Below are 57,671 nucleotides of genomic sequence, written 5' to 3'. Positions count from 1 at the left end.
AGGACAGGAAGACAACGGCATTGGCGACGTCTTCGGCGCCGCCGAGCTTGCCGAGCGATGCGGATGCGAGTGCGGCCTCGTACAGGGCGGGGCGAGCGGTCTGGATAGTGTCCCAGGCGCCGCCTTCGAAGAAGATCGGTCCGGGCGAGATGGCGTTCACGCGAATTCCCTTGGGACCCAGCGCACGCGCCTGCGCGGAGGAGTGCTGCAGCACGGCCGCCTTCAATGCTCCGTAGCTGTTGGCCGTGCTGATCGGGCCGGCCTCGAGCGCGGAGGTGGTGCTGATGGTGACCACGGAGGCCGACTCGCTCACCTCGAGATGCGGGGTGGCGGACTCGATGAAGTTGACCAGGCTCATCAGGTCGACGTTGAAGCTGTTGACCCAGGCCTGATGTCCCTTGCCGGTGGCCGCCGATGCGTTGACCACCACGATGTCGATTCCCCCAAGCGCTTCGGCCGCTTCATCGACGAACGACTTCACCGAATCGGCATCGCCCACATCGACCGCCTTGTGGAAAACAGTTCCCTGCTCTGACAATTCACCGGCGACCTCGGCCAGATGCTCTTCACCGCGGGCACAGATGCCCACCGAGGCACCCTCGGCGAGCAAGGTCCTGGCGATCGCCAACCCGATACCGCGGCTCGCACCACTGATGAGGGCGCGTTTTCCTTTGAGATTGAGATCCATCGAAAGACTCCTTTACTACGGTGACTAGAGGTTCATTGCTCCGACATGCGTCTGAAAATCCAGGACGTGGGAGAAGTCGTTGATCGACTGCACTGCCCGCCGGGTGTCGGCTCCCCGGATGACGCTGACCGACGTGTGGTGAACCCGCACGGGCATGTCGAAGCTGCTTCCGAGAGCGTCGGCGAGAACGGCGTTGATGACCCCACTGTGGCAGGTCACGACCACACGCTCCCCCTGATGCTGCTCGACGATCGCTCCGATCTCACCGAGCACCCTGGTCCGGAATCCGATCGGATCCTCCGCGTACGGGAACGCGTCATACCGGCGGGTGCGGATGTGCTCGGAGAAGATCTTCGAGATCTCCTCGTGCGGCAGTACCTCGAACGGCGACTGGTCGGCCGGGAAGTTCTGCCACGGTTCGTATTCCGTCAACTCGTCGCGAACAACAGGGATCAGTCCGTGTTCATCCGCAATCGCGGTTCCGGTGCGTAGCGCGCGGCTCAGCGGTGAGCTGTACACCGCATCAATGTGGCGCTCGGCCAGGCGTTGCGCCACGGCCCGCACCTGATTCTCGCCCAGCTCAGACAACGGCGGGTCAACGGTTTCGGCTGCGCTGAGCTCTTTGCTGAGCTGCTGCTCGCCGTGCCGGACGAGCACCAACTCACACAGTCCGGTCAGTGGCGCAAACGGGTTGTCGAGGTCGATGGATCGGGCACGGGTCGAGTTGGGCACGGGCCAAGTCAACCACAAACTGTCGTCAGTCTAAAGATACTTCCACAAAATGGCAGGTCAGCCGCGATTAATTCGACGTTACTTGGCTCGCGTCACCGCGATACAGGTCACACACTGCCGATATCGGCCGCGAGCTCGCGCACCTCGTCAGAGAATCGGCGCCGCCCCAGATTGGCCAGCGTGGCGTCCTCGGTGAGCCACGACGACACCGACACCTCGAGCAGACTCGACAATGCGGTCGCCGCAGCAGCCTGCTTCGCCTTCACAGAAATGCCGTTGCGCACCCTCAGTTCGGTCGAGAACAGGTTGAGCAGTTCCAGCCGCACCTCGCGACGCAGCGCCTCGATCGACAGGCTCCACCCCGGAGACCGGACGAAGAACACCAGCGACGCCGGGCGGTGCTGGTCCGTCCACTCCAGGAGCCGCACGATGATGTCTCCGAGTGGGGCATCAGGGCTTGCCAGCAGCTGCGCACGGAACTCGTCGAGCAGTCCGGCCGCGTACAACCGCAGGCCGCCCAGCAGGACCTCGTCCTTCGATGGGTAGTGGTAGTACACCGCGGCTGAGGTCATGTGCGCCTCCGCAGCGATGTCGGCCACCGTGACGTCCTCGATCGAGCGGACCGAATACAGGTGCATGGCCGCCTCGACCACCACCTCGCGGCGAGAGGGCCGGTGCGCTGCCCGCTTTGCGCCCTTCGTCGTCGGCGTGCTCGCGGCGGTTTTCCGGCCGGCACCGGCCTGTCCTGACGTCACTCCCTTGCCTGCCATGGGCTAGATCATGACACCCGATGCCCGGATCGTGACACCCCACGGCCCGGCCCGCGGTCACCGCGGCCCCATCTGGGAGTAGCTTGGGGTCACTTCAGTGATCCGCAGGTGGAGGAGGACCGCTGTGCCACGGCGAAACAGCAAGCCAGATGACGACGACGCACCAGGTGATGGCCCCGAGGAGGGTCACGCCGAGCAATGGGGATGGGATTCGTTCCCCGCCGCCGACGACATCCCGGCCACGGTGGTCATCCCGGCCGACCGGGAACCAGAGGTCGAGGACGCGCCCGTCGAGCCGACAGCGCAGGTCAAGGGGTCAGCTCATCGGCCATCGCGACGGCACCTGATCGTCAAGGCCGCCGTCCGCGTCTTCTCCAAGAAGGGGTTCGCGGAAGCGTCGATCCAGGAGATCGCCGAGGAAGCCGGGATGGTTCCGACCGCGGTCTACTACCACTTCTCCAGCAAAGAAGACCTGTTCGAGAGCGCGCTGGGATATGCGATGGACGCCAGTTCCGCTGCCGCGCAGGCGGCCCGCCCGGATGATGTGACCGGCGACGCGCAGTCGTTCAAGGATGTGGTGGAGGCCGTCTGGGACTGGACGGCCGCCCACCCCAATGCCGCCCGCATGCTGTTTCTGCAGATGGCCGGGGGTGCAACCCCAGGCACCCGACTTCTCACCAAGGAGTACGAGGACCGCCACATCCGGCGAGCCTTCGACTACTTCCCCGTCGACGAGACACCTGCGAACAAGCGCTCGGCGGCCGCGCAACAGGCGGCGCGGACACTGCGAGTACGGACGATGATCGCCACCACGATCGCCATCCAGCCGCTGCGTATCGAGGGCGGTCCGCTCGCGACCATCTCGGTTCCGCGGCTGCGCTCGGCGACCACAGACGTGTGCTCCAAGATGATCGAAGGTCGCTGAACCGAACCCGCGAGGCCATTCCCGTCGAGTAACTTGACTGCAACCCCAGTTGAATTACTCAGAAACGGAGTGTGGCCATGCGCGTAGCGGCCTTCACCGGCGGACACTCGTTCGACCGCGACGCCTTCACGGATTTCCTGGGCTCGCTGCCCGGCGAGATCACCTGGTTCGAGCATCCGAACGCAGAATTGAATGCCACCGAACTGGAGGCGTTCGACGTGTCGCTGCACTACGACATGCCCGGCACCCTGCCGGAGCCTGCCGATCCCCCTGCGAGCCTGCGGGCAGCAATCGCCGCCGCGCCTGAGACCGGCCACGGCTACGTGATCCTGCATCACGCCATCGCATCCTGGGCGAACTGGGACGGCTGGGCCGAGTTCGTCGGGGGCCGCTACCTGTACCAACCCGGCGTCGTACGCGGCGTGAGCTGCCCTGATTCCGGCTATCGGCATGCCGTGGCACAGCGGGTCACGGTCGCCGATCCCACCCATCCGATCGTCGCCGGCCTCCCGCCCACCTTCGACCTCGTCGACGAAACCTATCTGTGCGAGTGCTTCGAGGACGACGTCACACCACTGCTGCGCACCGATGCCGAGATGAGCGACGCAGTGCACTGGTCCACCGCCCTCGCGATGTCCGGTCGGCGCGACGATCGTGCAGGTTGGCACCACCGACCGGGATCACAACTGGTGGGGTGGACGAAGACAACCGGTCGCAGCCGGCTGGCCTACCTCCAGCCAGGTGACAAGGCGCCTACCCTCTCTGATCCGACGTATCGGCAGCTCGTCGCCGGTGCGCTCGAATGGGCCGCACGCCTGCGCTGAGCGGTTATTGGAGTGAACGTAAAGAAAACTGTGCTCGTGATCACCTTTCGCTGCTACAGTTAGTGCATTCGGTGCCAAGTAAGGCAGCAGCCCCGACAAAGGAGACTCCAGATGCGACAGATCAAGCATCCGATGAGCCGAGCGATCTACGAGTTCGATGAGGACTACAACGTCCTCGTGACCACCAAGGACGGTAAGACCGGCACTTTCGATCCCGAAGGCCGATACCTCCACGGTGAGGTGAAGTCAGTGGATCCCGAACTCGCCCGCTGGGTGGGCCTGGGCCCCCGAGAACCCGTGCCCATCACCCAGAACCGACGATTCATGGGAGCTGCAAAGCTCCTCGAGAAGATGCAGGCCGACAAGGTGGCACAGGATGCTCTCGCCGTCAGCCTGGAACAAGGAGGCAAGCTGTGACCACGGAAGCGCGCCCTACCCAGCAGTCAGCAACTGACGACGGCTTCATCGAGAACGGCACCGGCTACCAGCGCCTGCTGGAGACCGACACCCACCCGGTTCCGGACATCCTGCGGGAAGAGTCGTACGAGTTGTACGAGGACCAGAACTTCGTGCCGGTGTCGCGCTACATCAGCCGCAAGTACCACGAACTCGAACGCGACCGGGTCTGGTACAAGGTCTGGCAGATGGCGTGCCGCGAGGAAGAGATCCCCGAACCCGGGGACACCCTGGTCTACGAGATCTGTGAGAAATCGATCCTCATCGTCCGCGGCAAGGACATGAGCATCCGCGCCTTCTACAACTCCTGCCTGCACCGTGGTCGCACCCTCCGCGAAGAAGACGGACCGGCGGGCAACGAAATCCGTTGCCCCTTCCACGGATTCGCCTGGAACTTCGACGGCTCACTGAAGTCCATGACCTGCGCCTGGGATTTTCCTCAGGTCGACAAAGGCAAGATGGATCTGCCGCAGGTCAAGGTCGACACCTGGGGCGGGTTCGTCTTCATCAACATGGACCCCGCGTCCGAATCACTCGACAGCTTCCTCGGCGACCTCGGAAAGCACTTCGAGGCCTGGCCTTTGGAAGACCGCTACATCCAGGCTCACGTGGCACAGGTGATCCAGGCCAACTGGAAGATCGCCCAGGAAGCCTTCTCCGAGGCCTTCCACGTGATCACCACCCACCCGCAGCGCGTGGTCGGTACCGGTGACTCGAACAGCCAGTACGACAGCTGGGGCAACTTCAACCGCGGGATCACCGCCAACGGCGTCCCCAGCCCGCACATCAAGTTCGTGCCCACCGAGCAGGAGATGTTCGACTCGATGGTCGATGCCCGCATCGACGAGGACCCCATGGTCACCCTGCCCGAAGGCGTCACCGCCCGGGAGATGTCCGGCATGCTGGCCCGTGAGGGTCTGCGCGACATCATCGGAGACGTCAAGGCGGACTTGATGTCTGACGCGGAGTCGCTCGACAGCATCTACTACACCGTCTTCCCGAATTTTCATCCGTGGGGCGCCTACCAGCGCATCGTCTACCGGTTCCGACCCAACGGCGACAACCACGAGACCTCGATCATGGACGTCTACCTGCTCGCCCCTTTCAAGGGCGAACGGCCGAAGCCTGCCAAGACACAGTGGCTCGATCCTGAGCAGTCCTGGTTGGAGGCAACGGTTCTCGGCAGTTCGGCCCGCGTGTTCGACCAGGACGCATACAACATGCCGAAGGTACACAAGGGCCTGAAGTCCGCTCAGACCAAGACCCTTCCGCTGGCCCGGTACCAGGAAGTCAAGATCCGCCACATCCACCATTTGCTCGCGAAGTGGATCGGCGAGGAAGTCGACGACTGACATGCCGATGATGAGGGCCCTGCAGTACCGCGAGTTCGGGGCCCGCCCTGAGGTCGTGGAGATCGACAGGCCGATCCCGGGTGCCGGCGAGATCCTGGTGCGGATGACCGCCTCCGGGGCCTGTCATTCCGACGAGTTCATCATGTCGACCCCCGCGGATCAGTATGTCTTCGCACCTCTCCCGCTGACCCTCGGACACGAGGGTGCGGGAGAGGTCGCCGAACTCGGACCCGGAACCACCGGAGTCGAGGTCGGCGATTCGGTTCTCGTCTACGGCCCCTGGGGCTGTGGCGTCTGCCATTCGTGCGCACAAGGTAGCGAAAACAATTGCGTCGATGGGATATCGGCTCCCGGCATACATCGGCCGGGCACCATGGCCGAGTACATGATCGTCGACGACGTCCGGCATCTGGTGCCGCTCGGCGACCTCGATCCGATTCCGAGCGTGTCCCTCACCGATGCCGCCCTGACGCCCTACCACGCGATCAAACCGTCGCTTCCTGCCCTCACTCCGGGAACCACCGCGCTGGTGATCGGCGTCGGCGGCCTCGGCCACGTCGGCGTGCAACTGCTCAAAGCGTTGACGCAGGCGACCATCATCGCCGTCGACATCAACCCGGCAAGCATCTCCCATGCCCTCGAACTCGGTGCAGATCACGCTTTCGCCTCGGATGCTGCTGCCGCCGAACGGGTTAGGGAGCTCACCGGAGGTCGCGGCGCGGACGTCGTCTTCGACTTCGTCGGTGCCGAACCCACGGCAGCGCTCGCGCAGTCGACGGTCGCCATTGCCGGACAGATCGTGATGGTCGGTGTCAGCACCGGTGCCGTCCCCGTCGGATATCTGACCGTGCCGTTCGATGTCTCCGTACGGGTGGTCAACTGGGGCTCACGATCGGAGCTGATCGAGGTCGTCGAACTGGCCCGCCGCGGCGCGATCGAGATCGCCGTCGAAGAGTTCGCCATGGACTCGGCGCCGGAGGCATACGAACGCCTCCACGCAGGCACGATCCGCGGACGGGCAGTTGTGGTGCCCACCCGCTGACCATGCCCCGGGTTCCTTTGGGTGAACCTGTCGACCCTGTTCAGACGTTTCCGGAGAGGAACTCCGAGTAAGCCGGCAGATCGAGCTGACCGTGGCCACTCAGACCGATCACCACGACGTCTTCGGCGTCTGAATCCCGCACCCGCGCAACCGCTGCGGCGATGGCGTGAGTCGATTCGGGCGCCGGGACGATACCCTGGGTCCTGGCGAAGAGCACTCCGGCGGCAAACGCTTCGGACTGGTCGATCGCGACGCCCTCGACCAGTCCGAGTTCGACCGTGTGGCTCAGTGCCGGTGACATCCCGTGGTAGCGAAGCCCACCGGCATGGATCGGATCCGGCACGACATCCATTCCGAGCGTGTGCATCTTCAACAGTGGCGTCAAACCGGCGACGTCTCCGTGGTCGTAGCGGTATTCGCCGTTGGTGATCGAGGGACACGCCGAGGGCTCAGCGGCCAGCACCGTCGGATCCGACCTGCCGTGCAGCTTCTCCCGGAGGAACGGGAAGGCCAGGCCTGCGAGGTTGGATCCGCCACCGGCGCAACCGACCACCAGATCGGCGCCGCCGGACTCCACCAGGGCGAGCTGCTCCACGGCTTCGAGCCCGATGACGCTCTGGTGCAGGACGACGTGGTTGAGCACGCTGCCCAGCGCGTACCGCGCCTCGGGATCCTTGACGGCCGCTTCCACGGCCTCACTGACGGCCATCCCGAGGCTGCCCGTGGTGTCGGGGGTCGCGGCGAGGATCGCCCGGCCCGCTTCAGTCAGCTCGGACGGGCTGGAATGGATTGTGCCGCCGTAGGTTTCGATCAGGTAGCGCCGGTACGGCTTCGACTCGTAGGACGCGCGTACCTGCCAGACCTCGACGTCGATGTTGAACAGTGCGCCGGCGAACGCGAGGGCACTGCCCCACTGGCCGGCTCCGGTCTCCGTCGTCAGTTTCTTGACTCCATCCACCGAGTTGTAATAGGCCTGCGCCACAGCGGAGTTTGTCTTGTGACTACCCACCGGGCTCACGCCCTCGTATTTCACGTAGATCCGAGCCCTGGTGTTCAGGGCCTGCTCGAAGCGACGCGCCCGGATCAGCGGCGACGGCCGCCACATCTTGTAGACCTCACGCACCGGCTCGGGGATCTCGATGTAGACCTCGGGCGACACCTCCTGCGCGATGAGTCCCGCCGGGAACAGGGGCGCGAGATCGTCGGGGCCGACCGGCTCCTTCGTACCCGGATGCAGATGCGGGGGAATCGGCTCCGACAGCTCGGCAGCGAGGTTGTACCAGTGGGTGGGAACCTCGACTTCGATGATGTCAGGGCTTTCGGTGGTGGCATTACTTGTCATGGCATCGACTTTAAAGTCCCGGCCCTGCGAGGCGCAGCATTCGGCTAGCATCCGATCGTGATCCTCGCCCGCCTCCGCAACCGCAAGCACTACCACCCGGATCTCCGTCTGGCCTCCGTCCTCGTTCCGGGCCATCCCATCACGAAGCGGACGCTGCCGGCGATGCGCAAGCTGACCGGTGTGGTGCGGGGCAGTGCACGAGCTCAGGTGCATGAGGTCATTCCCGGCGTGAGGGTCAGGGTGTTCCGGCCCCAGGCTCTCGCGTCCGTACCCGGACCTGCGCTGCTGTGGATTCACGGCGGCGGCTACGTGATCGGTACAGCGGCCCAAGACGACAGGATCTGCCAGCGCTTCGCAGACGAGGTCGGCCTGATCGTGGCCTCGGTGGACTACCGACTCGCCCCCGAGTTCGGTTTCCCCACCCCCGCCGAAGACTGCTACGCGGCCCTGCAGTGGCTGGCCGCCAGAGGAGATGTCGACCCGACGCGCATCGCCGTCGGTGGCGCGAGCGCAGGGGGTGGCCTGGCCGCCACCGTTGCCGCGTTCGCCCATGATCGGGGCGAGATCACACCGGCGCTCCAATTGCTCGTCTACCCGATGCTCGACGACCGCACCGCAACCCCGAACGATCTGCATCGACTGTGGGATGTCACCAGCAACCGATTCGGTTGGGCCGCCTACATCGGTAGCGCTTCGCCGGATGCGGCAGCCCCGGCCCGCCGCACCGACCTGACCGGCTTGGCACCTGCCTGGATCGGGGTCGGTTCGCTGGATCTGTTCCGAAACGAGGACGAGGCGTACGCGAAGCGCCTGGAAGAAGCCGGGGTCCCGGTGACATTCACAGTGATACCCGGGGCGTTCCACGGATTCGACGCCATCGTGAAAACCGGCGTCGGACGGAGGTTCTTCGACGAACAGTGCGAGGTCCTACAGAAAGCCCTCAACACTCAATAAATAGCGTCACGTCCCGGATCGAAATAGTGCCCCAACCGACGCGCCGTCAACTGACGAAAGATCTCGCCCGCCGCAGCAGGCCACGCAGACGTGGTCACCGATTCACTGGCCCGCAGCACCGTGACCGACACCAGTGCGACGCGCCCGAGCGGGGTGTCGAAGCCACTCGGGGCGCCCCAGGCCTTGTTGCTCAGCAGCACGCCCATGGTGTTGCCGACGAGCCACTCCCTCGGGGCGGTGACGCCCGGTAGTTCCACGTAGACCGCGTCCGGCGATCCGGTGATGGTGGCGACGAAGTCCGAGCCTCCGGCGGCCCCGTGCGCGGCGACGGCGGACAGGACCGTGAACAGCCAGTGGTTGCGGGCGCTCTCGTCAGCCCGCAGCTCGGGATCGATTGTCTCGACGAAGAACTCGGCGCCCACACCCAGGATCGACCCGCCGGGGATCGGACCGAATGCGGTACTGGTACCCCCGCCGATCAGACTGGGAGCCGACAGCCCGTCGGTGGCGAGCAACGTGGTCCGAGTGCGACGGACCACCCGGTAGCCCCGCATGCCGCCCGGCCACAATTCGGCGTTGTCCGCGAGCGGCGGTAGCAAAGGCTCGTACATCTGGCCGACACCGCGCCACATGTTGTCACGGGCAACCTGGGCCTCACGGGCGCCGGGCACATCCTGAGTCGATTCCTGCGACCCCCTCGTGGCCACCCCCACACCGCCTCCGGACTGCGCCGGGGTGTGTACCGAAGGCGACTGAGTACGTTGCCTCGATCGCTCGAACGTCCGCTGCGTGAACATCAGTTCGTTCGCCTCGGGGGTCATTGCGGGCGAGGGTATCTCGACGACCCCGTCGTCGGCCACCAGAAAGATCAACCGCATCCGGCCGCCGGCTCTGGCGGGATCGACGGGGGCCTGGGTGAAGACCCTCCAGCCGGTCTGAATACGTTGCGCCGTCAGTGAATAGAGGTTGTGCCCGGTGAAGTCGAGGTTGCGGACCCGGATGAAGTCGAGGGCGATGAGCACCGCCGCCTGGGCGTCGGTGGCGTGGGAAGGCACCGACGCCGCCGACGGAAACGGGAAGTACGACCCCGACGTCAACTGCGCGAGCGGTGTGCCACCGACGTACTCGACCAACCACGCAGGTGCCCGGCGCGGATACCGCATCAGGTCGTCCCGATACGCATCGGCATCGAAGATCAGGCCCTGATCGATCGGCCCGTTCTCGCCGTGGTCGAAGCGGATCACGGGTGCGCCGGCGCCGACCGTGATCTCCATGAGCAGGCAGGCGTCGCCGCCCGACTGGTAGCGACCGACCCGAAGATCTCTCGCCAACTCGAGCGCCTGCGCCGGAATCGGGACCGGGTACTGCGACACCTGACCGAAGTAGGTCAGGGCGTACCGCGTGCCGGTCCCCGCAAAACTGAAGGCGACCTTCGCGCCGGTCGCACCCGGTGGCGCCGCTGACTGCAGCTGCGCCGCGATGGCAGCGATGAACTCGGGCTCGCTCATCAGGCGTCCCTGAGAGTTGGACCAGTAGGTCATCGCAGCTCACCTCCCCCGTCGTGTATCCGGTCGTCTGCGCCGCGACCATTATCGCTCAGATTCGCCGCGATGGCCGTCGCCCGTCACGGACGCATGAGGCCTCAGCCGTTCCTGCGGTCGCGCCACTCGCACAGGCCACGGGCGAGATCGAGGTCGTAGTCGGGTCCGTTCACCCCGACGGTGAACAGGGTCACGCCTTCGTCGACGAGCGCATCGGCGAGTTTCACGGCGTCGTCGACGTTGCCTTCGCGGGACAGTTCACTGGACCGGACGATCTCGCTCGGGTCGCGGCCCACCGCCGCGCAGTGATCGGCCAGCACCTGCGATTTGTGACGATAGGTCTCGACATCGACGAACGAGTGCCAGATGTGGGCATGCTCGGCCACGTACTTGAGGGTCTTCTTCTCGCCGCCGCCACCGATGAGGATGGGGATCTCCCGGGTCGGCGCCGGGTTGAGGACCGAGAACCGGTTCTTGATCCGTGGCAGTGCCTCACCGAGGGCGTCGAGCCGCTTGCCTGCGGTACCGAACTCGTAGCCGTATTCGGTGTAGTCCTTTTCGAACCAACCTGATCCGATTCCGAAGATCAGCCGTCCATCCGAGATGTGGTCGACCGTCCGGGCCATGTCCGCGAGCAGATCCGGATTGCGGTAGCTGTTGCAGGTCACCAGCGCGCCGATCTGGATCCTGGAGGTCTGTTCCGCCCATGCGGCGAGCATCGTCCAGCACTCGAAGTGCGCGCCGTCAGGATCACCGTAGAGGGGGTAGAAGTGGTCCCAGTTGAAGGCGATGTCGATACCGATGTCCTCGGAGCGTCGCACCGCGTCGCGGATGTTGCCGTAGTCGGGCGAGTGCTGCGGTTGTAGCTGGACTGCGATCTGTATGGGTGTGCTCATCCATCCAGCATGCCTGAGAGACGAGTCTTAACCATCGATTAACCATGGGTTGGCCGTCGGTTTCTTCGGACCTCATAGCGTTCGGGGGTCTGTGCCAATCCCAACAGCCCAGGGGGCCCCACGGTGCGAGTTCCACTTGCCCTTTTCGACAAAACCGCAGGCGTCTCCAAGCGCTCGCTGGTCACATGCCACTACAAATGTGGCGATGCCTGCTGGCATGAACCGCCGAACACCAGCGACAACACCTACTTTCGCGACATCGCCCGCGCAGCGGTCTCCCGTCGATCCGTGCTGCGCGGTTCGGCGGCAGCGGTCGTCGCGGTCGGCGCGACGTCTGCATTGGCCGCCTGCGGCGACAACAGCTCGTCGGCGAGCCCGAGCAGTTCGGGCACCTCGAGCGGAGGCGCCGGTGCCGCAGTCGCCGGGATGAACTTCACGAGCGTCGCGCCCAACACCGAAGACGCACTGCTCATCCCCGAAGGTTACGAACAGGCGGTCGTCATCATGTGGGGTGATCCGGTGGTGCCCGGTGCCCCGGCCTTCGACTTCGACAACCAGTCACCGGAGGCGCAGGCCCAACAATTCGGGTTCAACAACGACTTCGCCGGCCTCATCCCGATCGAAGGACAGGCCGGCCACTTCTATCTCGTGGTGAACCAGGAGTACACCACCGAAGAGTTCATGTTCAAGGGGTACAAGTCCAAGGAACCCACCGAGCCGCAGGCGCGGATCTCGATGGCCGCACACGGGATCACCGTTGTCGAGGTCACGAGCGAGAACGGGTCCGGCAAGCTCACACCCGTTGTCGGCGAACGCAATCGGCGACTCACCGCATCCAGCCCGTTCACTCTGACCGGACCGGCCGCGGGCAGCGACTTCGTCAAGACCTCCGCCGACCCGGCGGGCACCACGATCCTCGGCACCATCGGGAACTGCTCGGGTGGACTCACCCCGTGGGGCACCATGGTCTCGGGCGAGGAGAACTTCAACAACTACTTCACCGGCGCCGCCTCGGTCACCGATCCGGTCGCCAAAGAACGACTGGACCGGTACGGATTCGACGACGAAGACGACTACCACCAGTGGGGCCGCTACGAGACCCGGTTCGACCTGTCGAAGGAACCCAACGAGGGCAACCGATTCGGCTACATCGTCGAGGTCAACCCGCACGACCCGAACTCCACCCCGATCAAGCATTCGTCGATGGGTCGTCTCAAACACGAGGGCGCAAACATCTTCGTCACCGGCGACGGCACGGTGGTCGCGTACACCGGTGACGACCAGAAGTTCGAGTACATCTACAAGTTCGTGTCAGACAAGAAGGTCCAGCCAGGCGTCGGCGCTGCAGCCATGCAGCACAACATGAGCATCTTGTCGACGGGAACGCTGTACGTGGCGCAGCTCAGCGGCAATGAGCCGGATCAGATCGACGGCTCCGGCAACCTGCCGAGCTCTGGGTCGTTTGCAGGCACCGGAAAGTGGTTCCCGTTGCTGACGGTGACCGACGATGGCGCACAGTCACGGGTCGAGGGGATGACCGCGCAGGAGGTCGCGGTGTTCACGCGCATGGCCGCCGACAAGGTGAACCCCACAAAGATGGACCGCCCCGAGGACATCGAGCCGCACCCGGTGACCGGCAAGGTCTACTGCGCCCTGACGAACAACGATGATCGCGGCACCGACGGCGAAGCGCCTGTGGACGAGGCCAATCCGCGCAACGAGAACAAGAACGGGCAGGTCATCGAGATCACCGACGACCACGCGGGTACCGAATTCACCTGGGATCTGCTGCTGGTATGCGGTGACCCGGCTGCCGCCGACACGTACTACGGCGGATTCGACAAGACCAAGGTCAGCCCGATCTCGTGCCCTGACAACGTCGCATTCGATCCGCACGGCAACCTCTGGGTGTCCACGGACGGCAACGCCCTGAAGAACAACGACGGACTGTTCGCGGTCGCGCTCGAAGGCGAGAACCGCGGTCAGACGAAACAGTTCCTCACCGTTCCGCGCGGTGCCGAGACCTGCGGTCCCATCATCGGCACCGACCGGGTGATCGTCTGCGTCCAGCATCCCGGGGAGGAGGACGAATACTCGGCCGACAAGCCGTATTCGAACTGGCCGGAGGGCGGCAATGCTCAACCACGGCCCGCCGTTGTCGCAGTGTGGAAGCCGGGCGGTCAGATCGGCGTCTGACCACCGAGTTCTCAGGTGAGCATCGACTCCATGACGGTGGCGACCTGTGCGGCAAGGGATTGTGCCGCCGAGTCGTCACCGTTGTGCAGGCGGAACAGCGCCTGTTGGAACAACCCGTCGAAGAGTGCGTAGGCGACAGGTGGGGTGAGAGCGGGGACCGTTCCGTCGAGTTCGCTGTACCGCGTCACCACGCGCCAGATCATGGCCTCCAGGCCACTTTCGATCTCGCCCACCGCGGGCCGGAATCCGGCGTCGAAGTAGCTCTGTGCGCGCATGTCGTACCAGAGTCGGTGCAGCGACGCATCCTCGACGAGCGTCGTCGCCATCGCCTCCGCGAAACGCGCGGTGAGATCTTCGGTGTTCGACGCACCTTCCGTTGCGGCGTCGTAGCGGGTCACACATTCGGCTTTGTACTCGAGGACACCGAAGATGATCAGTTCGTTCTTGTCCGCGAAGTAGTAGTGCAGCACCCCATGGGTGAAGTCCGAATTGTTCGCGATGTCGCGCAGGCTCGTATTGGCGTAGCCACGTTCGGCCAGGGTGATCAACGCCGATTTTGCAAGTTGACGACGTCGCTCGCCGAACTTGTCGGGGCGACGATCGATCCGCTGCTTTCGTGTAGGCGTGCTCATCACCCAGGAGTGTAAGGCGGTGAGACCGATCCAACAATTGTTTCACCAGGCGTCCAAGAAACGTCTCGCTACCCGTCGGCCGGGCCGAGATCAGGTCGGGGAGGGATTGAGGAACTCGTGTGTCATCAGTCCAGCCAATCCAGAACAGCGGCCGCTGTCCAGGATTGCTGCATACTTCCCAATGGCGCGCCGGTGAACGGCTCGTAATACTCGGCGAAGGACCCGTCCTGCGCCTGCCGCAGCCCTTCCTCCCGCAGGCGTGCGGATCGTTCTGACCAGCCGCGCCGGGCGAACGCCCAGGAGAACAGCCAGGTCATCACCGGCCATACCGGGCCACGCCAGTATTCGCGGGGTTTGAAGTCCGCGGAGATCGGCGACGTCGACGGAGGTACCGCGTACTTCAGATCCGGATGCCCACAGAATCGCGGGCCCTCGAACAGTCTGACCAGGGCCCGCTCCCGCTCGCGCGGCAATCCTCCGCAGAGCAACGGGGCGAACATCGCAATGGTCTCGGCGTTGATCCACCGACCCGCCTTGATGTCGAAGTCCCTTGCGGCGCCGTTTCGCTCGGCTGATGCCGCCGCGACCCCCGACCGGAACCGATCGGACCAGGCCCGCAGGTCACGGATGTCGGCGCGGGGTTTCGAATACTCCTCGCCGATGGTCGCGAGCACGTCGCAGGCCACCGCGAAGATCGCGCTGACGAACACGTCCTCGATGGCGAAACTCATCACCTCCGGTAGCTTCGCGTCGTCGTAGTTCGCGCGTTTCATCTGCTCTACGAGCCAGAGGTAGCGGTCGTATTCGACGTCGCTGGGCCGCATCGAGGCGTCGGCACCGTGGGACAGATCCGCGCGCGTGTACGGCGGCAGGTCAGCGCCCGGAACCACGTTCTCGTAGGCGGCGTCCCAGCGCGGTGAGTTGTCCATCCCCGATTCCCAGCCGTGGTAGAGCGTGATGCGACCGCGTCCCTGCGGGTCCCGGGCATGGGCCAGCCAGCGGTGCCAACGCACCAGGTCGCCCCAGCGCCGGTCCAGGAACTCCTCGGCGACCGACCGCGTCGTGCGGCCCTGCCGCCGCGAGTGGTCGAGGATGCGCTGCACGGCGATCGCGTGCACCGGTGGCTGCGTGATACCCGAGGTCTGCGGAGCGCGGGGTGCGTTGAACGCCCACTCGGAGCACTCCCACCGGGCAGGGCCCGGGAAGTAGCCGTCACGACCGTTCGCGAAGACGATGTGGGGGATCATCCCGTTCCCCCACTGCGCAGAGAGCAGGGTGTCCATCTCGACCACCGCCCGTTCCACGCTCAGCGGGGCGAGTCCGACCGTGACGAAAGCTGCATCCCAGCTCCACATGTGCGGATAGAGGCGCGGTGCTGCGCTGGTCATGGTGCCCAGGTCGTTGCCGCGCAGCAGGTAGGCGGCGCGCGCCGACAGCTGAGTGTTGGTGAAGCCGACGTATCCCACATCGACATTCTGGCCCCGATGACCGGATCGCGCTCGGCCGGTCATGCTGCACCACCCTCGTGATTAGGCTGGCGAGCATGCCAACTGCCTTGATCACCGGCGCGAGCCGCGGACTCGGAGCGGCCATCGCCCGCGGCCTCGCTCCCACCCATGACCTGCTGCTCGGCGGGCGTCCGTCGGCCGAACTCGACGAGATCGCGCTCGAACTCGAGGGCGCAGCCACCTGGGAAGTCGAACTCACCGACCACGACGACCTGTACTCCGCGACCGAGATGATCACCTCGCTCGACGTACTGGTCCACAACGCCGGGATCGGGTCACTCGGCACCATCGAGGAAACCCCTGCTGACGAGTGGAGGCGAGTGCTGGAGGTCAACCTGATCGCGGCCGCCGAGTTGACGCGACTATTGCTTCCCGCACTGCGGCAGGCACAGGGCCACGTCGTCTTCATCAACTCGGGCGCGGGCCGGCGGGTGAACCCGGGCTGGGGCGCCTACGCCGCGAGCAAGTTCGGACTACGTGCCCTCGCCGATGCGGTCCGTGGAGAAGAGCCCGACCTCCGCGTGACCTCGATCTTTCCCGGTCGCATCGACACCGACATGCAGCAGGAGATCGTCGCCATGGAAGGCGGCGACTATGACGGGTCCCGGTTCCTGGTCCCCGAGACCGTGGCGGCCGCCGTCGTCGCCGCCATCCACACCCCCGCCGATGCACATCCCGAAGAGATAGTGCTGCGACCCACGGGACGCCGGTAGGCACGAGCCAACTCTGCCATTCACGTGCTCAAAGGTGTCCGCAGGACAAACGGCGATCACCAATCATCAAGCGCCGACGCTTAACTCGTGGCTCGACGCCGCGACAAGTTGTTGTGCGACACCCGGGACACGTTCTTCACAGATCGCGAAGTATTACACTGTCACAATGATGCGACGCCTGAGCGTTTACATCTGCTGACCAGCAGTCCACGAAAGCCGTTGCCACCGACAGGATTCGGATTCAAGTCCGCAATCGTTCGATTCCGTTCACCCGATGATTGAGCGCACTGCGACTCTTATTGCATTGCCTGGAGGTTCAATTGATTGAGCGTCCACCAATTGTGGTTATCCCGGTCAAACTTTCACCACTATAGAGCCGAAAGCGTTTGAATCAATTGTCTTCCGCTCGAGTTCGCCGACCGAGGGCCGACCTGACGCTCAGTGGGGGTCGATCCCTACCTAGCGTCGTTAGGAATGCAAACTATTGTCCAGCACTGTATTTCAGTTCTAGTCACGGTCCGAGAGCTTGACCGGTCGTTCACGGTCGCTGGACTTCCTCGGAACGGGCAGTCTGGTATATGTTGCTCACACAGCAAATCAGGGTCGGTCGTGACGCTCGATCAGTTCTTAAATGTCATGTCTATGACTCGCACCCCCGTCGTAGCCCTCAAGGGCGAATCGAAGTGAGTTCGGATCGTGGTCGAGAACGGAAGCAAGTCATCGACACGTGCCATGCGCGTGTGGTCGCTCAATGACTGGTCCATCAGGACAAAGGTCGCAGCAATTGTCGCGCTTCCCCTCGTCGTGGCGATATCTCTCGGCGCACTGCGCATCGAGTCCGTGGTGACCGACGCGGCAGATTTGTCGGCCTCCGCAGACCGGTACCCGCGGATATCCGAAACCTTCAACGCTCTCGACAGGGCCGTGGCGGACATGGCGTCTACCGGCGTCCCCGCACCGGACAGCTTCCTCCAAACATCGTCCCAGTTCGATGGCGATCTGGAATCGGTGAACGATTCCGCGCAGTTCCGGAACTCGGTCACCGGCTTCCAAGAAGCATTGTCCGACGCCGAAGGTCTACGGGTACGGTTGCAATCCGGCCCGGTACCGGCTGCCGATCGAGCCGCGATCGCGGACAAGATGCGGGCGTCGATAGCCTCACTCACCAACCTTGGTCTGTCGTCGTTGGTCGATGGACTGTCGGAAGGCAGGTCGATCCCGAGAGCGCTCGGCACCGCCCTCAACGATTCGCTCGAAGGTCGTCGGGCGGCGCAGACGCAGCAGCTGCTCACCTCTGAACCCGACCGGGCAACCTCGGGTCTCGTCAATCGATCCCTGGGGCGCGAACGAGCAAGCCTTGCCGGGCTTTCGATAGAACTCGGCGCCGAGTCACCCGAGATACGTGAGTTGCGTGCGCTTCTCGATTCGCGGCTGAACGAGTTCGCTGAACCGAACGCCAATATGTCGGAAGCAAATGCGTCGGCCCAGAGATCCGCCGAGATCTACGATGCAATCGGCCTGCGGGTCGCCGGTCAGATGGGCGACGCTCTGGCCGAACAAGCTGCTGACCGTAGGCAAGCAGCGTGGATCGAGTCCGCGCTGGTGCTGGCCGCGATCTTGGCTGCGTTGGCGCTCACCCTCCTGGTCGCCCGGTCGCTGACGCGGCCGATCCGGCGACTGCGCGAAGGGGCGCTGAACGTCGCGCATCACGCTCTTCCCGACGAGATCGAGAAGATTCGAATGGGCGGCGACGTTCCTGAGGTCACCCCGGTTCCGGTCCACACCAGCGAAGAGATCGGACAACTGGCCCGCGCCGTAGACGACATCCATGAAGAGGCTCTTTACCTCGCGGGTGAACAAACCAGACTTCGTCTCCAGGTCGGCAACATGTTCGAGACCCTCTCGCGGAGAAGTCGCTCCCTCGTAGACCACCAGCTGGCCCTGATCGAGGAACTGGAACGCGACGAGGAGGACCCGCGCCGACTCGACAGCCTGTTCCGGCTCGATCACCTCGCGACGCGAATGCGACGCAACGGTGCGAACCTGATGGTGCTCGCCGGAACACAACCACGCAGGAACCCGAACGACCAGCCGGTACCGCTCGACACCATCATCAGTGCGGCCATCTCCGAAGTAGAGGACTACCGTCGCGTTTCGGTCGTCGGGGTGCCCGACGCAGCCTTTGCCGCCACAGCTGCGGCCGACATGGTGCACCTCGTCGCCGAGCTCGTGGACAACGCACTCCGGTACTCACCTCCCAGCAGTCCCGTCGTGGTGACGGCCGCACGCGCAGTCGCAGGTGGCATGCTTCTGGAGATCGTGGACCGCGGTCTCGGTATGCCCGCAGCCGACATCGACGATGCCAATGACAGCCTTGACTTCGGCGGCGAGGTGACACCCGAAACCGCCCGGCGAATGGGACTTTTCGTGGTCGGCCGTCTCGCGCAGCGCCACGACGTCACCGTCCGTCTTCGGGCGACATCGGACCGCGGTGGTAAGTCCGGCTTGACCGTCAGCGTGCACGTCCCCGCGAACCTCATTGTCACAACGTTCCCGGCGGACGGGCATGGGCCGCCCTCCGACCACGGCTCGGCCGTGGCGTCGAGTGCCCGGCCCGGTGGCAGTCCTCTCCGTACGGTCGGTACGGGGTACAGCGCGGAAGTCGACACGGATGAAGCGCCGGTCGCGTCCCCCGTCGCATCACGACGACACGATACCGACGGCACTTATCCAGAACTCACCGCGGCAAAGCTTCCCCGTCGCCGGCCCGGCGCCAGCGGAGTCGACGATCTCGCGACATCAGCTCGCGCCCGTCCCAGCAGAGCCCAGCCGCCTCCCGATCGCGAGGTCTTGGATCCACCCTCGAACACATCAGCATTCTTCAAGGCGCGCAACGCAGTTCACGCCGGCAGCCGTTCCAACACCGGATACGAGCGGGGTGGCCCGCCGACCAATGACGTAGACCGTCTGCATCCCGTGCCGTCCCGCGCCGTCCCTCCTGAGCCGAACGACGACGTCGCGCCGGATGCACCCGCGGTACCTGCTCAGGTCATGCCCATTTACGAGCGCATGGTGTCTGAGTGGCTGCTCGATCCCACCGCACCCCGGAGCCAGAAGGGGACCTGGTCGACGGCGGCCGACGCGGGTTGGGCGGCAGCAAGCGCCACGCAGGAGCCCGTCACGAGGCGAACCGGAGCGGGATTACCGGCCCGCGAGCCCGGCGCCCGACTGATACCTGGGGCCGTTGCCAGACCCGATAGCGGAGGCGTCGCGAGGAGGCCCGAAGCAGTGCGAGAAAAGTTCGCAAGTCACTTTGCCGGTGTTCGCGCCGGCCGTTCAGAAGGTCAGACCCGGCGCCACAGAATGGAGGAGGATCGATGACTCAACCCGCCGCTCGACCACCAGACGGGTCACTGGATTGGCTGGTGTCGAACTTCGCGCGAGACATCGTCGGGGTGGCGCACGCCGTATTGGTCTCGGCCGATGGCCTGCTCATGGCAACGAGTAAGGACCTTCCGCGCGAACGAGCCGAGCAACTCGCAGCTGTGACCTCTGGGCTCGCCAGTCTGTCGTCCGGCGCAGCGCGGCTCTTCGACGGCGGCCCGGTCCTGCAGTCGATCGTCGAGATGGAGAACGGCTATCTTCTGTTGATGAGCGTCGGCGACGGATCGCACTTGGCCGCGCTGACCTCATCGTCGTGCGATATCGGCCAAGTGGGATACGAGATGGCTGTTCTTGTCGATCGTGTCGGCAGCATGGTGCAGCCGTCAGCGCGAAAACGCCAATGGTGACCTGGCATGTCGACAGGTACGAATCGCTACGAGGACATACCGGAACGGGACATACCGTCGCCGAATCTGGCGCGGCCGTACACGTTGACAGCGGGACGGACCCGGACGGAAGTCTATTTGCCGCTTGAAGCTCCCGTACATACCAACGTTCCGATTGCCCCCAACATGTGGCCGACGAATGATGCCCGCACAAAGATCATCGGGCTGTGCACCAACGGCCCCTCTGTTGCCGAGATCTCGGCACGCCTGGGTCTGCCGTTGGGTGTGACGCGGGTGCTGGTCGGTGATTTGGTAGAGGCCGGGAACCTGAGACTGTCGGCGACTCTTGACGACGACGCAACCGCGGCCGAACGCCGCGAACTCATTGGAAGGACCCTTCGTGGACTACGAGCGCTCTGACGCCACCGGCCGCACTGCAGCCTCGACGAAGATTGTGGTGGCGGGCGGATTCGGTGTCGGCAAGACCACCCTCGTCGGCGCAATATCGGAAATCGTTCCCCTACGGACCGAGGCCATGATCACCGACGAATCCGACGGTGTCGATGAACTGGACATGTCCGGCTCGAAGTCCACCACAACCGTGGCCATGGACTTCGGACGAATAACGTTGTCCGACGACCTGGTCCTGTATCTTTTCGGCACTCCGGGTCAACGGCGCTTCTGGTTCATGTGGGACGACTTGGTGCGAGGAGCGATTGGATGCATCGTGCTCATCGACACCAGAAAAATCGACGACTCCTTTGCTGCAATCGACTATTTCGAAGCCCGCGGGTTACCTTTTGTCGTCGGGATCAATCAGTTCGATGAAGCGCCTCGTTTCGCGGTCGAAGACGTGAGAGAAGCATTGGCGATCTCGGCGTCAGTCCCGATACTTCACGTCGACGCCCGTCAACCCGCCTCGGTCCGATCAGCTCTGGTCAGCTTGGCTGAGTACGCCCTGACCCGGGTGCCCTCTGCCAGCTAGAAAACCATACGGAAGACGGGCCGCTGTGTGAGACGCCTACACGCATAAGTTTTGTTACAGGGTTCTTTCGGCGCATGCTATCTCTAATTCGGCGGCAAAGAGAGTGTGACATACACAACTCTTAATTGCCTGCGAGGGTGCGCCCTACCCCGTAAACAACGCCTTCATCAACCGACTACGTAAGCGCTAGATTACGAATACCCAATTATGGGCATCGAACGTGATCTTCGCGATCACACCTGACTCAACGTTTGCAACGCATGACTTTTGAGGTCTTTATTCAGCACGACTTCTTACTTGCGTCCCAAAGACTGTCGGAGACAATATCTTCAACATACTCGTATTGTCGGCACGACTCGGGGGGACTCGCTCGACATGACCGCTTTTCGACTGATTCGCAACGATTCGATCTCGACGAACGCATCGCCGGCGTCGAGGATCGATTGTTCTTTGGTGCTCAGCTCACTCCCAGAAGCGGTCCTGGTCGTTTCACCGGCACGCGGCATCGAGATCGCGAATCCGGCCGCGCGCGAGCTGCTCGGTGTAGATGCTCGACACATGTACGCCGGCGGTGGGCTCGCGAATGCTGTCGCGCTGGCCAATGTGGACGGTTCACCGCTCAAACAGGAGCTCTACCCGGATCGGATCGCTGCGCGATCGGCTCATTCTGTGAGAGAAATGCCAGTGTGCTTCACGACGTCCCGCGGCAATGTCTTATATCTCAAGTGCAACGCGGTGCGTGTCGGGACTCGCGCGCACGAATCCCCGCTGATCGCACTGTCGTTCAGGGATGTCACCAGTAAGTTCGCCGACTTCCAGCGCCTGGAATATGCGGCCGAGCACGACCTGATGACGGGTCTGCTGAATCGGAACCAAGTGCACAACAGGCTCGAGCAGGCGCTGCTGGACGGGCGACCACACACGAGGTCACTGGCGGTGATGTTTGTCGACCTCGATCGGATGAAACGGCTCAACGACACCATGGGCCACGCTGATGGAGATCGAGCACTCATCGCAGTCGCCCGGCGCCTCCGCTCGCTGGTTCCGCCCCCCGGGTTCGTCGGTCGGATTGGCGGCGACGAGTTCGTTGCCGTCGTGGATTGCCATGACAGAGCCGACATCCGACGAATTTCGCACAAGCTGCACGACGTCTTGGCCAATCCCGTAGCACTACGCGGCCGCCAATGTCTGATTCGAGCGAGCGTAGGCGTCGCGAATATTTCGCGCGCCGACACGCGGTCTGCAACTGAACTCATCCAGGATGCCGATGCCGCGATGTACGCGGCCAAGGAGCTGGGTGGCGGGTGCACGGTCCACTCCGACTGGCTGGCCCAGAAACCAGGCCAGGAAGCGTCGGAGGGCTTCGCTTGGCTTGCCACCGACGATGATCGACGGATCGGCGCGTAGGCGTTCTCCGTGTGATGCGATGATCACCGCAATACCCTTGCCATGCAACGGCGAGCGCCGAAACCACGCGAATGGTCCCCACTTGCTGAAAAATGCTCAACCATGAGCACACAACTTCGAGGAACCGCACTGGTTCGGCGACCCGCCGAGACCCTCGCCGACGGCATCGTGACGTTCATCGAGCGGCAGTCTCTCGACCTCGGGCTCGCGCATCGCCAATGGCAGGACTATGTGGCCGCACTCGAGGAGTACGGCTGGCCGACGCGCGAGGTCCCTCTCGACGACACTCTCCCCGATTCTGTGTTCGTCGAAGACACCGTCGTGATGTTCGACGGCCTCGCGGTGATCACCAATCCCAAAGCGCCCGCGCGCAACCCGGAGACTGTCGCGACCGAGCAATTCGTGCGGGACCTCGGCCTCGAGGTTGCGAACATCACCGACCCGGCGACCATTGACGGTGGCGACGTCCTCAAGGTCGGCAAGCGTGTGTACGTGGGTTTGACGGGCAGCACCAACCAGGCCGCCGTGGACCAGCTCACGGAACTGCTCGGTCCGCGCGGCTGGGAGGTCGTGGCGGTGCCGGTCACCAAGGCCCTGCATCTCAAGAGCGCGATCACCGCCCTGCCGGACGGCACAGTGATCGGTTACGCGCCCATAGTCGACGATCCGTCGATCTTCCCGAAGTTCCTGGCCGTCCCGGAGGAACCGGGCGCTCACGTCGTCGTGCCGACGAGAACACGGTGTTGATGAGCTCGGCTGCCCCGGACAGCGCGGCGCTGTTCGTCGACCGCGGCTACGAGGTTGTGGCAGTGGACATCTCCGAGTTCGAAAAGCTCGAGGGCTGTGTCACCTGCTTGAGCGTGCGGATCCGTTGAACCCGGGGATTCTAGGATTCGGTCAGGATCGGGCGCACACGCTCCCCGACGACTCTGCACAGTCCGGGCAGATCCAGTTCGTCCTCGGTCGGCTGAACGGCCACAGATGTCACGCCCAGAGCCGCCAACCGTAGGATCGTGGCCGCAATCTCCTCCGCATCACCCGCAACACCGACGTCATCGCGATCCGACTTCTTCCAGCGCGCGACCTCCGCGGCGACCCGATCGGCGGCGCCGGCCCCGGTGGCAGTGATCAGCGGCACGACTACAGGCGGCATCGGCTTGCCCGCACCGGCGGCCTCGGCTCGGACCAGGTCACAAGCGGCACCGATCTCGGCTTCCCCGAGCCCTGCGGTCAGCAGGACACCGTCGCCGCTCCGTGCGGCGAAACCGAGCGAGCGCGGCCCCTCCCCACCGATCAGCAGCGGGACGTTCACGGTGGGCGGCCACTCGAGCTTCACCGCGTCGACGTGCAGGTACGCCCCATCGAACGTCACCTCATCGCCTGCGAGCAGATCTCGTAGGACCAATTCGTAGTCGCTCAGCAGGGTCATCGGCGAATCGACCCTGGCACCGACCTGGCCCATCCAGCTCTGTACCCCGTGACCGATCCCGGCTAGCACCCGATCCGGGAACAGCCGGTGCAGGCTCGCCAATTCCATTGCGGCGACCCCGATGTTGCGTAGTGGAACCGGGAGCAACCCGACTCCGACCGTGATCCGGCTCGTCCAGGCCAGCGCGGCCGACGCCGTGACCAGGCCGCCGTGCCGGAAACAGTCCTCCCACAACCACAACTCGTCCAGACCCGCCGAATCGGCTGCCCTCGCAACCTCGCGAAGTCGCTCCGGCGCGAACGCGGGCAAAAAGGTGATACCGAGGGAAGGGATTCCGGTGGACGGGATTCCGAGGGACTGGGAGACCATACCGGCGAAAGTATCACCGCCGACAGCGAGGTCGCTATGAAAGCTCCTTCGTCCGAACGGAATACCGGGTGCTTTCGCAGGTTACGTGGCGGGGTGCAAGGGAAGGCGGTTCCAGGGGCTGTCGGGGCGGACGTGGAGGGCATTGACTGCGCTGGCGACTTCCTGTGCCCACGGCCCGACGTCTGCGATGTCGGTGAGCGCACGCCAGTAGATACGGCCGACGATGATGCCCTGGCCGAACTGTCGCCAATTGGGGTAGTAGCTGCGGGCTGCGGACAGGTTGGCGTGCAGGATCGCCCAGGATTCGTCGTCATCGAGGTAGCCGAGGTGGCGTGCTACTCGCACGATGTAGGGAAGGCGAGCGAAGTCCCATGCGCGAATATGTTCTGGCCATGCGGGAGAAGTGAAGGCGGGGTGGGGTTTGGCCACCGTCCGCAGCTGGTGGAGTGCGTCATAGGCGGCGAGCCAGGATTCTGCCGACTCTCCGCGGCGGTAGGCACGCAACGCCAGGTAGGCACGGTGGGCGTCGACGGTGTGCCCGTCGGTCTTGTTGACGATCGCCGATGCCAGCGGAAACACTATTTCGTAAGTGCTGCTGTGCATGCCGTCCATGAGCCGGCCGGCCGTGCGGCGGGCGTCGGTGGTGCACGTGATGCCCCATGATTCTGCGAGCCGGGTGCGCATGACCTCCCGGTCCTCGGGAACGTCGAGGGTGTCGCACGCCATGGCGTTGAGCCTGGAGCATTGATGTGCCCCCACGTTCAACGCGCTCTGGTCGGGTTCACGCAGCGCAGTGGGCCAGTGCCAGAGAAACTCGGCCCGTGCCAGCGAGGCTTTCGGCAGGGGAAATAGTCGGGGTTGGTGCAGTTCTTGCGGCATGAGGCCCATTCGTCGATACGGACAGCGGTTCGAAGACTCCTGGCGTCCCTCAGTGATCCGGTGGCGGGGACTGATGTGGGGGAAACATTCGTGACAACGCTTGACTCATCGATTCGTTGTCCAGAGCGCCGGTCTCGTGCGCACGGCGCAGGGTCTCGAACCGTGAGAACTCCTCGAGGACGTTGTCGGTATCGGCCTTGTCGAACCCAGGTTGGTCGTTGGTGTGCACGCGAACCGCCCATCTGATCGCGGTGTTCACGGCTTCCACCGAGGCCACGGACTCGAACCACACGACGATGTTGCGCTCGAGGTCGATGAGGTTGCACTTACGGTCGCCAAGATCATTGGTTACATCTGCGTCGAGAAGCCACAACATCGACGAGATCGGCTGAGCGAACGAATCTTCGGTCGACGAGTTGGGGACATACAGCACGCGGTCGGTGGTTACCGCGCATAGTCCCCACCCCTGCGCAGAAATCCACGCCGCGGTGGTGACGAGTACCAGTTCACTGTCGCCGATCAACGCGATGAGACGATCAGCCGTCAGGGCATACGAGCCCCGCGGTCCCCACATCAACGCTGCTGCGATGTCGAGGCGCAGGCGATGAGCCGGGCCGCAATCGCCAGGTATCTGCGGTCCCTGCAACGGCTCACGCACCGCTTCCGAAGGCTCTACATGTGGTTCTGACCCCGAGATTGACGACGCCGTGGTGCCGGTGTCGCCTGCCCCCGCGACGACAGAAGCCGCGCTGTCCGGTTCTGAGCTGCTCTCCACCGGACCAATATAGAACCTCCGAACGCGGCAGCAGACATGGCAACATGGACGCGGTATGGCGTCTTGCGAGGTGAGGGCGGGGGATGAACAGGACACTGTCGATCTGGCGGCTCGAACCCGACGCCCCGGACGGGGTCACCCCGGACGAAGTACTCCCGCGCCTGTCCGCGGTTGATGCCGAACGGGTCGCAAACTACCTCGACGCTGGGACTTTGGTCGCCCGGATGACCGCGCGGGCTGTCGACCCCTGGTCGATCGACGACACACGCCAGGTCCCACAGAATCAGCGAACCGACGGACTGTGGCGGTGGAGCGACTCCGTGGGATTCTATGCGCGCAACTACGGGGTGAATCCAGGTGCAGAATTCGTGAACTACTTACGCGACCGCGAATTCGTGGTCGAGCCAGCACATCCGCATGCGGTCGCCGCCCATGTCGACGAGTTGCTCAGCGGAACGATCGACGCGACCGAACGTCGGCTGACGTTGGACGGCTCTCAGTTGCTCACGCCGGGTACGTACTGCACCTACCAGGAACGGGTGCTGTCCTTCAAACAATACGGACGAGGAAGCGACCTCATTCGATTGGCAATCCGGCGTGGCGAGACCGTGCCCGAAGATTTTGAACCCGCAAAGCGGCCGGTCGACACCGCCGACGCGTTCGCCCACAAGGTTGTCCCATCGTCAGCTGTCGACTCACCCTTCACCGTCGTGATGGTATGCCGCTACAAACACGTTCTGTGCACCGTCAACAGGATTCGCGGAAATGAACTCGTGGTCAGTGTCACCGGGGATGGTCTACGACGTCCACGGCCGGACCAACAACCTCAGCCTTCCCTCCGCGATTGGATCGACATGCCCAACGCGACTGTGTGGGATCGCGATTGGATTCAGGCCATCGCTGATGTCGGCGAAGTGTCCGAACTGGCGATGGCGATTGTCCCGTGCCGGATGTACGGCAATCGAGCAGTCCCCCTGGACGACCCGACCGGCCTCGGATATCTGCGGCCGCGTGCAGAAGAGATCCACCGCTTCCCTGCGCCGACCTGGAGCCCGTTCCTGTCACGCGACGACGCCCTTCGGACCGTGTCCGCGTTTCTTGCAGCACAGGGCGCTGGGTACCCCCGCACGAATCCGACACTCGAACGCTTCCGCGATGGATGGCGTCTGGCGGTTGATCAGCTCGCCGACACCGTCTACCTGGTGACCGACGATGGGCACATCGTGCCGACACCGTCGTCGACATCGGATACCGACGTCGACCGACTGCTCTCGACCGACCTGCGGCGTCGCCATCCCGCGGCGGATCCACCGCCCGACTTCAACCCCGACATCTTCAACTGACTGAGATACCCACGGAGGATCGGCATGTACCGGGTGGACGTCCGAATCGAGAATCGGCGGAACTTCCTCGTCAGCATCGCGCGTGAGGCTGTCGACGAAGCCGGCGCATACCGGCGGACGGTCCCCATCGAGGAGGGGTACCAGGCCGCCGCGCTCGACCTCCTCGCGCAATTGACCGGGCGTGCTGTCTCTTCGGATGAGGTCGAGTGGAACATCGCTCCCGAGCCGCACTATTCCGACGCAGTCGTGACCATTTTCAACACTCTCGAAGGCCGGTTGGCTTCGGGGTACACGGCGTCCACCGTCTTCGACGAGCGCGCCGTCGGGACGTCGATGGACCAGGTAGACAACCTCTTGCGCGTTCTCCCAGACCAGGTCGAGGGGCACGCCGACGTCCGTGCGCTGCTTCTCGAGTCGATGGAGTCGATGATGGAGGATTTCGATGCCCACCAGTTCGACGAAGAGGTTCTGTGGAGCCACGGCCGGGTACTCGACAATCTGCCGCGGGACCTGTCGACGATGCCCGACAACTGGCGCTACCAGGACGTTCTCGCCTTTGCCTTCATGGCCTACCCTCACGACGGCATCGGGGTCGATGAGCTGGTCGATGAATGCTCGGACTGGGACGAGATCAAAAGGATTGCCGAGTTCCACGACTACATCTACCGCTATTTTCATGCGCGCATCAACGGCCTCGATGACTCGGTGAAGCACTACCTCCTCGACTCGAGCGTCGGCCCCACCAATTACAGCTCGGCGCAGAGCGAGTACGGGTTCGACGTCCGTATCCCCTATGTCGTCATCTGCCATCTGCACGAACAGGGCGACCTGCGACAGTTCCTCACCCGCCAGACCGAGTTCGACGAGCTATGGGCGGCGCTCGGCAGCACAGGCAAGCAACTCCCCCTCGAGGTGCACCGCTTTCTGTCCACCTGGAGCACCAGTTGGACAGGTGCACCAATTGATCAGCGAGCGGTCCCAGACAGCTATTTCGACGAATACAGCAACCTCCCCGACATCGTGCACAGCTTCTGGCGGGAGGTCGGATTCGCAGGCTTCGACCAGGGATTGCTCTGGGTGTGCGACCCGCACGACTGGCAACCGATCGTCGACGAGTGGCTGGCCGGTCTCGACCTCCCCGACACTCACAGAACCGGCCACATTCCCCTGATCCGAACCGCGTTCGGAGAGATCATCTGTTTCACAGCCGGACTCGGCAACCTGGTCCGAATCGACCCACTTGCTCCCGAAATCCTCTATGTCACCGATGGATACGACTTCGGAACACTCATCTCGGGGCTATCGCGAGACGTCCGCGGCGCGGCATACTGGCGCCGTGCATTCGAGAAGATCGTGGCAGAGCTCGGCGCGCTCGACCACGCCAGGATGTACCTCTTCGATCCCCTGCCATTCGCCGGCGAAGATCCCCGCGGCGCCGGCGTCGTCTATCAGACAGACAGAGCAGTCAGGGCGGACGCGCGGTCGGCGATGTCGACCATCCGCGCGGCGGCGTCAGTGCACCTGCTACTCACGCCTGGGCGCATCTTCAGAGCGTTCAGTGGCAGGGGCGACTGACAACCTCATCATCGATCGTGTGGCAACGCAGATCTCACGAACTCCACCAGCGCTGCGCTGACCTCGTCGGCACGTTCCATCTGGATGAAATGGCCGGCACCAGCGTAGGTTTCGGCCCCACGAAGGCCCGGCATCATCTCCCCCATCCGGTCGATGGCACCGCGACCGGCGATCGTCAGGACGGGATCATCGCCCCCACAGAGGAAGTGGGCGGGCTGCTCTATCATCCGTGGCTGCGCGCTTTGGTGCTCCCAATTGAGGTCAGCCGCCCGATACCAGTTGAGCCCGCCGGTGAAACCGGAATCCTTGAAAGCCGAGTGATACACGTCCAGTTCCTCGGACGTCAACCACGACCAGGGCAGCTCAGGCGCCTCGGGCAACACGTCGAGGTAACCGAGGCGTCTGCCATCTCGATGACTCGGGTGCTCCCAGATGTCGAGGTACCGGTAGTCCCCCGAAAGCGCATGAAAGATGCGGGCCAGGAACTCCCGCGGCCTTCCGTCGAGTTCGGAATCTGCCAGATCCGGCTGCATGAAGTAGTCGAAATGGAAGAAGTGCTTCTGCGCCAGGTACCCGAACGCTTCAGAGGGCCTTATCGGAATGCGATCCGGCGCATAGGGCATGGCCAGCAACACCAACCCGGCGACCCGCTGCGGGTGCTCCAGAGCCAGCGTCCACGCTGCCGGTGCGCCGAAGTCATGTCCGACGACGACGGCACGTTCAATGTTCAATGACCCGAGGAGAGCGTCGAGACGAGCGGCCGCAGAGAGGTACGTGTACTCGGCTACCGCCGTCGGTGCATCGGTACCGCCGTAGCCCGGCATGTCGGGAGCTATGACCCGATATCCCGCCGCCACCAATGGCTGCACCTGATGCCGCCAGCTGTAAGCGAGTCCGGGGAACCCATGACACAGCAGCACCACCGGTCCCGAACCCTCATCGATGAACGTCCAACCGAACCCGTCGACTGTCAGCCGGCGGTACAGCATCTACAGCGTCTGCAGATCTTCCGCACTCCAGACAGCCCGCATCGTCTTGATCTTGCCGTCGTCGTCGAACACCATGATGTCGACCGGGGTGATCTTGAACGCCGAACCACCGGCCTCGGTGATCAATGTGAACTCGAACACCGCGGTATCCCCGGCGATCTTGGACCAGTGCAGCTCAGAGGTGACCTTGTCCATGGCGGCGATCACGCCGTAGAACTCGATGAGCGCCTCGCGGGTGTTGCGGATATCGGCGCCGATCGGATCCTCGACTGTCGCGTCGGCGGCATAGAGGTCTGCGACCTGCTCCGGGGTGCCGTTCGCGACCAGGTCCACGTAGGACTCGACAACCTTCTTGATTTCTTCGGCACTCGGCATCTGCTTCTCCTCGAGGATTAGAACGTGTTCTAGTTCGAGGACGTTACCCTCACTGAGCGGGAGGCGCGGTCAATTCGATGTTGATGTCGTCAGGGTCCTGAAACGACATGATGAAGCCGGCCCCACCGAGGTCGGTGATCTCGCCGTGGGTGATGTCCGCTTCTTCGAGTGCCTTCGCGGCCGCCTCGAGGTCGTCGCGCGACTCGACTGCGAAACTGACGTGATCCAGACCGGTCGTCGTGGAATCGAAGGTTTCACTGCCGACCGGACGCAAACCGAACAGGGTTCCCTGCGGCGTCGCGTAGATGGTGCCGCCGTAGAACTTCTCGGGGGATTCCCGGACGCCGTCCTCGTCGACTGCTTCAGACGAATCGATGACGATCGGCCAGCCGAACAGTTTGTCGTAGAAGGCCTTGGAACGGGCGATGTCGGTGACGGTCAGACGAACGTGTGCAAATCCGGAACTGGTGATGAGTGGCATAGCACCAACCTACCCGTCAAACGATCTTTGGTCGACCTCTTCAAAGGCAAAATCCCTTGTGCTGCAAGGGAATTGACAAAAGAGCCCAGACAGCCCTCGAGACGCCCACCGTCGGTGGGCGTCTCGATTTGATGACTGTTGGTGCGAAGAGTTCGAGTCGTCAGCGTGCCTTGTCGGCTGCGCCCTTCTCGCTGGAGGCGCCCGCGTTGGACAGATCGCCCGACGGGTTCTCCAGGTGCGCCCGGACGAACCACTGGAACTTCTCGAGTTCCGCGGTCTGCCCGATCAAGATGTCCTCGGTCACCGGGTCGATCTCGCCGGCGACAGCGATGGCCTCGCGGTGCGAGGTGATGAAGCCGACGTACACGAGGTCGAGCGCACCGAGGTGAGCTTGCACGGTGTCACGGCCGACGGAGTAGTCGTTCCACGAACGGTCCTCCTCGATGGCCTTGGCGGTCCCGCGAGGCGAGCCACCCAGAGTGGCAATGCGCTCTGCGAGGGTGTCCGCGTAGCCGCGTGCGAGTTCGACCTGCGGGTCGATCATTTCGTGGACACCGATGAAGTTAGTGCCAACGACGTTCCAATGAATGTGCTTCAGCGTGAGATGAAGATCGTTGAACGCGCTGAGACGTTCTTGCATGACAGAGACCAGTTTTTTCGTGGCGTCATCCGAGAGGCCGGGTGCTGTAAAAGTCATGACAGTCGGGTGCCCACCCGCATGGTGCCCCAAACCTTCGAACCACCCACCGCGATCAAATCGCGACCTTCAGATCACGAGATGGTAACGACGCTCTTCGCAGACGGCGGTCTCCTGTGGTTGTCTAGCCCTATGGCGGGAGTACGAGCAATTACTTGGTGACCCGAACCGACGGCGAAGGAGTCTTCGGAGGACTCGACCTGGTGCACCGATACGCACCCGTCAGGCGCCTTGCCGACGGGGCGCTGGTCGCTGCCGAGCTGCAGATCACGGGCCGCCCGGGAACCGCGGTCTCCACTCCCGAATCCCTGCGCCGGACCGCGCGACTGATGCAGGAATCGGTGGTCGTCGATCAACGAAAACTGGCGATTGCCGGGGAGAACACCACCGTGGCCGACTTCCCGGTGCTCATCACCGTCGACATCGGCTCGATCGATCACGCCGCGGCGCCTCCGGGCTATCGACAACTGGCCTCGGTGGATCCGGACGACTTCCTGCGGCACCCCAACGACATGCTCGCCGAGGTCGAACGCACGCGGAATGCAGGCCACCTGATCTGTGTAGACCTCCTGGGCATCACGAATCGCGCGATGACGTTGCTGTGGCTGATCGATCCCGATGTCATCATCATGACGGCCGAATTGCTCGCTCGGGACGACGCCGCGACCGCACAACTCGCACACGGTCTGACCGCCCACGTCGAGCGCAGTGGTGCGCTCGTCATCGCCGAGGGCGTCGACACCGAAGCCAGGCGGATCGCCGCGCAGACGATCGGTGCTGACTACGGCATCGGAAAGCTCTTCCCGCCAGTGGCCGAGCTCGCCGCGCTGGGCACCGAACCATCGGATCCTCTGCCCCTGCAGCAGTCGCGCCGGCATCCCAGCGAAGCAGCCACGACGCCGTACTCCATCGCATCTGCCGAACACCGGCCGCGCCGCGGCGACAAGCGACTCCTGATCGAGATGAGCAAGGCGCTCGAGGTTCAGGCGTCCACCGCCGGACCCGGGGTTCTGGTGCTCGGGACGTTCCAGGAGGCCAAGCAGTTCACGCCACTGACGGCGAAGCGCTGGCGGGTGCTCGCCGACCGGGCGGGTTTCGCCGGCGTCTACGGCGTCGGGTTGTCCCACATGCTCGACGGCAACGTCCAACATGCGCCGCTCGACCCCACCGACGACCTCGTCAACGAGTGGACGGTGGTGGTTCTCGGGCCGCATTCGGCCGCGCTGCTCGCAGCACGCGACCGTGACGACCACGTGCCCGACCTCGATCGGACCTTCGACGTGGTGCAGAGCTACGACCGGGATCTCGCCACCCGCGCCGCGCACTCCATCCTCACCCGATTCACCATCCCGAGCAGCGACTGAGGACCCATGGCCAACCGCCCCGACCCGGTCGACCTACGCGTCTACCAAGACGCCGATGAGGTCTTGGCGCGCGGCCGCAGCCTGCGGGAGCAATTGCCCGAGTCCGCTCACGACCACCGCGCTGCCGGCCCAGATCGTCCGGCTGTCCTCGACTACATCAGGGACAGCAATGCCGGCAGACTGGCCGACCTCACGCCGCTGCGAATCGGGCGGATGACGGTGTCCCCGTTCGCATTCTTCCGGGGCTCGGCCGGACTCATGGCGGCCGACCTCGCCGGGACGCCGGACAGCGGTCTGCAGGCCCAACTCTGCGGCGACGCACACGCCGCGAACTTCGGGCTCTACGGCACACCCGACGGCCAGATCGTCATGGACATCAACGACTTCGATGAGACGATTCCCGGTCCATGGGAGTGGGATCTGAAACGATTGTCGGCCAGTCTCGTGCTGGCCGGCCGCAGCGGCGGGGTCTCGGAGGCGGGGTGCCGCGATGCGGCGCAGGACGCGGTGAAGTCGTATCGCAAGACGGTGCGCACCCTGGCGGAGGTGCCCTTCCTGCGATCATGGTCCGCACTGCCCGACGCCTCGATTCTCGATCAGGCCAAAGCGGACGCGTTGCTCGACGACTTCGACGAAGCCTCGAAGAAGGCGCGACGCAACACCAGCGAGAAGGTGGTCGCCAAGTGGACCGAGCACCTCGAGGACCACACGACCGGTGTCCGGCGACATCGGTTCGTCACCGACCCGCCCATCCTCACCCGCGTCGATGCCGCCACGGCAGATGATGTCGCGGCAGGACTGAACGACTACGTCGGCACCCTGCGGGAGTCGCGGCGCAACCTCATCTCCCGGTTCGCTCTGTCCGACGTAGCTTTCCGGATCGTCGGCACAGGCAGCGTCGGGTTACGCAGTTACGTCGCACTGTTGCACGGCAACCGTTCGGAAGACCTCGTGTTGCAGATCAAACAAGCGAAGCAGTCGGCGTTGGCACCGTACGTCCGCGCCGACACCCCGCGGCATGAAGGCAAACGTATCGTCCGTGGTGCCCGGATGGTGCAGTCGGAGACCGACATCCTGCTGGGTTGGACCACCATCGACGGACTGCCCTACATCGTCCGCCAGTTCCGAAACCTCAAGGGCGACATCGATCCGACGTCACTGAAGCGGAGCCTGCTCGACGACTACGGTCGTCTCGCCGGCGCTCTGCTGGCGCGGGCACACGCCCGCTCGCTCGATCCGCGTCTGCTGGCGGGGTACTTCGAGGACGGCAAGGCCCTCGACAGAGACTTCGGCAGCTTCGCGGTCCGGTATGCGGACCAGACCGAGCGCGATCACTCCGAACTCGTGGCCGCTGTTGCAGCGGGCGTGATCGAAGCGGCTGACGGCTGACTGGCTAACCTGAGGGCGTGAGCGCAGAATCCGACAAAAGCCCCATTCCCTCGCCACCGACCGTGGTGCTGGCGGCGTGTGCTCAGCTGCCCACCGGCGACGGCGATGACGAGGGTTTGATCGGCGCCCTCACCGCAGCTGGGTTGTCGGCGCGCTGGCTGTCGTGGGACGACCCCGAGATCGACTCGGCCGACGGTGTCGTACTGCGTGCGACCTGGGACTACCCGGAGCGGTTGAGCGAGTTCCTCACCTGGGCCGACGGGGTCGGCTTACTCATCAACAGCGCGGCGATGGTGCGGTGGAACTCCGACAAGGGGTACATGCTCGACCTCGAGGCGGCAGGTGTCCCGATCGTCCCGACCGCCGTTTACGGTCCAGACGAGACCGTGTCCATCCCGGACGGCGAGGTGGTGGTGAAGCCGGCCGTGGCGGGGGGCTCCCGCGGCGCGGCCCGCTTCACCGACCCCCGGGAGGCCGCTGACCACGCCGCCGCACTGCAGGCTGCGGGCAGGCGAGTGCTGGTGCAACCCTTCGATCCCGCCGTGGCCGACGGCGAGACCGCGCTGGTGTACATCGCGGGTCAACGCTCACACGCCTTCACCAAGGGACCGATGCTGCCCGAGCCCGGTGAGGAGGGCGAACTCGACGAGTCCGGCCTGTACCTCATCGAATCGCTCAGCCCCGCAGATCCTTCGGAGAAATTCTGGGAACTCGGCGACGCCGCGCTGACCGCAGCCGCAGAAGCCGTCGGCGTCATCCGCGCTGACATCCTCTACGCCAGGGTCGACCTCCTGGGGACCGGCGACTCCCCTCCCCGGCTACTCGAGTTCGAGGCCGTCGAACCCTCACTGGGCTGGCGCCAGCTCCCCGAGACCAAGCGAGGACCGGCGATGGCTCGGTTCGCGCTCGCCACCGCTGCGGCGCTGGCGCGCCGGTGACCCTCAGGACGTGACCACGGCGGGCCGGACCTCCGCCATCTCCCGGCGAGCTCGCCTGCGGTTCACGATGATCCCGATGGTCGCGAGGATCCAGACGACGTACTGCACCGTCCAGGCGACGCGAAAGCTGTCGAAGGAGTACCCGCCCATCGCGTCGATGATGATGCCCATGGCCTGCATCACGAGCAACGAGGCGATGAAGCCGCCCATGTTGACCATGCCCTGGGCGGTGCCGAGCATGCTGCTGGGATTGAAGGTGCGGGCGAAGTCGAAGCCGATCACCGACCCTGGACCACCGATCGACACGACCACGACCAGGACGATCAGCAACCACAGCGGCGCCGGACCCGGCAACAGCAGGATGACCGTCCACATCAGCGCGTTGCTACCCATGATGAACAGGACCAACCGCGACCGGCGTCCGGGGAATCGTCCGGTGAGCAGTCCGATGACCACGCCCGACAGCACGATCGACACCACCGAGATCGTCAGCAACCCACCGGCCAGACCGGAAGAAAGTCCCTGTGCCGTCGTCAGATACGGGATGCCCCACATCAGCGCGAAGACCGTGATCGAGAACTGGGTGCCCATGTGCGCGAAGAAGCCCAGTCGGGTGCCTGGACGTCTCGCGACCGCCCTGACGTTTCCGAGCGAACCCCGCACCGACACCTTCTGCGCGACGACAACAGTCCCGCGGGGAGCGTTACGCACCAGCGCCAGGGTGAGCACCGCCGACAGCACGCCGAGCGCGGCAGCCGAGATGAACGCGGTGGTCCAGCCGCGCGCGTCGAGCAACGCCAGGAACGGTATGGCCGACAGCACTTGTCCGAGCTGACCGGTGATCCCGGTCAGCTGGGTGATCAGCGGCACCCGCTTCGGGGTAAACCAGCGTGGCACGAGGCGGAGCACCGATATGAAGGTGAAGGCGTCGCCGACCCCGACCATTGCGCGCGCCGCGATGGCGAGTGGCAACTCCTCGGTCAGGGCGAGAGTCATCTGTCCGGACGCCATGATCAGGGCACCGGCCACGATCATCGCTCGCGAGCCGAACCGGTCGAGCAACAGCCCGGCCGGAATCTGCATCGCGGCATACACGATGACCTGCAGGACCACGAAGGACGACAGCACACTCGGCGACGCCGAGAAGCGATCTGCGGCGTCGAGGCCCGAGACCCCGAGCGTGGTGCGATCGAGGACGGCGACAATGTAGACGAACACTCCCGTTGTCCAGACGACCCAGGCGCGCACTCATCAATCCTAGGGGGTCGACCACCGCGCGATGACCGTGGATGATTGGCGGGTGCCTGCCGCGGACGATGTGCCCGATCACCCGAACACACTGCCGGGGTCGGTCGACGCGCGTTTCACGCTTGCCGCGGAGCGCACCGTGTTGTCGTGGTTCCGTACCGCCCTCGGCCTGGTCGCCGCCGGCCTCGCCGTGATGCACGTGCTGCCCGACTACTCGACGCAGACATCTCGCGACATCCTCGGCATCGCTCTCGTGGCCTTCGGGACCGCGACGGCGGTTGCCGGCGGACTGAGGTGGCGCCAGACCACCAACGCGCTGCGCGACGGCGGGCCCATGCCGGGTCCGCTACCGATCTGGGCCCTGATCTCCCTACTCACCGTGTTCTCGGTGTTCGCGGTGATCCTGGGCCTGCAGTCCCGATGAGGGTTGGAACACCTGAGCGGCACCAGTCGTTGTACCCATCGAATGCGTCCCGCAGCCAGCGGTGACGAATCCCGAGGAGGATCCACGTGTCGCAGCAATACCGTAAGGACCCGGACGCCATCGCCCGGCTGAACCCGGACCAGTACGCCGTCACCCAGAAGTCGGCCACCGAACCCGCGTTTCGCAACGAGTTCTGGGACAACCACGAGGCAGGCCTCTACGTCGACATCGTCTCCGGAGAGCCCCTGTTCACCTCGACCAAGAAGTTCGACAGCGGATGCGGCTGGCCGAGCTTCACCCACCCGATCGACCCGGCGAACATCGTCGAGAAGTCCGACAGGGGCTTCGGGATGGTGCGCACGGAGGTCCGGTCCGCCCACGGCGACAGCCACCTCGGCCACGTCTTCAACGACGGCCCCATCGACCAGGGTGGTCTGCGTTATTGCATCAACTCCGCAGCCTTGCGGTTCATCCAGGTCGCTGACCTAGAGGCCGAAGGCTACGGCGACTACGTCGAACTTTTCAACACCCAGGAGGCAAAGTAGATGACCGAGAAGGCAATCCTCGCAGGCGGCTGTTTCTGGGGAGTCCAGGACCTCGTCCGTAAGCAGCCCGGCGTCGTCTCCACCCGTGTCGGATACACAGGCGATGACAGCAAGCCGAACGCCACCTACCGCGACCACGGTAACCACGCCGAGGCGCTGGAGGTCGAGTTCGATCCGGAGCAGACCAGCTTCCGAGATCTACTCGAATTCTTCTTCCAGATCCATGACCCGTCGACCAAGAACCGGCAGGGCAACGATCGAGGTGCCAGCTATCGCTCGGCCATCTTCTACACCGATGACGAGCAGAAGCAGGTCGCTCTGGACACCATCGCCGATGTCGACGCCTCCGGTCTGTGGCCCGGCAAGGTGGTGACCGAGGTCGTCCCGGAGGGTCCGTTCTGGGAGGCCGAGCCCGAGCACCAGGACTACCTGCAGCGCATCCCGAACGGATACACCTGCCACTTCGTGCGCCCGGGCTGGAAGCTCCCGCATCGCGCGGACGCCACCAGCTAGGACACATCACCAAAGAGCGGGGCAGGGACACACAGTCCCTGCCCCGCTTGTGATCGAAGGACACGCGATGCCCCAGCGCCGACTCCCCAAGGTCCACGACCTCGCACCGCTCATGCAGTTCAAGAAGCCGAGCCTCGATTTCAAGGCGAACCGGCTCGCGAAGGCGCAGACCGTGTACGACCTGCGCCGCATCGCGCAACGTCGCACTCCCAAAGCGGCCTTCGACTACACCGAGGGCGCCGCCGAGGCCGAGATCTCGCTCGGCCGCGCCCGGCAGGCGTTCGAAGACATCCAGTTCAACCCGTCGATCCTGCGGAACGTCGCCGACGTGTCCACCGGGTGGGACGTCCTCGGAGCACCGGTGTCATTGCCGTTCGGCATCGCCCCCACCGGGTTCACCCGGATGATGCAAACGGAGGGTGAGGTCGCGGGCGCGCACGCCGCGGCCAAGCACGGAATCCCGTTCTCGCTGTCGACGATGGGCACGACCGGCATCGAGGACGTGAAGGCTGCGAACCCGCATGGCCGCAACTGGTTTCAGCTCTACATGTGGAAAGACCGCGACCGGTCCATGGCGCTCGTCGACCGCGCCGCCGCAGCGGGCTTCGACACCCTGCTCGTGACGGTCGACGTCCCGGTCGCCGGGGCCCGCCTGCGCGACAAGCGAAACGGCTTCTCGATCCCGCCGCAACTGACGTTGGGCACCGTCGCCAATGCGATCCCGCGGCCCTGGTGGTGGTACGACTTCCTGACCACCGAGCCGCTCTCGTTCGCGTCGCTGGACCGCTGGTCCGGCACGGTCGGCGAGCTCCTCGACACCATGTTCGACCCGACCGTCGACTTCGACGACCTGCGCTGGATCCGCGATCAGTGGCCCGGCAAAGTCGTGGTCAAAGGCATCCAGAACCTCGACGATGCGAAGAAGGTCGCCCACGTCGGGGTGGACGGCATCATCCTGTCCAATCATGGTGGACGCCAACTCGACCGGGCACCCATCCCATTCCACCTTCTCCCCGAGATCGTTCGCGAAGTGGGCAGCGAATACGAGGTGCACCTGGACACGGGCATCATGTCCGGCGCTGACATCGTCGCCGCAGTCGCCCTCGGTGCCCGCTTCACCCTGCTCGGCCGGGCTTACCTCTACGGGTTGATGGCCGGTGGTGAGGACGGCGTGAACCGCATGATCGAGATCGTCGGCGAACAGGTCGCGCGGACCATGCGGCTGCTCGGGGTCAACGCACTCGAGGAATTGGGCCCCCAGCACGTCACCCAGCTCGTCCGGCTGGCGCCGCGAAGTCGCACGTCTTTGCCGTCGACCCCATAGATTGACCTCATGCGGCACAGACTGAAGGCCTGGCTCCTGCGTGACATCACGGAGGAACCAGCCGGTCAGCCCGGGCCGCTACGCAAGCCCAGCCGAGAAGAGCACAAACACTCCTGGTGGAAAGTCATGTGTCTCACCGGCGTCGACTACTTTTCCACCCTCGGCTATCAACCTGCGATCGCCGCCCTGGCCGCGGGGCTCCTCGCGCCGCTGGCCACCCTCGTCCTCGTCCTGCTGACCCTGTTCGGGGCGCTGCCGGTCTATCGCCGCGTGGCCAGAGAGAGCCCACACGGCGAGGGATCGATCGCCATGCTGGCGAGCCACCTCCCCAAGTGGGGAGGCAAGCTGTTCATCCTGGTGTTGCTGGGATTCGCCGCCACCGACTTCCTGATCACCATGACGCTGTCGACCGCTGACGCCTCCGCACACGTCATCGCCAATCCTTTTGCGCCGTCCTTTCTGTCGGGCAAGCAGGTGATCATCACCATCGTGCTGCTGATGCTGCTCACCGCGGTGTTCCTCAAAGGCTTCACGGACGCGATCGGTATCGCAGTCGGCCTGGTCACGGTGTTCCTGACCCTCAACTTCATCGTGATTCTCGACAGCTTCTGGGAGATCGCCCAGAACACCCACCTGATCACCGAGTGGCGATCGGCCCTCACCGCCGAACACAGCAACCCGTGGATGATGATCGCGATCGCGCTGATCGTGTTCCCCAAACTGGCGCTGGGCCTGTCCGGGTTCGAGACCGGTGTCGCGGTGATGCCCCAGATCAAGGGCGATCCGGGTGACACCGAAGAGAACCCTCGCGGGCGCATCCGCGGCGTTCGCCGACTGCTCACGACCGCGGCACTGATCATGTGCGGCTTCCTCATCACCTCGTCGATCGTGACAACAATTCTCATTCCGCAGAAGGAGTTCGAGGCGGGTGGCGAAGCCAACGGGCGGGCCCTCGCGTACTTGGCGCACGAGAACCTGGGCAACGTGTTCGGCACCCTCTACGATCTGAGCACCATCGCGATCCTGTGGTTTGCAGGCGCATCGGCCCTGGCCGGACTGCTCAACCTGGTGCCCCGATACCTCCCCCGCTTCGGGATGGCCCCGGAGTGGGCACGGGCCGTACGGCCGCTGGTCTTGGTGTTCGGAATGATTGCCGTCTTCGTCACCGTCTACTTCAAGGCGAGCGTGGACGCCCAGAGCAGCGCCTACGCCACCGGCGTACTCGTCCTCATCACCTCGGCAACCATCGCAGTCACCCTCTCTGCGCATGCCCATCGTCACCGGCCGAAGACCTGGATGTTCGGTGTCGTCGCCGTGATCTTCGCCTACACCACCGTCGTCAACATCGTCGAGCGTCCCGAAGGCGTCCAGGTCGCCTCGTTCTTCATCGGCGCCATCTTGGTGGTGTCATTGCTCTCGCGGGTCAACCGAGCTTTCGAGCTTCGTGCCACGTCGCTCGAATTCGACGAGACGGCAACGGAGTTCATCAGCGAGGCCGCGGCGTGGGGGCCGGTCGAGATCATCGCCCATGATCCGCACACCGTCAACAACACGGAGACGAAGCGCAGCGGAGCTCGACCATGGACGGAGACGAAGCGCAGCGGAGCTGAACGTTGGATCGACTATGACGAGAAGGCGGCGCAGCAGCGGGCCGACAGCAGGCTCGGTCCCGACACGCACATCATCTTCCTCGAGGTCAACGTCACCGATTCATCAGAGTTCGCCACCGACCTTCTCGTCCACGGCCGCAGGCGCGGGCCGCACCGCGTGCTGTCGGTGGACAGTCCGGCGGTCGCGAACTCGATCGCAGCGATCTTGCTCCACATCCGCGACGAGACCGGCGTCAACCCGAACGTGTATTTCGAGTGGTCTGAAGGTAATCCACTGCTGAACCTGCTGCGGTTCCTGTTCATCGGGATGGGCGAGGTCGCCCCGGTGACCCGCGAGGTGCTGCGCCGGGCGGAACCGACTGTCGCGAACAGGCCTCGAGTGCACATCGGCTGAGTGGGTCACAGCGGATAGGTAGAGAAGACTCCGTTCGGATCGTGCGTCGCGCGAAGCTTCCGCAGCCGCCCCAGGTTCCCACCGAAGGCGGCCTCGAGTTCGGCTTCGGTCTCGGCGAAGCCCGGTCGCACCTCCACGCTGTACACCCCGGTCGTGTGGTCGGCCAGCACCGCGAGAGTGTCGCGGGCCCAGTTCAGGCACGCGGGCCCGTCGGCCGGATCGTCCCAGATCGCATTCAAGGGGATGTTCCACTCGCTACCCCTGCCCCAGAACGCGGTGTCTGTGTCACCGACATCGGCGAGTGCGCCACCGGTCTGCTGGAAGTCGATGCGGCAGAACGGTGTCGGGGCGGCCTGGATCTGGTTCGCCAAGGCCTGAGCGACGGAACCGTCCAACGTCGGTCCGACGAATACCGCTTTGCCGTAGAAGGATCCACGGGGATCTCCAGGCTGCGGCAATGACAGCGGAACCGGTTCGGCGCCGTCCGCACCTGGCGGGGTGTACTGCGGCAGTCCGGTCAGGTAACGACCCGTCATCTCGGTCCGGTAGTGCAGTTGCCGAGACGCCGCTGCCACTTCTGTTGCCGCCGAACGACTCGTCTCGATATCGGCCGGATTTTGACTGGAACACGTTGTGTAGACAAAGAAGATGGGCTCATCGGGTACCAGATCGCTGTAGCCCAGCACGGCACCCATCATGGTGTGCCGCGGAACCTGGGGAGCGACCCGGAAGTATGTCGGCAACGCATCGAGCCCGATCACCATCCGGTCCACCCACATCGGGCCGACCTCGTGGGTACGCAGCGTCGCGGAGGTGATGACGCCGAACGGGGGTGCACATCCCCGCACCGCCCACCACAGGTCGGCGTCGTCGCCAGTACTGTTGTTAGACAAACGAACAACGCGACCTGAGGGAAGCACCAATTCGACGTCCACGAGGTGATCGAGCGTCAACCCGAGACTGCGGGTGAGGTATCCCACGCCGCCCCTCGCGATCAGTCCGAACCCGGCGTGTTCGGCAATGCCGACCGGGACGATTCGCCCCGCTGGGGCCAGTGCATCGAGCATGGCCCCGACCGTGGCACCACCGGCGACCACCACCTCCTCACCCTCCCGGTGTGCCGAGTTCATGTACCGCGACAGATCGAGCAGAACTGCGTCGTCGGCAACACAATTGGAACTCAGACCGCCACCGCGCGCGGTGACAGGAAGGCCGCAGTCATTCGCCGCGCGCACCACGGTGGCGACGTCGGCGGTTGTTCTGGGGGTCACCACGCACGCGGGACGTCGCCGGGACGCGTCCGGAAAAAACACGCGACCTAGGGTTTCGGTGTAGTTCCCGGTGTCCGGCAAATGAACCAACCCGGGAAGGTCAGCTGCCAATCGGTCGAGATGAGCTGGCTGTATGTTCACGAGGCGCCTCCTGATCCCGGGGGCGCACCGCCAACCCGTTGCTGAAGTCTCCCAGAGAACGCTCGGAGACGACCCCTGTATCACCGACCTGTGGTATTCCTTCACGTAAGCCGCTCGGATACGTACGCGGCAGTCGGGGTGAACCAAGGGGAAGTTCATGGGTCCAGCTGCATCACGCCGCCGCACAGCACGTCTGCTGATCGGCGTCCTCGCGACCGGCCTCGTGCTGGCCACGACCCCGGCCGCGATCAGCTCCGCCGACGCCGACCCCGACGCCGCGATAGTGGCTCCGGACGGTTCACATCTGGTCAGTCTCACCCTTGGCGAGGGCCGCAGAGCTGACGCCGAGGTCTACTCCGCAGCGATGGACAAGAACATCCCGCTGAAGCTGCTCATAGCGCCCGGCGACGTACCGAGACCCACGTTGTACGTGCTCGACGGCGTCGGTGGCGCTGAGCCCGAGAACGGGATCATGGCCTGGGCCGACGCCGAGGAGTTCTACGCGACCAAGGACGTCAACGTGGTGGCGACCGTCGGCGGCGATTCCAGCTACTTCACCGACTGGCAGAAAGACGATCCCGAACTCGGGCGCAACAAGTGGACCACCTTTCTCACCGAGGAACTGCCCCCGATCATCAACTCGACCTTGAACACCACCGGCAAGAACGCGATCGTCGGCCTGTCGATGTCGGCGACGTCCGTCCTGGCCCTGTCGATCAAGCGCCCCGACCTCTACGAAGGGGTGGCCTCGTTCAGCGGTTGCGCCCAGACGAGCGATCCGCTGGGCCGGGCCTACGTGTGGATCACCGTGGCGAACTTCGGCGGCAATCCCGACAACATGTGGGGCAAGCCGGATGACCCCGCGTGGGAAGCCAACGACCCCTATGTCCACGCTGCCGGCCTGCGCGGAACCGCGCTCTACATCGCCAACGCGTCAGGGCTACCGGGACAATACGACAACCTCGAGGCCGACAACGTCGATGGTGAGGTGAGCCAGTTGATCGCCCAGCTCACCGCGGGAGGAGTGATCGAAGCTGCCACCAATCAGTGCACCCACAACCTGAAAGACCGGCTCGACTCCCTCGACATCCCCGCGACCTACAACTTCAAAGACCGGGGCACCCACTCCTGGGACTACTGGCGCGACGACATCCACGACTCCTGGCCGGTGTTGGAGAAGTCGATCAACTGATCAGAAACCCAGGCCCATCCAGTCGGTCGCGACGAAGTCTCTCTCCAGAGCGCGCGCCTCGACCTTCACGTCATCCGGATCAGGGTCCAGACCATCGGCCGCGATGGCGCGCAATGCTGCCGTCACGCCTGCCTCATACGTTTCGAACCCGCCGATGATCTCGCTGTCGGCACGCCACCACACCAGTAGATGCGTGCCGTTCGGAGACGGGCAGAAACCGATCACCTGACCGTCTCGAGCCAACGTGGGGCAGCCGTCGGGGAAGCCGTCGGAATCGCTCATACGCGGACCTTATGCGGCGCCGCCGACAGCCGGGGAACCAGGACGACCGGCCTGGACGAAGGCCATTGTGTTTGCCGTCACTCCCGCGGGGTATCCCCTGCCCAACATCAACATGTCTGGAGCTGATCGTGAACACCGCAGTTGTGATCGTGATAGTTGTCGTGGTCGTCCTTCTACTACTCGCTCTGGCGCTGGTCCTGACCCGTAAGCGCAGGGCACACAAGCGTGTCGAAGCTGAACGGATCCGGGTTGAGGCCTCTCAGCAGGTCAACGACGTGCAGCGGCGCGAGGCCATCGCCGAGGAGGCGGCAGCCAAGTCACGGCGCGCGCAGGCTGATGCCGAGGCGAAAGCCGCCGAGGCGAAGCGTCTGCAGCACGAGGCTCAAGCGCAACAGGGTGAGGCGGCGTCGTCTCGCGAAAAGCTGGACGCCGAGTTCCAGCGAGCGGACCGGATCGATCCCGACGTGAAGCGGTCGGGTCGCCACGAAGGCGACCAGCACGACCCGAACAACGGGCTCCGTGGCAACTCCGATCAGCGGCGCAACCCCAATCAGGCCGGCAACAATGACCAGCACGGCAACCGGCAAGGCGTCAACCTCCAGCCCGGAGTTCCGGGCCCCGACGACGCTCGTGGTCGACACACGAATCCGAACCAGCCGCCGCCTCGCTGACCCCGTACCCCCGATCCGCGGGCTAGGCTCGCCGAATGCGTTATGGGATCTCGATTCTGCCGGACCAGTCGTGGCACGAGGCGCGCCCGAAATGGGAACGCGTCGAGGAAATGGGCTTCGACCACGGGTGGGTGTTCGACCACCTGGTATGGGGCGGTCTGCCTGAAGCGCGATGGTTCTCCAGTGTGCCGACGATGACCGCGCTGGCGCTGGTGACTTCAAAACTCAAGCTCGGTTCCTTTGTCGTGTCCCCGAACTTTCGGCACCCGGTGTCGTTTTCACGCGAGGTCGAGACCCTCCTCGACATCGCCGGCGATCGGCTGTTGCTGGGTCTTGGTGCCGGCGGCACCCCTGACGATGGCGTGCAGGGTGAGCCCCCGATGACGGCGAAGCAGAAGGTGGACCGCTTCCAGGAGTTCACGCTGCTCCTCGACCGGCTGCTCGACGAGGACCACGTCAGTGCCGATGGCGAGTACTACCGGGCCCGCAACATGAGGCTCGTCGGTGGTTCGGTCCGCAAACGGGTTCCGTTCATTCTGGCGGGAAACGGCCCTCGGTCCGTTCGATTCGCCGTCGAGCACGGCGACGCCTGGATGACGACGGGCTTGGAGTCCGAGACCCTTGACGAGTGGTTTGCCGGTGTCGCTCGCAGTTGCGAGGTGCTCGAGGAAGCCCTCGCCCGAAGAGGTCGCGATTCTTCGAACTTCGATCGTTATCTCAATGTTGATGCCTCGCCGCAGTTCTCGCTGTCCAGCCTCGACTCGTTCGACGAGTTGGTCGGACGTGCGGGTGAACTCGGGTTCACCGACGTCATCATCCACTGGCCGCGAGACGGCGATCCATTCCGAGGTTCGGTGAAGATGCTGGACACGCTGGCCGAGCGCGGGTTTGATCCGCGGTAGCGAGACCAGCCAGGCTTCACCCCGATAATTGCGACACCCGGCGCGCCGAGGCCGTTCGTGTTAGAAACATCCTGTCCGCCCAGATCGGTCTGCGCGGGAACGGGAGGGCCCGTCGTGAGCACGTCGCAACTCGTCCTGGCATTGCCGACGGTCGACCCCCTCCCCTGGGCACGCTCGCAGATGGCCTTCACCCTCGCGTTCCACATCATCCTGGTGCCGCTCGGGGTGTCGTGGGCGTTCATGACGCTCATCGCGAACTATCGCGGCATCCGTCATGGAGATGCCGACGCGATGCGGCTTGCCCAGCGGTGGTCGAAGTACATGGCGGTGACCTTCGCCGTCGGTGCGGTGACCGGAACGGTGCTCTCCTTCGAATTCGGTTTGCTCTGGCCACGATTCATGGGCAAATGGGGCGAGGCGTTCGGGATACCCTTCGCCTTCGAAGGTCTGTTCTTCTTCCTCGAAGCGATCTTCGTGGCCATCTACATCTACGGCTGGAAACGACTGAAGCCCTGGACGCACTTCATCACCGGGATTCCCATCGTCCTGTCCGGCGTCTTGGGCAGTGCATCCGTGATCGCCGCCAACGCCTGGATGAACACGCCGTCCGGTTTCACCCTCGACGCCGCCGGCAATGTGACGGAGGTCGACCCGCTCGGAGTCATCTTCAACAAGTCGATGCCGTTGCAGTCGGCACACATGATCGTTGCCGCCTACGTCGTCGGCGGGTTCCTGGTTGCGTCCGTCTACGCGGTCGGCATGCTCCGCGGCAGACGCGACCGCTACCACCGCATCGGCTTCATCATCCCGTTCTCGGTCGCGAGCGCGGCGATGGTCCCGCAAATGGCCATCGGAGACGCCCTCGCCCGGTGGGTGTACACCAACCAGCCCATGAAGTTCGCCGCGATGGAAATCGTCCCCGAAACCAGCGCCGACGTGCCGGAGACATTGCTCGGCTACCTCGACGAGGACGGCAACGTGCGCGGCGGGATCCCGATACCGGGGATGGCGTCGATCCTGTCCGATCCCTCCTCCGGTACGTCCACCGTCGTACAGGGATTGAAGAGTTTCCCCGAGGGCGACCGACCCTCTTTCCACCAGGCCAACGTGGTGCATCTCGCCTGGGACGTGATGGTGGGTCTCGGTTCGTTCTTGTTGCTGATCGCGCTCTGGTACGCCGCCTGCTGGGTCTTCCGGAAGGACATGCCGCAGAGCAAGTGGTTCCTGCGGATCGCGGCGTGCTGCGGAGTCCTTGCCGTGATCACCATGGAGGCGGGCTGGATCGTCTCCGAGGTCGGCAGGCAACCGTGGATCGTCTACAACTTCATGAAGGTCGAGGACGCGGCGACCGCCAACACCAGCGTGTGGCTCACGTTCATCGTGGTGTTCGTGATCTATCTGGCTCTTGGCGTCACGACGATACTGGTGCTCAGGCACATGACCAGACGGTTCCGCGCTGCCGACGAGGCCGAGCAGACAGACGACGACGTCGGTGTTCCGTACGGGCCGAGCGAAGCGGTGCCCGACCGATGAGCTCGCTGATCGCAATCGCCCTGATGATCGGCATCGTGGCCTACGCGATGCTCGGTGGTGCCGACTTCGGGGCCGGATTCTGGGACCTCGTCGCGGGAGGGACCCGTGCGGGAGCGCGGCCCCGCGAACTCATCGACCGTTCCATCGGACCGGTGTGGGAGGCCAATCACGTCTGGCTGATCTTCAGTTTCGTGGTGCTGTGGACCGCATTTCCTCAGGTGTACGCGTCGATCACGCTGACGTTGTTCGTGCCGCTGTCCATCGCGGCGTTCGGGATCGTGCTCCGCGGGTCGAGTTTTGCGTTTCGGAAAGCAGTCCTGCGCACCCGCGACCAGCGCACCTTCGGTGCAGTGTTCGCGGCGTCGTCGGTCCTCGTCCCGTACTGCCTCGGAGCCGTGATCGGTTCGATCGCATCCGGGCACGTTCCGCCAGGCGGCCGGGCCGATGATCCGTTCGCGAGCTGGATGAATCCGGTATCCATCCTCGGCGGGGTTCTCGCCGTGATCGTCGCGGCTTATCTGGCCGCAGTCAATCTCATCTGTGATGCTCACCGGCTCGGCGACGACGAGATGACCGAGTATTTCCGCAAGCGCGCCATCGGTGCTGCCGTCGTTGCCGGGATCGCTTTCACAGCAGGCATCTTCGTGCTGTGGGAGTACGCCACGTATCTGTTCGACGGTCTGACGTCCAGGGCACTCCCCTTGATGATCCTGTCCGGGTTGTGCGGTGTCGCGTCGCTCGTACTGATCATTCGGCGAGACAATCGTTTTCCGCAGTGGCTGTCGTACGCGGCAGTGGGCGCCGCCATGGTCGCCTTCGGCGTCGCGCAAACCCCCTACCTGCTGCCCGAAAGTGTCACTGTCACCGATGCTGCTGCGCCATCCGGCACGCTCGGGGCCCTGCTGGTGGCGACGATCGCTGCCGGACTTCTCGTCCTGCCGTCACTCGGACTGCTCTACGTGCTCGACCGGAGAAACCTCTTACCCGAAGAAGGCTGATCGAGCCCGGCTTCACAGTCGCGGATCGACCGGTTCCGACTCCATGGCGAGAACACCGAACACACACTGGTGGACCTGCCACACAGGGTCGCCGTCAACGGCACGACTGACAGCCTCCAGTCCAAGCGCGTACTCGCGCAATGCCATCGACCGCTTGTGGCCGAGATTGCGCTGCTTGAGCCGGGCCAGTGTGTCCGGGTCGGTGTAGTCGGCGCCGTAGATGATGCGCAGATATTCGGGGCCTCGGACCTTCAGTCCCGGTTGTACCAAACCTTTGGAGCCGCGGACCAGATTGCTCAACGGCTTGACGACCATGCCTTCCCCGCCGGCTGCCGTCAGGTCCTCCCACCACGCCACTCCCGCTGCACGCGATGTGTCGTCGGCGGTCTCGACCAGGAGTCGCCTTGTGGTCCTGAACAGTTCCGGGTCGTTGTCCACCAGGCGATCTGCGATGTCGAGGTGCCATAGGTGGTCCCGCGTCTCGTACGTGCCCGTGTCACCGGCCAGCACTTGAAAGGGCGCCACCTGAATGCCCAGCGGATTGTCGATCGGCTGCACGTATCGGCGGTATGAGTCGACAAAGCGTTCGGCGTTGGCGGCCCGCGACCGCGTTCGAGCAAGCAGGTCTCCGATGTCGGCGCCGCGAGCCGCGGCGGCCTCGAGCACGTCGATTGCGGCGGGAAGCGAGGTTGCCGCCGCCGCACCGACCTTCGCGTACTGGCTGCGGACCATGGCCTCGGCCTTCGCCGTCCACGGCAGTACCTCGGTGTCCAGCAGCAACCAGCTTGCCCCGAGTTCGGTCCAGATACCAGCCTTGGCGATGGCATCAGCGATCCGCGTCAACACCACCGCCTGCCGGTCGGCGTCGAAGAACGCCCGGCCGGTGCGAGAATAGATGACGCCGGTTCCGTCGGCGGCGACGCGCACGATGGCGCGCGACCCCATGTGCTTCTCCTCGCAGATTACGCGGTCGACGGCACGCTTCGCGTAGTGACTGAACGCCTCGTCCGGATGCTCGAGGACGCCGTCCCGCGACGAGCTGTCGACCGGCGACATCGTCGGCGGCAAGTAGATCAGCTGCGCAGGGGCGATCGCGAACCGGCTCATGACTTCCAGAGCGCCGGCTGCGTTCTCCTCACGAAGCGACAGGCGCCCCATGTGTCGGGTTTCGATCACGCGGTGACCGAGAATGTCGTTCAGAGTCAACACCTTCGGATCACGTTCCGGCGGAGCCAGCGGACGCACCGGTTCGTAGTACGTGGTTGTCGCGGGCACCGAGACGACCTCGCGTTCTGGATAGCGCAGTGCAGTCAGGCTTCCGCCGAAAACACAACCGGTGTCGAGGCACAGAGTGTCGTTGATCCATTCGGTCTCGGGCACCGGGGTGTGCCCGTACAGCACCATCGCGGACCCACGGTAGTCATCGGCCCACGGGTAGCGAATCGGCAACCCGAACTCGTCCGTCTCGCCGCTCGTATCTCCGTACAGCGCGAATGCGCGGACCCGTCCCGATGCCCGCCCGTGGTACTTCTCCTTCAGACCGGCATGCGCAACAACGAGTTTGCCGTCGTCGAGCACGTAGTGAGCGACGAGCCCATCGCAGAACCGACGGACCTCGCTGACAAATGATTCGTCCTCAGCGGCGAGCTGATCCAGTGTCTCTTTCAGTCCGTGCGTCGGTTTGACGTCTTTTCGCGACAGCGCACGAACGAGTTTCGCTTCGTGATTACCCGATACGCACAGCGCGCTGTCGCTTCGGACCATGCCCATCACCAGACGGAGCACGCCTGTGGAGTCCGGTCCACGATCGACCAGATCTCCGACAAAGATTGCTTTCCGGCCGGTCGGGTGCGACGCGTCGACCGGGCGGCCACTGACGTCGCGGGTGATCACGTAGCCCAGGGAGGCGAGCAACGTTTCCAGTTCCTCGCGACATCCGTGTACGTCGCCGATCACATCGAACGGACCATGTTGGTCCCGCTGATCATTGAACAGTCGGGTTCGAACGATCGACGCCTGCGCGACGGCCTCCGCCGAGTCCAGAACGTGGATCGTGCGAAATCCTTCGCGTTTGAGGCCGCGCAGAGACCGCCGCAACTGATCGTGCTGGCGCTTGATGACGTGGGCGCCGAAGTCGCGGTCAGGTCGAGACGCATTGCGCTCCAACGCTACCGCGGTTGGTAGGTCCAAGACGATCGCCACCGGCAGCACGTCGTGGTCCTTGGCCAACGCGAGCAACGACTTTCGGGACGAGGGCTGCACGTTGGTCGCATCGATGACCGTAAGACGACCACGATCGAGGCGTTTGCCCGCGATGTACTCGAGCAGGGCGAACGCGTCCGTCGTCGCGGTCTGGTCGTTGGGGTCGTCGGAGACCATCGCTCGGCAGGCGTCGCTGGACACGATCTCCGTCGATGCGAAGTGTGTCGCAGCGAACGTCGACTTCCCGGACCCGCTCGTACCGATGAGGAGCACCAGGGAGAGTTCGGGAATGCTCAACTCGCTCATGCGTTGACCCCCGACTCTGCGCGCCGACTGAACACAGCCATCTGCGTCGGTGAGCCGACCTCACCGTCGAGTTCACCCACAGGCCGCAGAACAATGTCGTAACCGTAGGCCTCACCGACCGATCCGGCCCACGCGGTGAACTCATCCCGAGTCCACTCGAAGCGGTGATCGGGGTGCCGAAAACCGCCTCCCATCAACGCCGGATAGCGCACGTTGTACTCGGCGTTGGGTGTCGTGATCACGACATGACCTGGCCGCATCGCTCCGAACACGTTGGCCACCACAGCCGGCAGCCGATCGAGGTCGATGTGCTCGACGACCTCCATGAGGATGGCCAGGTCGAGGTTCTCGAGTCGATCGTCCTCATACTGCAGCGACGAGAGCAGCAACGACAACCGAGCCGATTGCCGCTCGGTCATCTCCGTCACGTGCAGCCGCTTCGCGGCCTTCGTCAGCGAGGTGTCGGACACTTCCGTGCCGATCACCTTCGCGACCCCCTGCAGTTCGAGCAAAGAGCCCAGCAGGGCGCCAGGACCGCAACCGAGGTCGACGATCGACGCCGGTCTGAGCTCACGCACGACCTCGAGGACCGCATCGTGACGCAGACGGACCAGGGGGCGCTGCACCGCAGGCTCCTCGTCCTGCACTGCGTCGTCGACGGGTCTGTCATCCAGTTCGATCAACCGCTGAGTCGCAGCGTCTTTCAGCCCGCGCTGGTGGGCAAGGTAGCGATGCGTGATGAATTCCCGCTCCTGGTGCGTCGCCAGCCATCCCGATCCTGCCCTGACCAGCTTGTCGACCTCAGCGTCGTCGACCCAGTAGTGCTTGGCGTCATCGAGAACCGGCAGCAGAACGTAGAGGTGGTTCAGCGCCTCTGACAGCCGCAGATCGCCGCGCAGGGTCAACGAGACCATCGGTGCATCGCCCCAGTCCGGTCGCGTCTGATCCAGCGCTGGCGGGGCAGCGCTTACCTGCCATCCCATCGGCTCGAACAGTCGACGCACGACATCCGGTTCACCCGGAACTGCAGGCAGCGTGATGGTCAGCGGTAACTCAGTGTCGACCAGATCTGCACGCGCCGCGCAGTGCCCGTTCAGTGCCGAGCGGAACACCTTTCCCATAGCCACCGACAGCAGCGACGACGCCACGTACGGGCGGTCGTTCACGTACTGTCCCAGTGCGAATCCGTCATTGGAACCAGACCGCCCGCGTACCAATGCGACCGGGTCGACCTCGAGCACCATTGCGACGGTGCACCGGACGTCGGTGACCTCGGGGTAGAAGACGTGCGCTGTACCTCCGTACACGTTGAACGGTTGCACCTTCTCCGGATGCTTGTGCAGGAGGAAGCCCAGATCGCTCGGCACTGCGAGGGCCGGCGAACGTTCGGCGGAAATGGTCAACAGCATCAGAGCAGTCTGACCTATGCACCGTGTCCAGGACACCGGTTATTCATCGAGCAACTCGCGACGCAGCCGGTTGCGATTGCGCTCCTGTTGTCGACGTCGGTGTTTGTCCTCGGTTCTGGACCGCGTACGGGTTGGTTGATCCGGTTGTGGTCTGCGCGGTGGCGCAGGGGCCGCGTCTTGCCACTCGATGTTTTGTAGCGCTGGGAAGAGGTCGTCGCCTGTCCAGGCTGGACCGTCGTAGGTGCGGCCCTCGGGGGTGATGACCACGGTTCGGGTGCGTCCACGGCTGTCCATGTACTGGTCATCGACCCAGTCCGAATGCGTTTTCAGCAGATGGTGAAAACGGCAGAGCGCTTTCATTCCAGTCGGGTGCGTATGGCCGCCGGCGGCGGGGTTCTCGTGGTTGTATTCGGTGGTGTGGTCAAGGTCAGCCGTCCATGCGGTTTTGTTGCAGCCAGGCCACATGCAATACAGGTCACGCATTCGAAGGAAGGCATCGAGAACCGCTGAGGGCCGGTAGTGGTCGCCGGGTTTGACCGGAGGAAGCGGGATCACCTCGAAGGCACGCGGCGTGACCTTGTCCCAGTCGACGTCTTTCAGAGAACCCAATCGGGGATCCTTCGGGGGTGCGGGCATATTCATCGTCCTGGTGGCGGCCTTCTTCGCCGCGCGACGGGCTTTGCGGTTCGGTTGCGATGACGAGCAAGCACCGTGTGCACCCGCGGTGTCGCTCGAGGTGTTCCTGCCCTCGGATTCGCTGGCGACGTCCTCGCCCGGATCGGCCGTCGTATGCGCGTCCGAAACATCAGCTGTAGCCGGTGTCTCGGAGCCTGATGCGGTCTCCGCTGGTTCCGGGGCGGGCTCCGGCGCAGCTTTGGGTGCCGGTCTTTTCTTGTTGCCCGTGGGCCGCACTTTTGTCGTGTCCTGCTCGGCGAGGTCGCGAGCGTGTTCGGCGGAGATGACGCCATGGCCTTCGAGGTAGCCCGGCTCGTCGTCGTCACCGTCGAGGGTGGACTGGTTCGCTATCGCGTGGAGCACAATTTTGACGTCGACCCCACCGATCTTCTGCGTCCTCGGCAGCGGCCAGATCTCCGCCTCACACGGATGTTCTTCGTCCTCATCGCACAGGCACGCGAACTCACGGCCCATCGTGATCGCGAACAACGCATCGGACATCCGCTGGGCCTTCTTGCGCGGATCGCGTCGGCAGGTGGACTTCGCCAACATCTCCAAGCGCTTCATGATCATCGCCGTGTGCTCAGCCGACAACGTCGCGGTGAGGCTGCCCATCCCGTTCTGCTCACCCTCGCTCCAGACACCACGCTTGTCTTTGGCGTCCTTGCGGTCTTCACGGACAAGGTCCGGATCGCGCCGGAAAATAGTGGCATCGATCATGTCCCGCATGGCTTTGGTCGACCACGACCCTTTGCCGCGCAAACTCTCTGCGATGTCGCGGTCGATGTCGGCGGCATGGTCGGTGCCTTCGATCAAATCCGTGCGAGAGACGATCTTCGGGATGTGATGCGAGGCCACCAGACCGTGCTTGAGCGCTAGTGCCACGCTCGGCAACCGGTCCCGCAAGGCGAGCGCGCAGGTGAGATGACTCTCGGCTGCCGTCTGGGAGAGACGATTCGCCAAAGCCACGCGAGCTGCGGTCTGGACGTACGCGTCCTGCAGAAAGTCGTGGGAAGCAACGCTTTCGGCCTCGAGCTGGCGGTGCAGCTCCGCAGCATAGGCGTAACGGGCCCACTCCAGATAACCCTGCCCGGTCAACGCCCGCTCGATCGAGGCCAACAAGTCATTGGCCCGCAACGACATCGCCGGCGTTATCCCGGTGATGGAAGGGTCCAGACTCGGCCACGGCTCGAACATACTTGCTAACCTACGGCAGGGGTCTGACACGACAACGACCGAAACAGACCTACCGCGACCCCAGACCAAGATTCATCTATTCAGATGACAAACCGCCCTGGTTGGCTTGTGTCCCGCTCAGACTCATACGAGCGCCCAAACTCAGGAGCTATTGCACCGTGTTCGTGAGAGTGTGGGTCAGTGCCCACCCAACCGACGTCGACGCAGTTCCGTCGCCTCGCCCAATCGTCGCCATGGCGTTGGGCAGGCGTCGAGTTCCGTTGGACAACATCGGAACCTGGTTCATGGCGCCGTGCTGTTGTACGGCGACCCGGCTCCGTCCGCGTAGAACTTGCCTCGGGTGAAGTACTGACCACGCAGCAGGCCCTGCGGCCATTCGACGGTCAAATGCACCGCCGCGGAAATGGTCCATGGCTACCCGTCGAGGGTTTGTGGCCGACCGCAACAGCCCCCACCGTCGATGACGATGGTCTGGTGATCGCTCGCCCGAAGGATCCGCGCATTGACTACGGACACGGCACCTTCTTCGAGAACTATCACTGGGTGGCGATGCTTGATCCGGCAGAGTTTGCTGGCAGCGCGCACTCCAACGTCATCGACGATGTGTCCGCGCCGTCGGTGGTGCTCACCGACATCAGCATCGTCGATCATCACGGACGCGAAAGCTGGCAGGCCACTGCGCGATCGACGACTGCCTACGATCCGCGGTGCTCGTGCTGCCCCCTACTGGACGGTCACTTCGATGACACCACCGATGAGTGGGTGATCGCACCACCGGCGCTGGTTCGACTCGACTGCGAGACCGGGATCTGTGTTCACATCGTTCACCAGTACGACGTCCCGCGAGTCGACCTGGATGTGCGGATCGAAGCTGTCGACTGACCGGGAACCCCGGTCTACTTCTTCTTGGTACCAGGAAGCACACCCGAGTCGATGACCGCCTTCACGAAAGGCTTGGTGGCAGAGAGTATTTCCTCCGACTTCGGATCACCGGCCCACGCGCCTGCCGCGGCGTCGTCGGTGAGTTCTTCGATGTGGTCGTACAGTTCGCCGCCCGCGGCCGTCATCGCCTCCCCGCTGTCCGTCCGTTCGAGCAGACCTCGTCCGACGAGGCGATCGACGGCAGCGTCCCAGTCCTCTTCGCTCCAGCCGCGAGTGATCATCACCAGCTTCTTACCGAGCGTGCGACGCCGCAAGGTCGGATCAGGGTGCGGCGACTCGTGCAACACCAACGCCTCGAGCCGATCCAGACCCGCGGTCACCAATGCCGCGATGTGCGCGTCCCCACGCCACTCACGGATGATCGCGATCGAGTGCCACAACCGCACATGCGACTGGGTCGGTGGCGTCGACGACGCCCACGCCGCGGCCAGTGGCCGTCCACCCATGGGCAGAGTCGCAGCCTTTTCGGCGTAGCGATCGGCCAGCTCATCGAGGAGCGGGTCACCGATCCGGTCGCCGAGTATCGGACGAAGGGTCTCGTCGAGCATCTGGTAGCGGCGGGCGTCGACCACGTCGAGACCGACCGCCTTCGCGGCATCCCAGCCTGGCATGACGACAGCGGGACTGAAGTTGAAGAACGCTGCTGCGACGACCGACGCGTCACACGGTCCCAGCGGCGCCCCTCGGGCACCTACGTACCAGCCGTGGAAGTCCAATCCGGTATCGGCGCAGGCGCCCTTGATCTCAGGGCTGAAGTAGGCGAGGACGTGAAACGGCTCGAGGGTCTCGTACGCCGCACGGGCGAGGGCCCGGTCGGATGCCGAGTACTTGAATGTCATCCGTTCTTCCTACCGGACCCGACCGGCTCACCTGAGCGGATCACCGGGTTCCGACCAGTGAGAGCAGCTGCAGCTTTTCGTGGCTCTCGGTTCCGGGGACTGCCGTGTAGACCAATAGCGCATGCGACTGCACTGGATCGAGAAGTGTCTGGCAGGTCAACTCCAGCGCGCCGAGTTCGGGATGCATGAACTTCTTCACCTCGTGTGGTCTGATTCCGACCTCATGTGTGTCCCAGACCTGGCGGAACTCGTCGCTCTGGGCGAGTAACAAGTCGGCGAGGTGAGCGGCATACGAGTCGGGGCCGCGGAGGGTCACCACCCCACGGAGGCCGGACACCCACATACGGGTGAGGAACGGATGCTCTTCGGGCGCGTAGAGCGAACGACTCCCGGGATCGGTGAACCAGCGATACCCGATGCTGCGGGCCGGGCCGCTATAGGCCGTTTGGTCACCGGTGAGGGCAACGCCGAGCGCGGTCTGCCGCAATGTCTCGCCGAGTTCGGTGACTATCTCTGCGGGGGTGTCGTGCAGGCGGTCGAGGATGCGTTGCAGACCGGGGTTGATGTGCTCACTGGCGGGACCCCGAGTCGGTGGGTGATGTCCGGCGAGCCGGAACAGGTGGTCACGCTCGTCGACCGAGAGGTGAAGGCCCTGCGCGATGGCGGCGATCATCTGCTCGGACGGCTGCGGTCCGGTCTCACGCTCGATGCGCGCGTAGTAGTCGGTCGACATGTGGCAGAGCGACGCCACTTCTTCTCGCCGCAGTCCACTGGTCCTACGGCGTGAACCGCGCGGAAGGCCTACGTCCTCGGGCTGGAGCGCCTCCCTGCGGCGACGCAAGAAGTCCGCAAGTCCGGTCCGGTCGATGACCATGTCGCCTCCTGGGTTCGTCTCTTCCTATCGTGCCCGCCGCCGCTTATCCACGGCCTGCCGATCAGCGGATAAGCGAGCCCTGCCCACGTCGCCCGTGGTGGGCGAATGTGAAGGCACCACCAGACGTCCAGGAGAGACACATGCCACGCACACCCATCGAGATCACCATCCCCGACCTGTCCGGCCAACGCGCCGTCGTCACCGGAGCCAGCGACGGTATCGGGCTCGGCATCGCCTCCAGACTCGCCGCGGCCGGTGCCGAAGTGCTTCTGCCCGTGCGTGATCAACGCAAGGGCGAGGCGGCGATCGCCACGATTCTTCAGAAGCACCCCACTGCGCACGTTTCGCTGCGTGAGCTCGACCTGTCATCGCTCGCATCCGTCGCAGCTCTCGGCAAGACCTTGCGGGCGGAGGATCGGCCGATCCATATCCTCGTGAACAATGCAGGCGTCATGACCCCACCCGACCGCCAGACCACCGCTGACGGGTTCGAGCTCCAGTTCGGAACCAACCATCTCGGCCACTTTGCACTCGCCGCCCACCTGCTGCCGCTCCTGATCGACGGCCAGGCGCGGGTGACGTCGCAGATCAGCATCGCGGCGAACAGCGGGTCCATCAACTGGGACGACCTGCAGTGGGAACACTCGTACGACGGCATGAAGGCCTACAGCCAATCGAAGATCGCGTTCGGGCTGTTCGGCCTGGAACTCGACCGGCGGAGTCAAGCGAACGGCTGGAACATCACCAGCAACCTCGCACATCCGGGAATCGCTCCCACAAATCTCCTCGCCGCGCGCGCAGAACTCGGCCGCGACAAGGAAACAGTCGGCCGGAGGGTCATCC

Annotated in this window: 55 protein-coding genes (2 of these 55 only partly in view); 32 read left to right on the top strand and 23 right to left on the bottom strand. The window is 64.4% G+C overall.

All coding sequences use genetic code 11. The features are described from left to right. From J3S28_RS24430 to J3S28_RS24420, 3 genes are all read right to left on the bottom strand, one after another. Positions 1 to 688, bottom strand: the 5' portion of a protein-coding gene (locus J3S28_RS24430) for an SDR family NAD(P)-dependent oxidoreductase (RefSeq protein WP_084891846.1). Its footprint begins 74 nt before the window's first position; only the first 688 of its 762 coding nucleotides appear in the window; the start codon lies at positions 686 to 688; its stop codon lies off the left edge, out of view. Positions 689 to 712: 24 nt separating this feature from the next. After that, positions 713 to 1,420, bottom strand: a complete 708-nt coding sequence (locus J3S28_RS24425; RefSeq protein WP_207843548.1) for a histidine phosphatase family protein — start codon at positions 1,418 to 1,420, stop codon at positions 713 to 715. A 107-nt stretch (positions 1,421 to 1,527) separates the two neighbouring features. Next, a complete protein-coding gene (locus J3S28_RS24420; protein ID WP_207843547.1) occupies positions 1,528 to 2,190 on the bottom strand; it encodes a TetR/AcrR family transcriptional regulator in 663 nt (220 codons plus the stop codon). A 124-nt stretch (positions 2,191 to 2,314) separates the two neighbouring features. Here J3S28_RS24420 and J3S28_RS24415 point away from each other — a divergent pair, with 124 nt between their 5' ends. The 5 genes from J3S28_RS24415 to J3S28_RS24395 all read left to right on the top strand — a co-directional run bounded on the left by J3S28_RS24415 (position 2,315) and on the right by J3S28_RS24395 (position 6,789). Next, entirely contained in the window at positions 2,315 to 3,115 is an 801-nt protein-coding gene (locus J3S28_RS24415) for a TetR/AcrR family transcriptional regulator (protein ID WP_207843546.1), read from the top strand. A gap of 77 nt (positions 3,116 to 3,192) precedes the next feature. Beyond that, a complete protein-coding gene (locus tag J3S28_RS24410; RefSeq protein WP_207843545.1) occupies positions 3,193 to 3,939 on the top strand; it encodes a ThuA domain-containing protein in 747 nt (248 codons plus the stop codon). Positions 3,940 to 4,050: 111 nt separating this feature from the next. Beyond that, a complete protein-coding gene (locus J3S28_RS24405; RefSeq protein ID WP_207843544.1) occupies positions 4,051 to 4,356 on the top strand; it encodes a hypothetical protein in 306 nt (101 codons plus the stop codon). Continuing rightward, the gene (locus J3S28_RS24400) at positions 4,353 to 5,747 is read left to right on the top strand and encodes an aromatic ring-hydroxylating oxygenase subunit alpha (protein WP_207843543.1); all 1,395 of its coding nucleotides are present in this window, start codon (positions 4,353 to 4,355) and stop codon (positions 5,745 to 5,747) included. The genes J3S28_RS24405 and J3S28_RS24400 overlap by 4 nt, the downstream gene beginning before the upstream one ends. Before the next feature lie 10 nt (positions 5,748 to 5,757). Beyond that, positions 5,758 to 6,789: an NAD(P)-dependent alcohol dehydrogenase gene (locus J3S28_RS24395; protein ID WP_207843571.1), complete on the top strand. Its 1,032-nt coding sequence runs from the start codon at positions 5,758 to 5,760 to the stop codon at positions 6,787 to 6,789. A 40-nt stretch (positions 6,790 to 6,829) separates the two neighbouring features. Here J3S28_RS24395 and J3S28_RS24390 read toward each other — a convergent pair whose 3' ends face one another. Next, positions 6,830 to 8,131 carry a TrpB-like pyridoxal phosphate-dependent enzyme gene (locus J3S28_RS24390; RefSeq protein WP_207843542.1) on the bottom strand — a complete coding sequence of 434 codons (1,302 nt, stop codon included), beginning with the start codon at positions 8,129 to 8,131 and terminating at the stop codon, positions 6,830 to 6,832. Between the two features lie 57 nt (positions 8,132 to 8,188). Here J3S28_RS24390 and J3S28_RS24385 point away from each other — a divergent pair, with 57 nt between their 5' ends. Further along, a complete protein-coding gene (locus J3S28_RS24385) occupies positions 8,189 to 9,085 on the top strand; it encodes an alpha/beta hydrolase (RefSeq protein ID WP_307797398.1) in 897 nt (298 codons plus the stop codon). Here the strand turns inward: J3S28_RS24385 and J3S28_RS24380 are convergent. Both J3S28_RS24380 and J3S28_RS24375 read right to left on the bottom strand, forming a co-directional pair. Then, entirely contained in the window at positions 9,079 to 10,626 is a 1,548-nt protein-coding gene (locus J3S28_RS24380) for a hypothetical protein (protein ID WP_207843541.1), read from the bottom strand. The genes J3S28_RS24385 and J3S28_RS24380 overlap by 7 nt on opposite strands. Positions 10,627 to 10,727: 101 nt before the next feature. Then, a complete protein-coding gene (locus tag J3S28_RS24375; RefSeq protein ID WP_207843540.1) occupies positions 10,728 to 11,522 on the bottom strand; it encodes an LLM class F420-dependent oxidoreductase in 795 nt (264 codons plus the stop codon). 123 nt (positions 11,523 to 11,645) lie between these two features. Between J3S28_RS24375 and J3S28_RS24370 the strand changes: the two genes are divergently transcribed. Further along, on the top strand, positions 11,646 to 13,718 hold the full coding sequence (locus tag J3S28_RS24370) for a PhoX family protein (protein WP_207843539.1): 2,073 nt from the start codon (positions 11,646 to 11,648) through the stop codon (positions 13,716 to 13,718). Between the two features lie 11 nt (positions 13,719 to 13,729). On the opposite strand, the gene J3S28_RS24365 is transcribed toward J3S28_RS24370, so the two are convergent. Beyond that, positions 13,730 to 14,350, bottom strand: a complete 621-nt coding sequence (locus tag J3S28_RS24365) for a TetR/AcrR family transcriptional regulator (RefSeq protein WP_207843538.1) — start codon at positions 14,348 to 14,350, stop codon at positions 13,730 to 13,732. A 125-nt stretch (positions 14,351 to 14,475) separates the two neighbouring features. Then, the gene (ggh, locus tag J3S28_RS24360; RefSeq protein ID WP_207843569.1) at positions 14,476 to 15,816 is read right to left on the bottom strand and encodes a glucosylglycerate hydrolase; all 1,341 of its coding nucleotides are present in this window, start codon (positions 15,814 to 15,816) and stop codon (positions 14,476 to 14,478) included. A gap of 77 nt (positions 15,817 to 15,893) precedes the next feature. Between ggh and J3S28_RS24355 the strand changes: the two genes are divergently transcribed. The 8 genes from J3S28_RS24355 (at position 15,894) to J3S28_RS28645 (ending at position 23,608) form a co-directional block, all read left to right on the top strand. After that, on the top strand, positions 15,894 to 16,571 hold the full coding sequence (locus J3S28_RS24355) for an SDR family oxidoreductase (protein ID WP_207843537.1): 678 nt from the start codon (positions 15,894 to 15,896) through the stop codon (positions 16,569 to 16,571). 696 nt (positions 16,572 to 17,267) lie between these two features. Then, positions 17,268 to 19,952, top strand: coding sequence for an ATP-binding protein (locus J3S28_RS24350; RefSeq protein WP_207843536.1), 2,685 nt, complete (start codon positions 17,268 to 17,270; stop codon positions 19,950 to 19,952). Continuing rightward, complete coding sequence (locus tag J3S28_RS24345) at positions 19,949 to 20,362, top strand: roadblock/LC7 domain-containing protein (RefSeq protein WP_207843535.1); 414 nt, start codon at positions 19,949 to 19,951, stop codon at positions 20,360 to 20,362. Before J3S28_RS24350 ends, J3S28_RS24345 begins: the two co-directional genes overlap by 4 nt. Before the next feature lie 6 nt (positions 20,363 to 20,368). Then, a complete protein-coding gene (locus J3S28_RS24340) occupies positions 20,369 to 20,761 on the top strand; it encodes a DUF742 domain-containing protein (protein WP_207843534.1) in 393 nt (130 codons plus the stop codon). Then, entirely contained in the window at positions 20,742 to 21,326 is a 585-nt protein-coding gene (locus J3S28_RS24335) for a GTP-binding protein (protein ID WP_207843533.1), read from the top strand. The genes J3S28_RS24340 and J3S28_RS24335 overlap by 20 nt, the downstream gene beginning before the upstream one ends. Positions 21,327 to 21,701: 375 nt before the next feature. After that, the gene (locus tag J3S28_RS24330) at positions 21,702 to 22,733 is read left to right on the top strand and encodes a diguanylate cyclase domain-containing protein (RefSeq protein WP_207843532.1); all 1,032 of its coding nucleotides are present in this window, start codon (positions 21,702 to 21,704) and stop codon (positions 22,731 to 22,733) included. A gap of 102 nt (positions 22,734 to 22,835) precedes the next feature. Continuing rightward, entirely contained in the window at positions 22,836 to 23,480 is a 645-nt protein-coding gene (locus J3S28_RS24325; protein WP_272874241.1) for a dimethylarginine dimethylaminohydrolase family protein, read from the top strand. Then, the gene (locus tag J3S28_RS28645) at positions 23,480 to 23,608 is read left to right on the top strand and encodes a hypothetical protein (protein WP_272874240.1); all 129 of its coding nucleotides are present in this window, start codon (positions 23,480 to 23,482) and stop codon (positions 23,606 to 23,608) included. Before J3S28_RS24325 ends, J3S28_RS28645 begins: the two co-directional genes overlap by 1 nt. An 11-nt stretch (positions 23,609 to 23,619) precedes the next feature. Here the strand turns inward: J3S28_RS28645 and J3S28_RS24320 are convergent, their stop codons facing one another. The 3 genes from J3S28_RS24320 to J3S28_RS24310 all read right to left on the bottom strand — a co-directional run bounded on the left by J3S28_RS24320 (position 23,620) and on the right by J3S28_RS24310 (position 26,185). Next, a complete protein-coding gene (locus J3S28_RS24320) occupies positions 23,620 to 24,531 on the bottom strand; it encodes an LLM class flavin-dependent oxidoreductase (RefSeq protein ID WP_207843531.1) in 912 nt (303 codons plus the stop codon). Between the two features lie 81 nt (positions 24,532 to 24,612). Continuing rightward, positions 24,613 to 25,410: a DUF1266 domain-containing protein gene (locus J3S28_RS24315; protein ID WP_207843530.1), complete on the bottom strand. Its 798-nt coding sequence runs from the start codon at positions 25,408 to 25,410 to the stop codon at positions 24,613 to 24,615. A 49-nt stretch (positions 25,411 to 25,459) separates the two neighbouring features. After that, positions 25,460 to 26,185: a hypothetical protein gene (locus tag J3S28_RS24310; RefSeq protein ID WP_207843529.1), complete on the bottom strand. Its 726-nt coding sequence runs from the start codon at positions 26,183 to 26,185 to the stop codon at positions 25,460 to 25,462. Positions 26,186 to 26,268: 83 nt separating this feature from the next. Here J3S28_RS24310 and J3S28_RS24305 point away from each other — a divergent pair, with 83 nt between their 5' ends. Together J3S28_RS24305 and J3S28_RS24300 are read left to right on the top strand one after the other, a co-directional pair. Continuing rightward, positions 26,269 to 27,528 carry a hypothetical protein gene (locus J3S28_RS24305; protein ID WP_207843528.1) on the top strand — a complete coding sequence of 420 codons (1,260 nt, stop codon included), beginning with the start codon at positions 26,269 to 26,271 and terminating at the stop codon, positions 27,526 to 27,528. A gap of 24 nt (positions 27,529 to 27,552) precedes the next feature. Next, the gene (locus J3S28_RS24300) at positions 27,553 to 29,103 is read left to right on the top strand and encodes a GAD-like domain-containing protein (protein ID WP_207843527.1); all 1,551 of its coding nucleotides are present in this window, start codon (positions 27,553 to 27,555) and stop codon (positions 29,101 to 29,103) included. A gap of 8 nt (positions 29,104 to 29,111) precedes the next feature. On the opposite strand, the gene J3S28_RS24295 is transcribed toward J3S28_RS24300, so the two are convergent. From J3S28_RS24295 to J3S28_RS24280, 4 genes are all read right to left on the bottom strand, one after another. Next, positions 29,112 to 30,092 (bottom strand): alpha/beta fold hydrolase, encoded by a 981-nt coding sequence (locus tag J3S28_RS24295; RefSeq protein ID WP_207843526.1) that lies wholly within the window; start codon positions 30,090 to 30,092, stop codon positions 29,112 to 29,114. After that, positions 30,093 to 30,467: a nuclear transport factor 2 family protein gene (locus tag J3S28_RS24290; protein ID WP_207843525.1), complete on the bottom strand. Its 375-nt coding sequence runs from the start codon at positions 30,465 to 30,467 to the stop codon at positions 30,093 to 30,095. A gap of 49 nt (positions 30,468 to 30,516) precedes the next feature. After that, positions 30,517 to 30,948, bottom strand: coding sequence for a VOC family protein (locus J3S28_RS24285; protein WP_207843524.1), 432 nt, complete (start codon positions 30,946 to 30,948; stop codon positions 30,517 to 30,519). 160 nt (positions 30,949 to 31,108) lie between these two features. Then, positions 31,109 to 31,645, bottom strand: a complete 537-nt coding sequence (locus J3S28_RS24280) for a Dps family protein (RefSeq protein WP_207843523.1) — start codon at positions 31,643 to 31,645, stop codon at positions 31,109 to 31,111. Between the two features lie 158 nt (positions 31,646 to 31,803). Here J3S28_RS24280 and J3S28_RS24275 point away from each other — a divergent pair, with 158 nt between their 5' ends. From J3S28_RS24275 to J3S28_RS24265, 3 genes are read left to right on the top strand one after another with little or no spacing between them, the layout of a single operon-like run. Next, entirely contained in the window at positions 31,804 to 33,009 is a 1,206-nt protein-coding gene (locus J3S28_RS24275) for a DICT sensory domain-containing protein (RefSeq protein ID WP_207843522.1), read from the top strand. 6 nt (positions 33,010 to 33,015) lie between these two features. Further along, positions 33,016 to 34,398, top strand: coding sequence for a DUF2252 domain-containing protein (locus J3S28_RS24270; protein ID WP_207843521.1), 1,383 nt, complete (start codon positions 33,016 to 33,018; stop codon positions 34,396 to 34,398). 17 nt (positions 34,399 to 34,415) lie between these two features. Then, positions 34,416 to 35,336 carry an ATP-grasp domain-containing protein gene (locus J3S28_RS24265; protein ID WP_307797395.1) on the top strand — a complete coding sequence of 307 codons (921 nt, stop codon included), beginning with the start codon at positions 34,416 to 34,418 and terminating at the stop codon, positions 35,334 to 35,336. A gap of 3 nt (positions 35,337 to 35,339) precedes the next feature. Here the strand turns inward: J3S28_RS24265 and J3S28_RS24260 are convergent, their stop codons facing one another. After that, positions 35,340 to 36,584 (bottom strand): MFS transporter, encoded by a 1,245-nt coding sequence (locus tag J3S28_RS24260; RefSeq protein WP_207843520.1) that lies wholly within the window; start codon positions 36,582 to 36,584, stop codon positions 35,340 to 35,342. A 31-nt stretch (positions 36,585 to 36,615) separates the two neighbouring features. On the opposite strand from J3S28_RS24260, the gene J3S28_RS24255 reads away from it, so the two are divergent. The 5 genes from J3S28_RS24255 (at position 36,616) to J3S28_RS24235 (ending at position 41,394) form a co-directional block, all read left to right on the top strand. Then, complete coding sequence (locus tag J3S28_RS24255) at positions 36,616 to 37,008, top strand: YidH family protein (RefSeq protein ID WP_207843519.1); 393 nt, start codon at positions 36,616 to 36,618, stop codon at positions 37,006 to 37,008. An 86-nt stretch (positions 37,009 to 37,094) separates the two neighbouring features. Beyond that, positions 37,095 to 37,553, top strand: coding sequence for a peptide-methionine (R)-S-oxide reductase MsrB (msrB, locus tag J3S28_RS24250; RefSeq protein ID WP_207843518.1), 459 nt, complete (start codon positions 37,095 to 37,097; stop codon positions 37,551 to 37,553). Next, on the top strand, positions 37,554 to 38,066 hold the full coding sequence (msrA, locus tag J3S28_RS24245; RefSeq protein WP_207843517.1) for a peptide-methionine (S)-S-oxide reductase MsrA: 513 nt from the start codon (positions 37,554 to 37,556) through the stop codon (positions 38,064 to 38,066). 67 nt (positions 38,067 to 38,133) lie between these two features. Further along, positions 38,134 to 39,390 (top strand): alpha-hydroxy acid oxidase, encoded by a 1,257-nt coding sequence (locus J3S28_RS24240; RefSeq protein WP_207843516.1) that lies wholly within the window; start codon positions 38,134 to 38,136, stop codon positions 39,388 to 39,390. A gap of 9 nt (positions 39,391 to 39,399) precedes the next feature. After that, a complete protein-coding gene (locus tag J3S28_RS24235; RefSeq protein WP_207843515.1) occupies positions 39,400 to 41,394 on the top strand; it encodes an APC family permease in 1,995 nt (664 codons plus the stop codon). A 5-nt stretch (positions 41,395 to 41,399) separates the two neighbouring features. Here the strand turns inward: J3S28_RS24235 and J3S28_RS24230 are convergent, their stop codons facing one another. Beyond that, positions 41,400 to 42,806 (bottom strand): FAD-binding oxidoreductase, encoded by a 1,407-nt coding sequence (locus J3S28_RS24230; RefSeq protein WP_307797393.1) that lies wholly within the window; start codon positions 42,804 to 42,806, stop codon positions 41,400 to 41,402. 157 nt (positions 42,807 to 42,963) lie between these two features. On the opposite strand from J3S28_RS24230, the gene J3S28_RS24225 reads away from it, so the two are divergent. Then, on the top strand, positions 42,964 to 43,998 hold the full coding sequence (locus J3S28_RS24225; RefSeq protein ID WP_207843513.1) for an alpha/beta hydrolase: 1,035 nt from the start codon (positions 42,964 to 42,966) through the stop codon (positions 43,996 to 43,998). Here J3S28_RS24225 and J3S28_RS24220 read toward each other — a convergent pair whose 3' ends face one another. Then, positions 43,999 to 44,280, bottom strand: a complete 282-nt coding sequence (locus J3S28_RS24220) for a hypothetical protein (protein WP_207843512.1) — start codon at positions 44,278 to 44,280, stop codon at positions 43,999 to 44,001. A gap of 128 nt (positions 44,281 to 44,408) precedes the next feature. Here J3S28_RS24220 and J3S28_RS24215 point away from each other — a divergent pair, with 128 nt between their 5' ends. From J3S28_RS24215 to J3S28_RS24200, 4 genes are all read left to right on the top strand, one after another. Further along, positions 44,409 to 44,951, top strand: coding sequence for a hypothetical protein (locus J3S28_RS24215; protein ID WP_207843511.1), 543 nt, complete (start codon positions 44,409 to 44,411; stop codon positions 44,949 to 44,951). Positions 44,952 to 44,986: 35 nt separating this feature from the next. Next, positions 44,987 to 45,853 carry an LLM class flavin-dependent oxidoreductase gene (locus tag J3S28_RS24210; protein WP_207843510.1) on the top strand — a complete coding sequence of 289 codons (867 nt, stop codon included), beginning with the start codon at positions 44,987 to 44,989 and terminating at the stop codon, positions 45,851 to 45,853. 114 nt (positions 45,854 to 45,967) lie between these two features. After that, entirely contained in the window at positions 45,968 to 47,386 is a 1,419-nt protein-coding gene (locus J3S28_RS24205) for a cytochrome ubiquinol oxidase subunit I (protein ID WP_207843509.1), read from the top strand. Beyond that, positions 47,383 to 48,384 carry a cytochrome d ubiquinol oxidase subunit II gene (locus J3S28_RS24200; RefSeq protein WP_207843508.1) on the top strand — a complete coding sequence of 334 codons (1,002 nt, stop codon included), beginning with the start codon at positions 47,383 to 47,385 and terminating at the stop codon, positions 48,382 to 48,384. Before J3S28_RS24205 ends, J3S28_RS24200 begins: the two co-directional genes overlap by 4 nt. Positions 48,385 to 48,396: 12 nt before the next feature. Here J3S28_RS24200 and J3S28_RS24195 read toward each other — a convergent pair whose 3' ends face one another. From J3S28_RS24195 to J3S28_RS24185, 3 genes are read right to left on the bottom strand one after another with little or no spacing between them, the layout of a single operon-like run. Then, on the bottom strand, positions 48,397 to 50,892 hold the full coding sequence (locus J3S28_RS24195; protein ID WP_207843507.1) for a polynucleotide kinase-phosphatase: 2,496 nt from the start codon (positions 50,890 to 50,892) through the stop codon (positions 48,397 to 48,399). Beyond that, positions 50,889 to 52,301, bottom strand: coding sequence for a 3' terminal RNA ribose 2'-O-methyltransferase Hen1 (locus tag J3S28_RS24190; protein WP_207843506.1), 1,413 nt, complete (start codon positions 52,299 to 52,301; stop codon positions 50,889 to 50,891). The genes J3S28_RS24195 and J3S28_RS24190 overlap by 4 nt, the downstream gene beginning before the upstream one ends. Before the next feature lie 39 nt (positions 52,302 to 52,340). Next, positions 52,341 to 54,173, bottom strand: a complete 1,833-nt coding sequence (locus J3S28_RS24185; RefSeq protein WP_207843505.1) for a DUF222 domain-containing protein — start codon at positions 54,171 to 54,173, stop codon at positions 52,341 to 52,343. Positions 54,174 to 54,647: 474 nt separating this feature from the next. On the opposite strand from J3S28_RS24185, the gene J3S28_RS24180 reads away from it, so the two are divergent. After that, a complete protein-coding gene (locus tag J3S28_RS24180; RefSeq protein ID WP_207843504.1) occupies positions 54,648 to 55,055 on the top strand; it encodes a hypothetical protein in 408 nt (135 codons plus the stop codon). A gap of 14 nt (positions 55,056 to 55,069) precedes the next feature. Here the strand turns inward: J3S28_RS24180 and J3S28_RS24175 are convergent, their stop codons facing one another. Next, complete coding sequence (locus J3S28_RS24175) at positions 55,070 to 55,954, bottom strand: SCO6745 family protein (protein WP_207843503.1); 885 nt, start codon at positions 55,952 to 55,954, stop codon at positions 55,070 to 55,072. Between the two features lie 40 nt (positions 55,955 to 55,994). Next, complete coding sequence (locus tag J3S28_RS24170; RefSeq protein ID WP_207843502.1) at positions 55,995 to 56,828, bottom strand: helix-turn-helix transcriptional regulator; 834 nt, start codon at positions 56,826 to 56,828, stop codon at positions 55,995 to 55,997. Positions 56,829 to 56,968: 140 nt separating this feature from the next. Here J3S28_RS24170 and J3S28_RS24165 point away from each other — a divergent pair, with 140 nt between their 5' ends. Then, positions 56,969 to 57,671 carry the 5' portion of an SDR family oxidoreductase gene (locus tag J3S28_RS24165; RefSeq protein ID WP_207843501.1) on the top strand. Its footprint extends 233 nt past the window's final position, so only the first 703 of its 936 coding nucleotides appear in the window; the start codon lies at positions 56,969 to 56,971; its stop codon lies off the right edge, out of view.

Origin of the sequence: Williamsia soli (assembly GCF_017377795.1) — a bacterium.
In the GTDB taxonomy this organism is placed as follows: domain Bacteria; phylum Actinomycetota; class Actinomycetes; order Mycobacteriales; family Mycobacteriaceae; genus Williamsia; species Williamsia soli.
This window is presented reverse-complemented; position numbering and strand designations above follow the sequence as displayed.

Bases quoted from the DNA above. Each gene is read 5' to 3' on its own strand.
- J3S28_RS24420 (WP_207843547.1), bottom strand. From the start codon at position 2,190: ATGGCAGGCAAGGGAGTGACGTCAGGACAGGCCGGTGCCGGCCGGAAA.
- J3S28_RS24410 (WP_207843545.1), top strand. From the start codon at position 3,193: ATGCGCGTAGCGGCCTTCACCGGCGGACACTCGTTCGACCGCGACGCC.
- J3S28_RS24405 (WP_207843544.1), top strand. From the start codon at position 4,051: ATGCGACAGATCAAGCATCCGATGAGCCGAGCGATCTACGAGTTCGAT.
- J3S28_RS24395 (WP_207843571.1), top strand. From the start codon at position 5,758: ATGAGGGCCCTGCAGTACCGCGAGTTCGGGGCCCGCCCTGAGGTCGTG.
- J3S28_RS24390 (WP_207843542.1), bottom strand. From the start codon at position 8,131: ATGACAAGTAATGCCACCACCGAAAGCCCTGACATCATCGAAGTCGAG.
- J3S28_RS24380 (WP_207843541.1), bottom strand. From the start codon at position 10,626: ATGACCTACTGGTCCAACTCTCAGGGACGCCTGATGAGCGAGCCCGAG.
- J3S28_RS24375 (WP_207843540.1), bottom strand. From the start codon at position 11,522: ATGAGCACACCCATACAGATCGCAGTCCAGCTACAACCGCAGCACTCG.
- J3S28_RS24365 (WP_207843538.1), bottom strand. From the start codon at position 14,350: ATGAGCACGCCTACACGAAAGCAGCGGATCGATCGTCGCCCCGACAAG.
- J3S28_RS24355 (WP_207843537.1), top strand. From the start codon at position 15,894: ATGCCAACTGCCTTGATCACCGGCGCGAGCCGCGGACTCGGAGCGGCC.
- J3S28_RS24345 (WP_207843535.1), top strand. From the start codon at position 19,949: ATGACTCAACCCGCCGCTCGACCACCAGACGGGTCACTGGATTGGCTG.
- J3S28_RS24340 (WP_207843534.1), top strand. From the start codon at position 20,369: ATGTCGACAGGTACGAATCGCTACGAGGACATACCGGAACGGGACATA.
- J3S28_RS24330 (WP_207843532.1), top strand. From the start codon at position 21,702: ATGACCGCTTTTCGACTGATTCGCAACGATTCGATCTCGACGAACGCA.
- J3S28_RS24325 (WP_272874241.1), top strand. From the start codon at position 22,836: ATGAGCACACAACTTCGAGGAACCGCACTGGTTCGGCGACCCGCCGAG.
- J3S28_RS28645 (WP_272874240.1), top strand. From the start codon at position 23,480: ATGAGCTCGGCTGCCCCGGACAGCGCGGCGCTGTTCGTCGACCGCGGC.
- J3S28_RS24320 (WP_207843531.1), bottom strand. From the start codon at position 24,531: ATGGTCTCCCAGTCCCTCGGAATCCCGTCCACCGGAATCCCTTCCCTC.
- J3S28_RS24315 (WP_207843530.1), bottom strand. From the start codon at position 25,410: ATGCCGCAAGAACTGCACCAACCCCGACTATTTCCCCTGCCGAAAGCC.
- J3S28_RS24305 (WP_207843528.1), top strand. From the start codon at position 26,269: ATGAACAGGACACTGTCGATCTGGCGGCTCGAACCCGACGCCCCGGAC.
- J3S28_RS24300 (WP_207843527.1), top strand. From the start codon at position 27,553: ATGTACCGGGTGGACGTCCGAATCGAGAATCGGCGGAACTTCCTCGTC.
- J3S28_RS24295 (WP_207843526.1), bottom strand. From the start codon at position 30,092: ATGCTGTACCGCCGGCTGACAGTCGACGGGTTCGGTTGGACGTTCATC.
- J3S28_RS24290 (WP_207843525.1), bottom strand. From the start codon at position 30,467: ATGCCGAGTGCCGAAGAAATCAAGAAGGTTGTCGAGTCCTACGTGGAC.
- J3S28_RS24285 (WP_207843524.1), bottom strand. From the start codon at position 30,948: ATGCCACTCATCACCAGTTCCGGATTTGCACACGTTCGTCTGACCGTC.
- J3S28_RS24280 (WP_207843523.1), bottom strand. From the start codon at position 31,645: ATGACTTTTACAGCACCCGGCCTCTCGGATGACGCCACGAAAAAACTG.
- J3S28_RS24270 (WP_207843521.1), top strand. From the start codon at position 33,016: ATGGCCAACCGCCCCGACCCGGTCGACCTACGCGTCTACCAAGACGCC.
- J3S28_RS24255 (WP_207843519.1), top strand. From the start codon at position 36,616: ATGACCGTGGATGATTGGCGGGTGCCTGCCGCGGACGATGTGCCCGAT.
- msrA (WP_207843517.1), top strand. From the start codon at position 37,554: ATGACCGAGAAGGCAATCCTCGCAGGCGGCTGTTTCTGGGGAGTCCAG.
- J3S28_RS24240 (WP_207843516.1), top strand. From the start codon at position 38,134: ATGCCCCAGCGCCGACTCCCCAAGGTCCACGACCTCGCACCGCTCATG.
- J3S28_RS24235 (WP_207843515.1), top strand. From the start codon at position 39,400: ATGCGGCACAGACTGAAGGCCTGGCTCCTGCGTGACATCACGGAGGAA.
- J3S28_RS24225 (WP_207843513.1), top strand. From the start codon at position 42,964: ATGGGTCCAGCTGCATCACGCCGCCGCACAGCACGTCTGCTGATCGGC.
- J3S28_RS24220 (WP_207843512.1), bottom strand. From the start codon at position 44,280: ATGAGCGATTCCGACGGCTTCCCCGACGGCTGCCCCACGTTGGCTCGA.
- J3S28_RS24210 (WP_207843510.1), top strand. From the start codon at position 44,987: ATGCGTTATGGGATCTCGATTCTGCCGGACCAGTCGTGGCACGAGGCG.
- J3S28_RS24200 (WP_207843508.1), top strand. From the start codon at position 47,383: ATGAGCTCGCTGATCGCAATCGCCCTGATGATCGGCATCGTGGCCTAC.
- J3S28_RS24195 (WP_207843507.1), bottom strand. From the start codon at position 50,892: ATGAGCGAGTTGAGCATTCCCGAACTCTCCCTGGTGCTCCTCATCGGT.
- J3S28_RS24190 (WP_207843506.1), bottom strand. From the start codon at position 52,301: ATGCTGTTGACCATTTCCGCCGAACGTTCGCCGGCCCTCGCAGTGCCG.
- J3S28_RS24185 (WP_207843505.1), bottom strand. From the start codon at position 54,173: ATGTTCGAGCCGTGGCCGAGTCTGGACCCTTCCATCACCGGGATAACG.
- J3S28_RS24175 (WP_207843503.1), bottom strand. From the start codon at position 55,954: ATGACATTCAAGTACTCGGCATCCGACCGGGCCCTCGCCCGTGCGGCG.
- J3S28_RS24170 (WP_207843502.1), bottom strand. From the start codon at position 56,828: ATGGTCATCGACCGGACCGGACTTGCGGACTTCTTGCGTCGCCGCAGG.